The 56,726-nt window shown below is 65.0% G+C and carries 53 protein-coding genes and 1 pseudogene (2 of these 54 cut by a window edge); 33 read left to right on the forward strand and 21 right to left on the reverse strand.

What is annotated here, in order from left to right:
- The 3 genes from CAL29_RS26865 to CAL29_RS26875 form a co-directional block, all read left to right on the forward strand.
- Nucleotides 1–90 carry the 3' end of an N-acyl homoserine lactonase family protein gene (locus CAL29_RS26865; RefSeq protein WP_094856939.1) on the forward strand. 666 nt of this gene lie to the left of the window's left edge, so only the last 90 of its 756 coding nucleotides appear in the window; its start codon lies beyond the left edge, outside the window; its stop codon occupies nt 88–90.
- A gap of 80 nt (nt 91–170) precedes the next feature.
- Entirely contained in the window at nt 171–1,577 is a 1,407-nt protein-coding gene (locus CAL29_RS26870; RefSeq protein WP_094855951.1) for an MmgE/PrpD family protein, read from the forward strand.
- A 195-nt stretch (nt 1,578–1,772) separates the two neighbouring features.
- A complete protein-coding gene (locus tag CAL29_RS26875; RefSeq protein ID WP_094855952.1) occupies nt 1,773–2,705 on the forward strand; it encodes a LysR family transcriptional regulator in 933 nt (310 codons plus the stop codon).
- Here the strand turns inward: CAL29_RS26875 and CAL29_RS26880 are convergent.
- The 4 genes from CAL29_RS26880 to ppc all read right to left on the reverse strand — a co-directional run bounded on the left by CAL29_RS26880 (nt 2,677) and on the right by ppc (nt 9,235).
- The gene (locus CAL29_RS26880; protein WP_094855953.1) at nt 2,677–3,579 is read right to left on the reverse strand and encodes an NAD(P)-dependent oxidoreductase; all 903 of its coding nucleotides are present in this window, start codon (nt 3,577–3,579) and stop codon (nt 2,677–2,679) included. The two genes, CAL29_RS26875 and CAL29_RS26880, sit on opposite strands and share 29 nt — an antisense overlap.
- A gap of 26 nt (nt 3,580–3,605) precedes the next feature.
- Complete coding sequence (locus CAL29_RS26885; RefSeq protein WP_094855954.1) at nt 3,606–4,637, reverse strand: Bug family tripartite tricarboxylate transporter substrate binding protein; 1,032 nt, start codon at nt 4,635–4,637, stop codon at nt 3,606–3,608.
- Nucleotides 4,638–4,722: 85 nt separating this feature from the next.
- Entirely contained in the window at nt 4,723–6,201 is a 1,479-nt protein-coding gene (locus CAL29_RS26890) for an aldehyde dehydrogenase (RefSeq protein ID WP_306430703.1), read from the reverse strand.
- 223 nt (nt 6,202–6,424) lie between these two features.
- A complete protein-coding gene (gene ppc / locus CAL29_RS26895) occupies nt 6,425–9,235 on the reverse strand; it encodes a phosphoenolpyruvate carboxylase (protein WP_094855956.1) in 2,811 nt (936 codons plus the stop codon).
- 234 nt (nt 9,236–9,469) lie between these two features.
- Between ppc and CAL29_RS26900 the strand changes: the two genes are divergently transcribed.
- Entirely contained in the window at nt 9,470–10,195 is a 726-nt protein-coding gene (locus CAL29_RS26900) for a GNAT family N-acetyltransferase (protein WP_094855957.1), read from the forward strand.
- A gap of 40 nt (nt 10,196–10,235) precedes the next feature.
- On the opposite strand, the gene CAL29_RS26905 is transcribed toward CAL29_RS26900, so the two are convergent.
- From CAL29_RS26905 to CAL29_RS26920, 4 genes are all read right to left on the reverse strand, one after another.
- Nucleotides 10,236–11,633 (reverse strand): type II toxin-antitoxin system HipA family toxin, encoded by a 1,398-nt coding sequence (locus CAL29_RS26905; protein WP_094855958.1) that lies wholly within the window; start codon nt 11,631–11,633, stop codon nt 10,236–10,238.
- On the reverse strand, nt 11,630–11,965 hold the full coding sequence (locus CAL29_RS26910) for a helix-turn-helix transcriptional regulator (RefSeq protein ID WP_094855959.1): 336 nt from the start codon (nt 11,963–11,965) through the stop codon (nt 11,630–11,632). Before CAL29_RS26910 ends, CAL29_RS26905 begins: the two co-directional genes overlap by 4 nt.
- A 184-nt stretch (nt 11,966–12,149) precedes the next feature.
- Nucleotides 12,150–13,523, reverse strand: coding sequence for a sensor domain-containing protein (locus CAL29_RS26915; protein WP_094855960.1), 1,374 nt, complete (start codon nt 13,521–13,523; stop codon nt 12,150–12,152).
- 158 nt (nt 13,524–13,681) lie between these two features.
- Nucleotides 13,682–15,487: an acyl-CoA dehydrogenase gene (locus CAL29_RS26920; RefSeq protein ID WP_094855961.1), complete on the reverse strand. Its 1,806-nt coding sequence runs from the start codon at nt 15,485–15,487 to the stop codon at nt 13,682–13,684.
- Between the two features lie 267 nt (nt 15,488–15,754).
- Here CAL29_RS26920 and CAL29_RS26925 point away from each other — a divergent pair, with 267 nt between their 5' ends.
- From CAL29_RS26925 to CAL29_RS26955, 7 genes are read left to right on the forward strand one after another with little or no spacing between them, the layout of a single operon-like run.
- Entirely contained in the window at nt 15,755–16,708 is a 954-nt protein-coding gene (locus CAL29_RS26925) for a tripartite tricarboxylate transporter substrate binding protein (protein WP_094855962.1), read from the forward strand.
- 26 nt (nt 16,709–16,734) lie between these two features.
- Entirely contained in the window at nt 16,735–17,538 is an 804-nt protein-coding gene (locus CAL29_RS26930) for an IclR family transcriptional regulator (protein ID WP_094856940.1), read from the forward strand.
- 50 nt (nt 17,539–17,588) lie between these two features.
- Complete coding sequence (locus CAL29_RS26935) at nt 17,589–19,676, forward strand: 3-hydroxyacyl-CoA dehydrogenase NAD-binding domain-containing protein (RefSeq protein ID WP_094855963.1); 2,088 nt, start codon at nt 17,589–17,591, stop codon at nt 19,674–19,676.
- Nucleotides 19,677–19,699: 23 nt separating this feature from the next.
- Complete coding sequence (locus CAL29_RS26940) at nt 19,700–20,878, forward strand: acetyl-CoA C-acyltransferase (protein WP_094855964.1); 1,179 nt, start codon at nt 19,700–19,702, stop codon at nt 20,876–20,878.
- 22 nt (nt 20,879–20,900) lie between these two features.
- Complete coding sequence (locus CAL29_RS26945) at nt 20,901–21,677, forward strand: SDR family oxidoreductase (protein ID WP_094855965.1); 777 nt, start codon at nt 20,901–20,903, stop codon at nt 21,675–21,677.
- A gap of 31 nt (nt 21,678–21,708) precedes the next feature.
- Complete coding sequence (locus CAL29_RS26950) at nt 21,709–22,389, forward strand: 3-oxoacid CoA-transferase subunit A (protein WP_094855966.1); 681 nt, start codon at nt 21,709–21,711, stop codon at nt 22,387–22,389.
- A gap of 24 nt (nt 22,390–22,413) precedes the next feature.
- Nucleotides 22,414–23,055 (forward strand): 3-oxoacid CoA-transferase subunit B, encoded by a 642-nt coding sequence (locus CAL29_RS26955; protein ID WP_094855967.1) that lies wholly within the window; start codon nt 22,414–22,416, stop codon nt 23,053–23,055.
- A 20-nt stretch (nt 23,056–23,075) separates the two neighbouring features.
- On the opposite strand, the gene CAL29_RS26960 is transcribed toward CAL29_RS26955, so the two are convergent.
- The 10 genes from CAL29_RS26960 to CAL29_RS27005 are packed head-to-tail and all read right to left on the reverse strand — an operon-like array spanning nt 23,076 to nt 34,539.
- On the reverse strand, nt 23,076–24,338 hold the full coding sequence (locus CAL29_RS26960) for a CoA transferase (protein WP_094855968.1): 1,263 nt from the start codon (nt 24,336–24,338) through the stop codon (nt 23,076–23,078).
- 25 nt (nt 24,339–24,363) lie between these two features.
- On the reverse strand, nt 24,364–25,356 hold the full coding sequence (locus CAL29_RS26965) for a hydroxyacid dehydrogenase (RefSeq protein ID WP_094855969.1): 993 nt from the start codon (nt 25,354–25,356) through the stop codon (nt 24,364–24,366).
- A gap of 2 nt (nt 25,357–25,358) precedes the next feature.
- Nucleotides 25,359–26,342, reverse strand: coding sequence for a Bug family tripartite tricarboxylate transporter substrate binding protein (locus CAL29_RS26970; RefSeq protein WP_094855970.1), 984 nt, complete (start codon nt 26,340–26,342; stop codon nt 25,359–25,361).
- Between the two features lie 53 nt (nt 26,343–26,395).
- Complete coding sequence (locus CAL29_RS26975; RefSeq protein WP_094855971.1) at nt 26,396–27,592, reverse strand: alpha-hydroxy acid oxidase; 1,197 nt, start codon at nt 27,590–27,592, stop codon at nt 26,396–26,398.
- Between the two features lies 1 nt (nt 27,593).
- A complete protein-coding gene (locus CAL29_RS26980) occupies nt 27,594–28,790 on the reverse strand; it encodes an acetyl-CoA C-acetyltransferase (protein ID WP_094855972.1) in 1,197 nt (398 codons plus the stop codon).
- Between the two features lie 4 nt (nt 28,791–28,794).
- Nucleotides 28,795–29,598, reverse strand: coding sequence for an enoyl-CoA hydratase/isomerase family protein (locus tag CAL29_RS26985; protein ID WP_094855973.1), 804 nt, complete (start codon nt 29,596–29,598; stop codon nt 28,795–28,797).
- A complete protein-coding gene (locus CAL29_RS26990) occupies nt 29,591–30,340 on the reverse strand; it encodes an SDR family NAD(P)-dependent oxidoreductase (RefSeq protein ID WP_094855974.1) in 750 nt (249 codons plus the stop codon). Before CAL29_RS26990 ends, CAL29_RS26985 begins: the two co-directional genes overlap by 8 nt.
- 28 nt (nt 30,341–30,368) lie before the next feature.
- The gene (locus tag CAL29_RS26995) at nt 30,369–31,238 is read right to left on the reverse strand and encodes a MaoC/PaaZ C-terminal domain-containing protein (RefSeq protein ID WP_094855975.1); all 870 of its coding nucleotides are present in this window, start codon (nt 31,236–31,238) and stop codon (nt 30,369–30,371) included.
- A gap of 11 nt (nt 31,239–31,249) precedes the next feature.
- The gene (locus CAL29_RS27000) at nt 31,250–32,410 is read right to left on the reverse strand and encodes an acyl-CoA dehydrogenase family protein (RefSeq protein ID WP_094855976.1); all 1,161 of its coding nucleotides are present in this window, start codon (nt 32,408–32,410) and stop codon (nt 31,250–31,252) included.
- Nucleotides 32,407–34,539: an acetate--CoA ligase family protein gene (locus CAL29_RS27005; protein WP_094855977.1), complete on the reverse strand. Its 2,133-nt coding sequence runs from the start codon at nt 34,537–34,539 to the stop codon at nt 32,407–32,409. Before CAL29_RS27005 ends, CAL29_RS27000 begins: the two co-directional genes overlap by 4 nt.
- A 64-nt stretch (nt 34,540–34,603) precedes the next feature.
- Here CAL29_RS27005 and CAL29_RS27010 point away from each other — a divergent pair, with 64 nt between their 5' ends.
- Nucleotides 34,604–35,488 carry a LysR substrate-binding domain-containing protein gene (locus tag CAL29_RS27010; protein WP_094855978.1) on the forward strand — a complete coding sequence of 295 codons (885 nt, stop codon included), beginning with the start codon at nt 34,604–34,606 and terminating at the stop codon, nt 35,486–35,488.
- A gap of 6 nt (nt 35,489–35,494) precedes the next feature.
- Here CAL29_RS27010 and CAL29_RS27015 read toward each other — a convergent pair whose 3' ends face one another.
- The gene (locus CAL29_RS27015; protein ID WP_094855979.1) at nt 35,495–36,466 is read right to left on the reverse strand and encodes a Bug family tripartite tricarboxylate transporter substrate binding protein; all 972 of its coding nucleotides are present in this window, start codon (nt 36,464–36,466) and stop codon (nt 35,495–35,497) included.
- Nucleotides 36,467–37,054: 588 nt separating this feature from the next.
- Here CAL29_RS27015 and CAL29_RS27020 point away from each other — a divergent pair.
- The gene (locus CAL29_RS27020) at nt 37,055–38,137 is read left to right on the forward strand and encodes a DUF4062 domain-containing protein (protein WP_094855980.1); all 1,083 of its coding nucleotides are present in this window, start codon (nt 37,055–37,057) and stop codon (nt 38,135–38,137) included.
- Here the strand turns inward: CAL29_RS27020 and CAL29_RS27025 are convergent.
- The gene (locus tag CAL29_RS27025; RefSeq protein ID WP_256977766.1) at nt 38,053–38,856 is read right to left on the reverse strand and encodes a hypothetical protein; all 804 of its coding nucleotides are present in this window, start codon (nt 38,854–38,856) and stop codon (nt 38,053–38,055) included. The two genes, CAL29_RS27020 and CAL29_RS27025, sit on opposite strands and share 85 nt — an antisense overlap.
- A gap of 588 nt (nt 38,857–39,444) precedes the next feature.
- Here CAL29_RS27025 and CAL29_RS27030 point away from each other — a divergent pair.
- From CAL29_RS27030 to CAL29_RS31445, 19 genes and pseudogenes are all read left to right on the forward strand, one after another.
- Nucleotides 39,445–40,341: a transporter substrate-binding domain-containing protein gene (locus CAL29_RS27030; RefSeq protein WP_094855981.1), complete on the forward strand. Its 897-nt coding sequence runs from the start codon at nt 39,445–39,447 to the stop codon at nt 40,339–40,341.
- Nucleotides 40,342–40,425: 84 nt separating this feature from the next.
- Nucleotides 40,426–41,160 (forward strand): amino acid ABC transporter permease, encoded by a 735-nt coding sequence (locus tag CAL29_RS27035; protein WP_094855982.1) that lies wholly within the window; start codon nt 40,426–40,428, stop codon nt 41,158–41,160.
- Between the two features lie 10 nt (nt 41,161–41,170).
- Nucleotides 41,171–41,851, forward strand: coding sequence for an ABC transporter permease subunit (locus tag CAL29_RS27040; protein ID WP_179284202.1), 681 nt, complete (start codon nt 41,171–41,173; stop codon nt 41,849–41,851).
- Nucleotides 41,848–42,581: pseudogene (locus CAL29_RS27045) on the forward strand (amino acid ABC transporter ATP-binding protein). Before CAL29_RS27040 ends, CAL29_RS27045 begins: the two are co-directional and overlap by 4 nt.
- 189 nt (nt 42,582–42,770) lie before the next feature.
- Nucleotides 42,771–43,670: a nitrogen assimilation transcriptional regulator NAC gene (gene nac, locus CAL29_RS27050; RefSeq protein ID WP_094855984.1), complete on the forward strand. Its 900-nt coding sequence runs from the start codon at nt 42,771–42,773 to the stop codon at nt 43,668–43,670.
- Nucleotides 43,671–43,749: 79 nt separating this feature from the next.
- Nucleotides 43,750–44,277: an acetyl-CoA carboxylase biotin carboxyl carrier protein gene (locus CAL29_RS27055; RefSeq protein ID WP_094855985.1), complete on the forward strand. Its 528-nt coding sequence runs from the start codon at nt 43,750–43,752 to the stop codon at nt 44,275–44,277.
- Nucleotides 44,270–45,637, forward strand: a complete 1,368-nt coding sequence (locus CAL29_RS27060; RefSeq protein ID WP_094855986.1) for an acetyl-CoA carboxylase biotin carboxylase subunit — start codon at nt 44,270–44,272, stop codon at nt 45,635–45,637. The genes CAL29_RS27055 and CAL29_RS27060 overlap by 8 nt, the downstream gene beginning before the upstream one ends.
- On the forward strand, nt 45,634–46,299 hold the full coding sequence (gene pxpB, locus CAL29_RS27065; protein ID WP_094855987.1) for a 5-oxoprolinase subunit PxpB: 666 nt from the start codon (nt 45,634–45,636) through the stop codon (nt 46,297–46,299). Before CAL29_RS27060 ends, pxpB begins: the two co-directional genes overlap by 4 nt.
- Nucleotides 46,296–47,309, forward strand: coding sequence for a 5-oxoprolinase subunit C family protein (locus CAL29_RS27070; RefSeq protein ID WP_094855988.1), 1,014 nt, complete (start codon nt 46,296–46,298; stop codon nt 47,307–47,309). Before pxpB ends, CAL29_RS27070 begins: the two co-directional genes overlap by 4 nt.
- The gene (locus tag CAL29_RS27075; RefSeq protein ID WP_094855989.1) at nt 47,306–47,716 is read left to right on the forward strand and encodes a hypothetical protein; all 411 of its coding nucleotides are present in this window, start codon (nt 47,306–47,308) and stop codon (nt 47,714–47,716) included. Before CAL29_RS27070 ends, CAL29_RS27075 begins: the two co-directional genes overlap by 4 nt.
- A complete protein-coding gene (locus CAL29_RS27080; protein ID WP_094855990.1) occupies nt 47,701–48,471 on the forward strand; it encodes a LamB/YcsF family protein in 771 nt (256 codons plus the stop codon). The genes CAL29_RS27075 and CAL29_RS27080 overlap by 16 nt, the downstream gene beginning before the upstream one ends.
- Before the next feature lie 19 nt (nt 48,472–48,490).
- Nucleotides 48,491–49,192 (forward strand): amino acid ABC transporter permease, encoded by a 702-nt coding sequence (locus tag CAL29_RS27085; protein ID WP_094855991.1) that lies wholly within the window; start codon nt 48,491–48,493, stop codon nt 49,190–49,192.
- Nucleotides 49,189–49,923 carry an amino acid ABC transporter permease gene (locus tag CAL29_RS27090; protein ID WP_218831903.1) on the forward strand — a complete coding sequence of 245 codons (735 nt, stop codon included), beginning with the start codon at nt 49,189–49,191 and terminating at the stop codon, nt 49,921–49,923. Before CAL29_RS27085 ends, CAL29_RS27090 begins: the two co-directional genes overlap by 4 nt.
- Nucleotides 49,907–50,641 carry an amino acid ABC transporter ATP-binding protein gene (locus CAL29_RS27095; protein WP_094855992.1) on the forward strand — a complete coding sequence of 245 codons (735 nt, stop codon included), beginning with the start codon at nt 49,907–49,909 and terminating at the stop codon, nt 50,639–50,641. Before CAL29_RS27090 ends, CAL29_RS27095 begins: the two co-directional genes overlap by 17 nt.
- Nucleotides 50,642–50,695: 54 nt before the next feature.
- A complete protein-coding gene (locus tag CAL29_RS27100; protein WP_094855993.1) occupies nt 50,696–51,538 on the forward strand; it encodes a transporter substrate-binding domain-containing protein in 843 nt (280 codons plus the stop codon).
- Nucleotides 51,539–51,585: 47 nt separating this feature from the next.
- A complete protein-coding gene (locus CAL29_RS27105; protein ID WP_094856942.1) occupies nt 51,586–52,794 on the forward strand; it encodes an aspartate transaminase in 1,209 nt (402 codons plus the stop codon).
- Nucleotides 52,791–54,341: an MFS transporter gene (locus CAL29_RS27110; RefSeq protein WP_094855994.1), complete on the forward strand. Its 1,551-nt coding sequence runs from the start codon at nt 52,791–52,793 to the stop codon at nt 54,339–54,341. Before CAL29_RS27105 ends, CAL29_RS27110 begins: the two co-directional genes overlap by 4 nt.
- Nucleotides 54,342–54,594: 253 nt before the next feature.
- The gene (locus CAL29_RS31440; protein WP_143277752.1) at nt 54,595–54,822 is read left to right on the forward strand and encodes a hypothetical protein; all 228 of its coding nucleotides are present in this window, start codon (nt 54,595–54,597) and stop codon (nt 54,820–54,822) included.
- Between the two features lie 226 nt (nt 54,823–55,048).
- Nucleotides 55,049–55,396, forward strand: a complete 348-nt coding sequence (locus CAL29_RS31445) for a hypothetical protein (RefSeq protein WP_143277753.1) — start codon at nt 55,049–55,051, stop codon at nt 55,394–55,396.
- Between the two features lie 671 nt (nt 55,397–56,067).
- Here the strand turns inward: CAL29_RS31445 and CAL29_RS27115 are convergent.
- Entirely contained in the window at nt 56,068–56,286 is a 219-nt protein-coding gene (locus CAL29_RS27115) for a helix-turn-helix domain-containing protein (protein WP_094855995.1), read from the reverse strand.
- A gap of 71 nt (nt 56,287–56,357) precedes the next feature.
- Here CAL29_RS27115 and CAL29_RS27120 point away from each other — a divergent pair, with 71 nt between their 5' ends.
- A protein-coding gene (locus CAL29_RS27120; protein ID WP_143277754.1) for a hypothetical protein crosses the window boundary here: on the forward strand, nt 56,358–56,726 show its 5' portion. 345 nt of this gene lie beyond the right edge of the window; 369 of the gene's 714 nt are visible here — the first part of the coding sequence; its start codon is at nt 56,358–56,360; its stop codon lies off the right edge, out of view.

A 56,726-nucleotide genomic window follows, 5' to 3' on the forward strand; every position in this document is an offset into this window, starting at 1 on the left:
CACGACCCGCTGGTGCTGGAACGCTATCCGCGCGTGCCGGGAACCGAGGCGGCGATCGCCTGCCTGCACCAGGCGCCCACGGCGGCATGATCCTTCCATAACGTTCCTAACGATCCGTTCCATAACGACCCGATACGCTCATCGTTCTTCGCTTCGCCTCCGAGACCGCCATGCACAGTGCTTCCCAGCTTCCCCCGCCCTCCGAAAACCTGGCCCTCGGCCTGGCGCGCTTCGCCCACGGGCTGCGCCCGGCCGACCTCCCGCCAGAGGTGCGGACCAAATCCCTGCACCACATCGTCGACGCCATCGGCCTGGCCTACGCTTCGCGCCACTTTCCTTTCGCGGCGCCCGGGCTGGCCGGCTTCCGCGCCGCCGGCGCGCCCGGCGCGGCGACCGTCATCGGCGGCGCCGAACGCCTCCAGCCGCGCGATGCCGCGTTGTCCAACGGCTACCTGATCCATGGCCTGGACTTCGACGACACGCATCCGGGCAGCATCGTCCATCCGACCGTCGCCTGCCTGCCCGCGGCCCTGGCCATGGCGGAAGCCGCCGACGCCACCTGGGGCGAGCTGCTGGCCGCCTACGCCGCCGGCATGGAAACCTGCATACGCCTGGGCCGCGCGGTCAAGGGCGGCTTCCACCATGCGGGCTTCCATGCGACGGGGCTGGTGTCGCACTTCAGCGCGGCGCTGGTCGCCGCCAAGCTGCTGGGCCTGGACGTGCCCCGGATCGTGGCCGCGCAGGGCATCGCCGCCAGCACCGCCTCCGGCGTGCAGGTCTTCCTGGAGAACGGCGCCTGGACCAAGCGCATGCATCCGGGCTGGGGCGCGCTGGCCGGCATCACCGCCGCGCAGATGGCGCAGGCGGGTTTCCACGGTCCCGACCGCCCCTATGAAGGCAGGTTCGGTTTCTTCGACACGCATATGCAGGAACGCGCCGGCCAGGTCGACACCGAATCGGTGATCCGCGGCCTGGGCCGCGAGTGGACGCTGCTCGACACCTCGATCAAGCCCTACCCCGTCTGCCACTTCATTCATGGCTGCGCCGAGGCGGGCGTGCAACTGCATGCGCGGATCGGCGACCTCGCCCGGGTGCGCCGCATCGTCTGCGAACTTCCCGAGGCCACGCTGCCCATCGTGGCGGAGCCCGCCGCCGCCAAGCGCGTGCCGCGCTCCGACTACGAGGCCAAGTTCAGCGCCCAGTTCGTGGTGGCGGCCTGCCTGCTGCGCGGGCGATTCGCCTTGTCCGAACTCGACGACGCCAGCCTGGCGGATCCGGCGATCCTGCGGCTGGCGTCCAAGGTGGAGTGCATCAGGCAGGAAGACACCGAGTTCCCGAAATACTTCTCGGGCGCCGTGACGGTGGAACTGGACCAGGGCGACACGCTCCATCAACACATCCCCATGAACCTGGGCAGCGGCGCCCGCGCCCTGAGCCTGGCCGACATCGCGGGCAAATTCCGCGCCAATGCCGGCCTGGTGCTGCCCCCGCCCCGCGCGCAGGCCGTGCTCGACACCCTGCTGGCGGCGGAATTCGATACGCCGGTGCGCGCCCTGGCGCGGGCGCTGGCCGCGTAGGATCGCCGGCGCGGGGTTGGCCCCATCGCATCGGGTTGGCCCCATCGGGGGGCCACGCCGCGTCCGGGAGGCGCTACGGTATCCGTGAACCGGCTATTCTGCGGTGCACGCCCACAACCTGGCCCGCAACCCGGCCTCCGGACGCCGGCGCATGCCGCGTCCGGGCGGCCCGTCCCCTTTGGGAGACCCGCCCCCATGGATATGAGACAACTCCGCTACTTCGTCATGGTTGCGGAAGAACTGAGTTTCAGCCGCGCGGCCGAGCGCCTGCACATGTCCCAGCCGCCCCTGTCGCAGCACATCAAGCTGCTGGAGGACGACATAGGCGTGCAGTTGTTCCATCGCACGCGCCGGGAAGTCAGGCTGACCGACGCGGGCGCGGTCTTCCTGCGCGAGAGCCGGCTGCTGCTGGGCCAGATGAAAACCGCGGTCAGCGCCACGGTGCGCGCCGCGCAGAGCGACGCCGGCGTGCTGAGACTGGGCGTCGCCACCTCGGCCCTGTTCCACGTCCTTCCCACCTTCGTCGCCATGGTGCGGGAATCCTATCCGGGCGTGGAAATCTCGGTCAGCGACATGCAGTCCCAGGACCAGATCGCGGCGGTCAGCCATGGACAACTGGACATGGGGCTGGTGCACATCCGCCCCGATCGCAGCAAGCTGATGCGCATGCCCATCTATCGGGAGCATTACATGGCCGTGCTGCCGCAAGGCCACCCCCTGGCCGCCAAGGCGGACTTCACGCTCGCCGACCTGGCCGACGAGCCCATGATCGCGCTGTCGCGCGAGTCCGGGCCGACGGTCTTCGACGCCATCGTCGCGAGCTGCTACGAGGCCGGTTTCAGCCCCTCGTTCAAGCACGCCGCGCGCAGCCCGCTGACGATCTTCCAGATGGTGCGGCTGGGTTTCGGCGTCGCCCTGGTGCCGCGCTCCTATGCCTCCAGCGCCTACCCCGGCGTACTGTTCCGCGACCTGCCGCCGACGGCCGGACAGGTGCGCATGGAAGCGATCTGGAGCGAAAAGCACGCATCCGGCCTCACGCTCAAGATCGCCCGCGAAGTGCTGCCGCGGCTGGCGCCCGAGGCCCAACCGCCCAGCGAAGCTATGGCTTCACATCCTGCTTCGGCGTAATGCGCCCATCCACCAGTTGCACGATCGCCGGATGGTATTGGTTGACGATGCCGGCATCGCGCGCCTGGCACATCAGGTCATAGGTGTAGCCGGCGATCTTCGGCTGGAAGGATCCGGCCCGCGCCAGCGACAGCGCCAGGCCGGCGTCCTTGATGGCATAGACCATGGGGAAGACCTTCTCCGGGAAGTTGTCCTTGACCAGGGACTTCATGCCGTGATTGCGCAGCGCGAAGCTGTCCGCCGACCCGCCCGACAGCAGCTCGAACAGGCGCTCGCCGTCCATGCCCGCGCGACGGCCTATCGTCAGCACTTCCGACAGCGCGTTCACCGTCATGAAGACCATCATGTTGTTCAGGATCTTGACGATCTGGCCGCATCCGGTATCGCCGCAGTGCAGGACGTCCGATCCCATGCAGGACAGCAGTGGCTTGAGTTCTTCATACGCGGCGTCGCTGCCGCCGACGCTGATCAGCAGCGTGCCCTTCTGCGCCGCCTCGGCCGTGCGCGCCACCGGCGCGTCGACAAAGTCCACGCCCTGCGCCTTCAATTCGGCGGTCAGCGCGCGGCTGCGCGCCACGTCGCTGGTGCTCATGTCGACGATCATGGCCGGCTTGCGCGCGCCGCCGGCCAGGGCCCGCGCCACCGGCTCGACCTGGTCGATCGACGGCAGCGAAAGAAACACGGCGTCGGCCTTGGCGGCGACGGCGGCCACGGAGTCTTCCGCCTTGCCGCCGTTGGCCGCGACGCGCGCCACCGCATCGGCATTCATATCGAAGATATGCACCGGCAGGCCCGACTTGCGCACCAGGTTGTTGCACATGGGTTCGCCCATGACGCCGAGGCCGATGAATCCGAGAGTCTTGTATTTGCTCATGTTGTCTGCTCCATGCCGGCGCCGTGTCAGGCGTCGGCCTTGATATGCGCCTTCTGGATCAGGTCGCGGTATTTCTCCAGTTCGCTCGCCGAATATCTGGCGAAGGTCTCCGGCGACGTTCCCATGGGGATGAAGGAAATCGCGGCCAGCCTTTCGGCCACCGGCGGCGCCTTCAGCGCCTCGGCGGTTTCCGCGTACAGCTTGTCGACGATGGCGCGCGGCGTGCCCGCCGGCGCCCACAGGCCGTACCAGCTCGGCATGTCGAAACCCGGAAAACCGCTTTCGGCGACGGTGGGGACGTCCGGCAGCGACGCCAGCCGCTGCGCGCTGGTCACCGCCAGCGCGCGCAGCTTGCCGGCCTGCACGTGCGGATAGGCCGAGGCCATGGGCTCGATCTGGGCCGAGACGTGTCCGCCCATCACGTCCATCAAGGCGGGACCGCCGCCCTTGTAAGGGATGATGGGCATGTCGACCTTCGCCTGCACGTTGACCAGGGCGCAGGCCAGGTGCCCGGCCGCGCCGAAGGCGGCGATGGCCCACGTCACGTGGCGGGGATGCTTGCGAGCGTCATCCACCAGGTCGGCCATGGTCTTGTAGGGCCCGTCGGCCCGCACCACCACCAGTTGCGGCTGCGCGCCGATCTCGGTGATCGAGACGAAGTCCTTGAGCGGATCGTAGGTCGCGGTCGCCAGCAGCACCGGGTTGGCCACCTGCAGCGAGGCATTCAGAAGAATGGTGTAGCCGTCCGGCTTGGACTGCTTGACGTGCTGGGCGCCCATCACGCTGCTCGCGCCGGGCCGGTTCTCGATCACCACGGGCTGCCCCAGTTGCGCCTGCAATTGCGGGCCCAGGGTGCGCGCCACGGTATCGACCGAACCGCCCGGCGGAAAGGGCACCACCAGGCGTATCGGTCCGGTGGGCCAGGCCTCGGCGGTTGTGGCCGCCACGGCCCGCGCGGCCACGTTCGTGCCCAGCACCGCGGCGCCGCCCAGCGCCAGGCCGCGCCGCATCCACGCGCGCCGGCCCGGGGAAATCGCCTTCAGGGGCTCGTTTCCCATGTTTGTCTCCTTTTATTCTGGCTGGCCTCGCGGCCATGCCGGTTGGCCCCACGGCCAAGGACGAGGTCCAGGCCTCGGCCGGCGTTCAGGTGCGGATCGCGAACGGATCCCTGACCTCGGTGGAGTAATCGATCATCACGTTGCGTGTCGTCAGGTATTCGCGCAGGCCCGCTTCGCCGCGTTCGCGGCCGATGCCGGATTCCTTGAAGCCGCCGAACGGCGCGCCGGCCGCCAGCGCCCGATAGGTATTGACCCAGACCGACCCCGCCTGCAAGGCGCGCGACACGCGCATGGCCCGCGACAGATCGCGCGTCCACAAGCCGGCCGCCAGGCCGTAGCGGCTGTCGTTGGCCAGCCGTATCGCTTCCTCTTCGGTGTCGAAGGGAATGATGGCCAGCACCGGGCCGAAGATCTCCTCCTGGGCCAGATGGCTGGCGTTGTCCACGTCGGAGAAAATGGTCGGCTCGATGAAGTAGCCCTCGCCCAGTCCCTCGCCTCGCGCGCGGCCGCCTCCCGTGACCAGGCGCGCGCCGGCCGCCTTGGCGCTGTCTATCGCCGCCAGGATGCGGCTGAACTGCGGCTCGTTGGCGACCGTGCCCATCTCCGTCGCGGGATCGAGCGGGTCGCCCATGCGGATGCGTTGCGCGCGTTCGGCCAGCCGGTTCGCCACTTCGTCCAGGACCTTGCGCTGGACCAGCAGGCGCGAACCGGCGACGCAGGTCTGGCCGGTCGCGCCGAAGATGCCCGCCAGCGCGCCGACGACCGCGCGGTCCAGGTCCGCGTCGTCGAAGATGATATTGGGCGACTTGCCGCCCAGCTCCAGCTTGACCGGCACCAGGCGGCGCCCGGCCATGGCCGCGATCTCGCGGCCGACGCCCGGGCTGCCGGTGAAGCTGACCAGCGCCACGCCGGGATCCTCCACCAGCGCGCGTCCCGTCTCGGCGCCGCCGGTGACGACGTTGAACACGCCCGCCGGGAAGCCGGCTTCCTCCACCAGCGCGGCGAACTCCAGCGTCGACGCCGACGCATGTTCGGAAGGCTTGACCACCACGCAATTGCCCGCCGCCAGCGCGGGCGCCAGCTTGTTGGCCAGCAGCGCCAGCGGCGAATTCCAGGCGGTGATCAGGGCCGCGACGCCATAGGGTTCCAGCGTCAGGTAATCCAGCACGTCGGGCTGGTCCACGGGAACCTGCTGGCCGAACAGCTTGTCCGCATAGCCGGCGAAATAGCGCAGTTGCCGTCCCACCCATAGCATCTGCGGCCGGGTCTCGCGCACGATCTTGCCGTTGTCGGTGCTCTCGATGCGCGACATGCGATCGGCGTCTTTTTCGATCAGGCCCGCCAGCTTCAGCATCAAGGCGGCGCGCTTGATGCCGGGCGTATGGCGCCACTCGCGCTCGAACGCGCGGTTGGCGGCGGCGACCGCGGCGGCCACGTCCTGCGCGCTCGCGTCCGGGACCTCCGCCCACACCGCGCCGGTATAAGGGTTGGTGCTTTGCAGCATGCGGCCGCCCGTGCCGGGCACGCGCTCGCCGTCGATGTATAGGGAATACTTCTGTATCACGCTCGTCTCCTGCTGGCCCCGGGGTTGCCGGTCATGCGGAACCATGACCCTCCCACTCCGCCTGTGCCGTCTCGATGCGGCAAAGGCAGTGTAGGAGTGGAGATCAGGAGCGTCTAATACCGTTTCGCACGTTCAGTTATAGGGAAACGGCGAAAGAAGCGGCGCCGGTGGCGACGGCGCCGCGCGGCGCGAACCGCGCGTCGCGCCGGGCCGCGCCGTGCCGTCAACCGCTGTTGCGCAAAGCCGCGGCGATGCCGTTGATGCTGATGTGGATGGCGGTCTGGATGCGCTCGTCCGTCTCGCCCGCCCGCCAGCGCCGCAGCAGTTCCACCTGTATGTGATGCAGCGGATCGATGTACGGGAAGCGGTGCCGCATCGAGCGCGCCAGCCCCGGGTTGCCGGCGAGCCGGTCCTCGCTGCCCGTGATGCCGGCCAGCGCCGCCACGGTGCGATGCCATTCGGCCGAGATCGCATCGAAGACCTTGGCGGCCAGCGCCCGGTCCTCCACCAGCGTGCCGTACTTGCGGGCCAGGTCCATGTCGCTCTTGGCCAGCACCATGTCGATATTGGCCACCAGCGTGCGGAAGAACGGCCACTCCTGGTGCATTTCGCGCAAGAGCCGCCACGCCGCTTCCGCGCCGTCGGGATGATCCGCCACGTAGCGGTCCACCGCGCTGCCCAGGCCGAACCATCCGGGCAGGGTCAGGCGGCTCTGGCCCCAGCCGAAGCCCCAGGGAATGGCGCGCAGATCCTCCAGCCTGCGGCCGGGCTTGCGGGCGGCCGGCCGCGAGCCGATATTGAGTTCGGCGATCTCGCGCACCGGCGTCGCGTCGTAGAAGTACGACGCGAAGTTGTCGATGCCGTAGACCACGTCGCGATACGCGGCCATGCCGGCGTCGGACAAGGCCTGGGCCGCCGCCAGGTATTCGGCGCGCGCGGGATGCGCGTCCGGCAACAGCGTCGCCTCCAGGGTCGCCGCGACCAGCGTCTCCAGGTTGCGCCGCGCGATTTCCGGGTTGGCGTACTTGGAGGCGATCACCTCGCCCTGCTCGGTCAGGCGGATCTGCGCGTTCACGGTGCCGGGCGGCTGCGCCAGGATGGCCTCGTAGCTGGGGCCGCCGCCGCGTCCCACCGCGCCGCCGCGGCCATGGAACATGCGCAGGCGCAGCGGCGCGCCGTATTGCGCCGACAGCTCGGCGAACAGGCGCGCCAGCGCCACTTCCGCCACGTACAGCTCCCAATGGCTGGTGAGGATGCCGCCGTCCTTGTTGCTGTCGGAATAGCCCAGCATCACGTCCTGCTCGGCGCCCGAGCGCAACACCATGGCGGCGATGCCGGGCAGCGCGTAGTACTCGCGCATGATGTCCGGCGCGCGCCGCAGGTCGCCGATGGTTTCGAACAGCGGCACCACGATGACCGGCGTGCGCGCCTGCCCGGGCCATTCGCCCGTGAGGATGCGCGCCTCCTTCAGCAGCACCAGCACTTCCAGCAGGTCGCTCACGTCCTCGGTATGGCTGATGATGTAGTGGCGCAGCGCGTTCGCGCCATGGGCATCGACGACCTCGCGCGCCGCCGTGTAGATGTCCAGTTCGCCGCGCGTGCGCTCGCCGTAGGCATGGCCGGGAATGGTCAGGGGACGCGGATCGGCCAAGGTGCGCAGCAGCAGGTCGCGGCGCGCCGCCTCGTCCAGGCTTTCGTAGCGTTCGGCCAATCCTGCCGCGCGCAGCAGCTCCGCGATCACGGCCTCGTGCTGGTCGGAACTCTGCCGCATGTCCAGCGTGGCCAGGTGGAAGCCGAACACTTCGGCCTTGCGTATCAGGCCGCGCAGGCGTCCCGCCGCCAACGCGGCGCCGTGGTTCTCCTTGAGCGAAGCCTCGACCACGCGCAGGTCGGCCAGGAACTCGTCCACCGTCGCGTAGGGAGGACACGCCACGCTTTCATGCGGATGGATGTTCTCGTTGGCCGACAAGGCGCGCAAGCGTCCCGCCAGCCGCGCATAGATCACGGTCAGCGCGCGCCGGTAGGGTTCGTCGGCGCGCCGCTCGCTGTCGTCGCCCGAGGACAGCGCCAGCTCGCGCAAGGCATCGCTGACGGCCACGCGCCGTTCCGACAGCGAAAGCTCCGCGCCCAGCGCGTGCACCTCGGCCAGGTAATGCCGCAAGGCGACGCGCGACTGGCGCTGCAAGGCATAGCGCAGCGACGCGGCGGACACGTTGGGATTGCCGTCGCGGTCGCCCCCTATCCATTGGCCCATCCTGAAGAAGACCGGCAGGCGCGGCACCTCCAGGCGCTCCTCCAGCCCTTCGTACAAGGCCGGCACCTCGGACAGGAAGGTCGACTCGTAATAGCTCAATGCGTTGTCGATCTCGTCCTGCACCGTCAACCGGGCATTGCGGATCATGCGCGTCTGCCACAACTGGGTGACGCGCGCGCGGATGGCGGCCTCGGTCTCGCGCCGGTAGCCGGGCAGGCGCACGTCGGCCTCGTCGCGGGCCTGCGCCTGGCGCAATTGCTCGCGCCGTCCCAACAGGCCGGCGATGGCCTTTTCCGCGTCCAGGATGCTCTTGCGCTGGACCTCGGTGGGATGCGCCGTCAATACCGGCGAAATATAGGCCCGGTCCAGCGTGGCGACGATGTCCTCCCGGCCGACGCCCGCGGCCGCCAGGCGATCCAGCGCGCCGGCGACGCTGCCGCGCGATTGTTCGCCGCGCCGCTCGTGCGCCTCGCGGCGGCGCAGGAAATGCCGGTCCTCGGCCAGGTTGGCCAGGTGGCTGAAGTAGGTGAACGCCCGCACCACCGTCACGGCCTGGTCGCCCGACAATCCGTGCAGCAGGTTTTCCAACTGGCCCGCGGCGCCTTCGCCGTCGGCCTGCCCGCGCCGGTCGGCCACGGCCAACTGGCGGATGTGCTCGATCAGGGCATAGGCCTCCTCGCCTTCCTGCTCGCGTATCACCTCGCCCAATATCTGGCCCAGCAGGCGGATATCCTCCAGCAAGGGTTTTTCTTTGTCGCTCTCGACCTGCGGATTTTTCATGGTTATCGAATCCAGGGGAAAGCCTCCGGAATCGCCTGGACGCGGGCCGGAGGTACAAGAATGCGGAGAGCACACTATACGGGGCTTGCGATTTTTTTTCCCGGTGGCCCGCGACGCCGGGATGGGCAAATTCCGGTCTCCCGAAACTTTCCATTAGTGGTCCATTGCCTGGACCACAAAAGCCCTAGAATCGCTACACCCATCCTCCCCTTTTTCCGCCCTCAAGGTACAACCATGGCACCTCGCAAGAACGAATACGGCCAGCCCATAGGCGCCGCCCTGCCCGACTGGTCGCCGCGCCCCGAACCCGCCGGCGTCACGCTGCAAGGCAGCCATTGCAAACTGGAGCCGCTGGATGCGGAACGGCACGCCGCCGATCTCCATGCTGCGTACCAGGCCGCCCCCGATGGCCGGGACTGGACCTACCTGTCGGTGGAGCGGCCCGCCACCCTGGAGGAATTCACCCGCTACGCCGAGAACGCCGCGCGGAGCAGCGACCCGCGCCACTACGCGGTCATCGACCTGCGCACCGGCAAGGCGGTCGGCACCCTGTCGCTGATGCGGATCACGCCGGCCGCGGGCGTCATCGAAGTCGGCCACGTCACGTTCTCGCCGCTGCTCAAGCGCACGCCCATCTCGACCGAAGCGCAATACCTGTTGATGGCCTATGTCTTCGACCAGCTCGGCTATCGCCGCTACGAATGGAAGTGCGACAGCCTCAACGCGCCGTCGCGCCTCGCGGCCGACCGCCTGGGCTTCACCTTCGAGGGCGTCTTCCGCCAGCTCGTCGTCTACAAGGGGCGCTCGCGCGACACCGCCTGGTATTCCATCATCGACGCGGAATGGCCGCTGTTGAAGCAGGCCTTCGAAACGTGGCTGGCGCCCGAGAACCATGACGCGCGGGGCCAGCAGAAGCAGTCCTTGTCGGCGATACGGGAGGCGCTGGGCAGGAAACGCTGAGGGGGCAGGCGATCGGGAGGGGGCGATCGGGTGGAAGCGATCAGGCCTTGAGCTTGCCGCGCCTGGCAAGCGACGCCACCATGGGATGCGCCTCGAAGTGAGCCAGCAGTTTCTTCTTCTGCTGGCAGGTGATCCCCGCGGCGGCGATCATGGCGGGCCAGCTCAGGCAAGCCTTGCGCACGCTATCCGCGATGGCCTTGGCCGCGGGTTTCTCCGGAATGCCCAGGGCGCCGCAGAAGGCGCGCACGAGTACGGGAGAGAGTTGCTGCTTCGCCTTCGGCGCGTCCGGCGCGGCATGGCGGCCGGGCAGGAGGTCCGGCGGTACGATCATCAATCCATGGCCGACGTTGCGGTTGAACGCGGCATAGGCAACCATGTCGTAGGCCGGGGGAAACTCCGGCGTGCGGCCGTCCGGGTAGCGCAAGCCGACGTTTTTCAGATGCATGTCCGGATTGCCCAGCATCTCGTTGACGACGAGGCGGCGCAGCAATTCGTGCACGGCCGCCTCGCCCAGCGAGTCGAAGGCGAACAACACCGCCGCGATATCCAGGTAGGTCAAGGGACCGCTCCCGGGCTGGCCGCCGCCGTATTTGTCCTCCGGCATCTGGCCCAGTATCTGCGCGAAGTCCTCGCAGTGGATCCGGCCGCCGCCGGGAATGCGGTCGTAGCGCACGACCGCCAGGAAATGGGTCTTGCCGTCGGCGTCGCCCAGGTCGTAGCCATGCTGGACCGCCAGTTTTTCCAGGGGCTCCAGGTAGGTCTCGCAGACGCTCACCCCGGCGGCGGCGGCCAGTTGCAGCGACAGGTGCTCCAGCTCCGGCATCATGGGCTGTCCCACCACCGGCAGCTTGGCGATGATGTGGGTATCCGCATCCCTGGTGCGGCCCACGTAGCGCTCGCCCTCCTTGATCACCGCCACCTTGGGCTGCACGCCGGACAGCGAAACGCCGTCCTCCATCGGCGCTTCCATGACCGACATCTCCAGCGCGTCCTGGTCCTGGGTGATGTAGCGGGCAATCTCGTCATGGGACAGGGCGACGGGGAAGGCATGCACGTTGCCCGGCAAGTCCTCGCCGCAGGCCGCCAGCATTTCGAAGTTGTCGGTCGGCGCGCAGTGGCGCAACGCGGCGACGTGATCGCGGAAGACGCCCTCGGGCAGGAGATTCTGGAAGAAGGCCGGCAGCAGCCAGCCGTTCCGGTTCGAGTAGCGGCCGTTGAACGGCGTGGCCGTGATGTCGCGCCAGAAGGCCGCCTGCTGCGCGCGATTTTCCGACAGGTAGGCCAGCGAGACGACGGGCGGATCGGGCAGCCGGACGAAGGCGTCGTCGGCCACGAAGCGGGTAATGACCTGCGCGTCGTCCCGGCCAGGCTCGCGGTACTGGAAGAGCACGCCGATACGCTGCCGGCCTATCGAAATGCCCAGGGCCTTGATGTTCACGTATTCGCCCCCTGCTTGCGCGCGTCCACCCGCTGCAAGGCGCGGGAGACGCGCGACTGGACCGCCGGTTCGGTCACGGGGCCGGCGGCCACGGCCGGCGCCACCTGCCGGGGCGCCAGCAACAGCGTCAGCCCCAACCGGTCCGCCAGCGCGAACAGCGTGCTCAGCTTGAAATCTTCCTTGCCGCTCAACACCTTGGTCAGCGTGCGCTGGGAGAGTCCGGCCTCTTTCCTGAGCTGCGCCTGGGTAAGGCCGCGCTGTTTTATCGCCTCCCTGAGCGCCTCCGCGATTTCAGCATGCGTTTTCATGGCATTGAAGTAGTATTTTTTCAAGTAATGCTACTTTAACCCATGTTCCTGCTCTTATACATGCTTCGATATAGACTACTTTAATTCCGTTTTTTCAATTTAAACTACTATAGTGCCATACGCGCCCGTGGCAAACCCGGTTCTTCCCGTCCGGCCGCCGCGGCGAAGCACGGCATCGGATCACGGCAGCGGGATCATGACAACGGGATCACGACGCTTTATGGCCCGCCGCGGATTTGTCGATGTACATACGTTTGTCGGCAAGCTGCATGAGTTCGCCCAGCGACGCGGCGTCGTCGGGGTAGATCGCGGCGCCCATGCTCACCCGGACGCGGAAATCCATGTCTTGCAGCAAAAGGGACTGCGCCATGGCGTCCCGCAGCCGCGCGACGATGGCGTCGATGCCGGCGATGGCGTCCTTGTCCTGGATAACCGCCACGAATTCATCGCCGGCAAGGCGCGCCACGAAACCGCTGCCGTCGAAGTAGCGGCGCATACGGCCCGCCAGCTCCCCAAGCAGGGCGTCGCCCACCATGTGGCCGAAGGAATCGTTCACGTGCTTGAAGCCGTCGATGTCGACGAACAATACGGCGATCCTGCTCTGTTCCTGATCGGCGCGCCGCAGGGCCGCCGTGGTGAACTCGCGAAAACTGCGGCGATTCGGCAGGCCGGTCAACTCTTCGAAACGCGCGGCCGTGTGCAACTCTTCCATGAGCTGCTTGCGCTCGATCGCCAGCGCCGCCTGCTCGCAGACGAAGAAAAGCAGCCGCCGCGCCGCCTCCGTTTCAATCGCGCGCGCCGGACTGCAGATCATCAGGGCGCCCACCGCTTTCTGCGCCGTCAGCATCGGCAAGACGCCCCAAACGAGCCCCGGCGCGGCATCCTGGGAATCGACACGGCGGTCTTCGTCGCACGCGGCGGCATCGGACAGCGGGACGGGCAGCAGGGTCCGGGCCGGGTGCCACTGCGCTTGCCGCGATGCCACGGCCTCGGCGGCCATGGCCTGCGCGTGGACCCAGTCCAGATCAGGCACGCGCGGATCGGCGCCATACCGGTAGGCGGCGCGCCAGGCGCCGGGTTCGCCGTCGCGCACGGCGACGATCATCGCATCGACGGTGAAAAGCGAAGCGAGCGTGTCATGGATCCCACGGCTCAGGGCGCCCACGTCGACGGCATCGTGCGCCGCCTGCGAAATCGCATACGTGGCCCGCTGCGTGGCCTCGGCCTGCTTGCGGGCGGACACATCGCGGGCCACCCCGATGCGCAGACGATGCTCGTCGGACCAGCGCGCCGACCACATGATGTCGACGCCGTGGCCGTTCTTGTGAACGTAGCGGTTCTCGAATCCGATGCGCGGCAGGCCCGACATGACCACGGCGGACTCCGCGACCGTGCGATCCCTGTCCGCCTCGGCCAGGAAATCGATCATCTGCCTGCCTATCATTTCCTCCGGCGCGTAGCCCAGGATGGATTTGCAGGCGGGACTGACGTACACGATCATGCCCGCCGCATCCACCAGGAACACGGCGTCGAGCAACAGCTCCATGCAACTCGCCAACACATCCTTTGCCACGACTTTCATACAAGCCAGATCCAGCCCCGCGAAGGGCCCATTTGATCACAGGCTTTCGAAATCCGCTGTCCATGATGCGCGGCCATCACATGGCGCCGGCGGCCTCCCCAAAGCGCCCGTCCCGCGGGTAATATCGAACGTTTCGCCGCGCGCCGCTGCCTGGTCCGCTACAGCCAATCGATCTCGGTCCGCAAGGCATGCCGCTCGACGCCGCGCAGGAGCGTATGCACCGGCGCCGCCAGCGCCAGCTCGGTTTGAAAGAACCAATCGCATGCGGACAATTTGCCGCGGTAGAAGCCCTCCAGATGCGGCCGCGCCGGCAGTTGCGCCTTGGCCGTCACGGCCTGCCACAGCCATAGCCAGGCAATGACGTGATGGCCGAACAAGTCCAGGTAATAGGCCGCATTGGCGCTGCCTTGGACCGGGTCCGCCAGGGTGGCCGCCCGCAGGACTTCCGTGGTTTCGCGCAGGGCCTGCCAGGCATGCTCCAACTCGGCGGCGCGCGCGGCCAGGCCGGGATCGCCGCTGGCCCTGGCCTGTTCCGCGGTGGCGAGCACGCGCGCATGCAGGCGCGCCAACGGCTGGCCGTCCTTCATGCCGACCTTGCGATTGAGCAGGTCCAGCGCCTGGATGCCGTGCGTGCCTTCGTGCAGCGCATTGAGCCGGTTGTCGCGATAGAACTGCTCCACCGGATATTCGCGCGTATAGCCATAGCCGCCGTGCACCTGGATGGCCAGGTCGTTGGCCGCCAGCCCATAGCGCGCGGGCCAGGACTTGACGATGGGAATCAGCAGCGGAAGCAGCAAGGCCGCTTCCTCGCGTTGCGACGCGTCGGGATGGGTCTTCTCATCGTCGGCGAGGCGCGCCGCATAAAGGCAGAGCGACAGCGCGCCTTCCACGTAGCACTTCTGCGTCAGCAGCATGCGCCGCACGTCGGCGTGTTCGGCGATCGCCACCGGCGGGCTGGCCGGATCGGCGTTGCCGGGCAGGCGGCCCTGCCGGCGCTCCCTGGCATAGGCCAGCGCATGACGGTAGCCGGTATAGGCGAGCATGGTGGCCCCCATGCCGACGCCGATGCGCGCCTCGTTCATCATGTGGAACATGCAGCGCAGGCCTTGCCCCGGCGCTCCCACCAGCTCGCCGATGCAGGCGTCGTTCTCGCCGAAAGCCAACAGGGTGGATGTCGTGCCGCGATAACCCATCTTGTGTATCAGTCCGGCCAGCGCCACGTCGTTCGATTCGCCCGCGGCCCCCTCGGCGTCGACGCGCCGCTTGGGCACGATGAACAGGGACAGGCCCTTGGCGCCGGCGGGCGCGCCGGCCATCCTGGCCAACACCAGATGCACGATGTTCTCGCTGATGTCGTGGTCGCCGCCCGAGATGAAGATCTTCTGGCCCTTGATGGCGTAGCGGCCATCGGGCAGCGGCGTGGCGGTCGTGCGCAGGTCGGGCACGGACGAACCGGCCTCCGGTTCGGTCAAGGCCATGGTGCCCAGCCAGCGGCCGTCCAGCAGGGACGGCAGAAAGCGCCGTTTCTGGTCCTCGCTGCCGAAGGCGCGGATCAGGTTCGCATTGGCGGCGGTCAGGAAACAATAGGCCGAGCTGCCCACGTTCGCCGCGCGGAACAGCGCCAGGCAGGACTGTGAAATCGTCACCGGCAACTGCATGCCGCCCAATTCGTAATCGTGCGTGGCCGCCAGGAAGCCGCCCTTGGCGAAAGCCCGCACCGCCGCGCCGACGGCGGGCAGCGTCTTGACCGTCTTGCCGTCGAAGCGGGGTTCGTTTTCGTCGGAAAGCCGGTTGTGGGGGGCGAAGTATTCGCCGGCCAAGCGATGGGCCGCGTCGATGGCGGCGTCGAAGGTCTCGCGGCCGTGATCGGCATAGCGCGGACGCCGCGCCAAGTCCTCGCTGTCCAGCATGTCGTACAGGAGGAAATCCAGGTCGTCGCGATGGACAAGCAGGTCGGTCGTCATGGCAGCCAGGGCAAGGAAGTTGTCTCGGATAGGCGCCGGCCGCAAAGCCGGCGCATTTTTATCTTGTTCTGCATTGCAGAACTGTAATCCGCAAAGCGGTCTATGACGGGAATCCTAGCACCAAAATATCGATTGACCCCCGAAAAAATCGGGATAGAATTCCAAAAAAAAATCAGTAGAGCGAGATCAACGCCACGCGGCGCGATGCGCAATGGCCGCGAAGACGGCGCTGCATCTTTTCAAAAAAACGAAGCGGAGACATCAGCAATGAAATTGGGAAGCATCCTGCCCCTGGTCGGCCTGATGGCGGGCATCCTGCCGGCCGTGGCGTCGGCACAGGCCGACTACCCCAGCAAGCCCATCACCATCATCGTTCCCTACGCCCCCGGCGGCACCACCGACGTCATGGCGCGGGCCCTGGCCACCAGCCTGTCGCGCCAGCTCAAGCAAAGCGTCATCGTCGAGAACAAACCCGGCGTCGCGGGCGCCATGGGCGTGGTCGAGATGAAGTCCGCCAAGCCCGACGGCTACATGCTGACGATGACGCCCGTGGGCATCTTCCGCCAGCCCTACGTGCAGCCCGTGCCCTACGATCCCATCCGCGACGTGACCTACATCGCGGCCTTCCTGACCTACGACTTCGCGGTGACCGTCAAGGCCGACTCGCCGTTCAAGACGGTGAAGGAACTGGTCGACTATGCGAAGAAGCACCCCAACGAAGTCGACTACAGCACGCCCGGGCGATACACCGGCAACCAGGTGGTGCTGGCCATGCTGGCGAAAAACCAGGGCGTCGACTTCAACCACATCCCGTACAAGGGCGATTCGGACGCCACCAATGCGCTGCTGGGCGGCCACGTAAAGGCCGCGGTGGTCACCAACAGCATCCTGCCGCACTTCAAGTCCGGCTCGGTGCGCCTGCTGGCCCTGGCGGGCGAGGCCCGCAACCCAGACTTCCCCGGCGTGCCCACGCTCAAGGAGCTGGGCTATGACGTGGTGGTGCCCTCGCCGCTGGGCATCGCGGGTCCGGCGAAGCTGCCGGCGCCCATCGTCGAAAAACTGGACCTGGCCGTCAAGGCCGCCCTCGAAGACCCGGACGTGAAGAACGCGGCCAAGAACTTCGGGGTGCGCACCTATTACCTCAACCACGATGATTACGCCGCGTTCGCCAAGAAAGACTTCGCGAGCGAGAAAGACCTGATCTCCAATCTGGGTCTGTAATCCATCACGCCAACCCAATGGGCACCATGCAAGCAGACACCGCCTCTTCCGGCAAAACCAAAGAGGCGGAAGACCGCCACTTCGTCACGGCGCTCGCGCGCGGCCTGGACATCCTGGCTTGTTTCCGGGCCGGCGACGTGGCGCTCGGCAACCTGGAGCTCGCGCGTAGCTGCAACCTGCCCAAGTCCACGGTCTCGCGCCTGACCGCCACGCTGGCCAGGTTGAATTACCTGACCCTGGACGAAGGAACGGGCCGCTACCGGCTGGGCGTCGCCACCATGGCGCTGGGGGCGGGCATGCTGGCCAAGCTGGACGTGCGGCAGATCGCCAAGCCCGGCATGCAGCGCCTGGCCGATGCCTGCCAGGGCACGGTGGCCCTGGGGGTGCGCGACCGGTTCTCCATGCTGTACGTGGAGGCCTGCCGCAGCCAGGCGGCCCTGACCCTGAACCTCAACGTCGGCTCCCACGTGCCGATCGCCGTGACGGCCATGGGCCGCGTCTACCTCGTCGAGGCCGGCGAGGCCGAACGGCGCGAGATCGTCGAGCGGGCCCGCGAGCTGGACGAGCGCGCCGCCCAGGCCATCGTGCGCGGGCTGGAGCAGGCCCAGGAGGACTACGCCACGCTGGGCTGCACGCGCTGCTTCGGCGACTGGAATCCGGACGTCCACAGCATCGCGGTCGGCCTGCGCCTGAACGGCCAGTTCTCGATCATGGGCCTGAACTTCGGCGGGCCGGCCTCGCGCATGTCGCCGGACTTCCTGCTGAACGAAGTGCGGCCGCGCTTGATCGAGCTCGCGGCCGAAATCCGCGAAATGACCGGCAGCCGCTGACAGAGACAGCACTGACAGAGACAGATATGGATGGAGCATCCCGAAACACCATGACCTACGTGAACTACGCGGTCGCCGACGGCGTCGCCCGCATCGTCTTCCAGAATCCGCCCGTCAACAGCCTGGGCCATGGCCTGCGCCTGGCCCTCATGCAGGCGCTGGACCAGGCCGAGGCGAACCCCGCCGTCCAGGCCGTCGTCATCGGCGGCTCCGAGCGCGCCTTCTCCGGCGGCGCCGACATCACCGAATTCGGCACGCCCAAATCGGGCCGGCATCCCACCTTGCGCGACATCGTCGACGCCCTGGATGCCTACGGCAAGCCGGTAGTCGCCGCGATCGACGGCGTCTGCCTGGGCGGCGGGCTGGAGCTCGCCATGGGCGCGCACTACCGCGTGGCCGCCGCGCGCGCCACCCTGGGCCTGCCCGAAGTCAAGCTGGGCCTGCTGCCCGGCGGCGGCGGAACGCAGCGCCTGCCTCGCCTGATGGGCCTGGAGCGCGGCCTGGACATGGTCGTCAACGGCCGCCAGGCCAAGGCCGCCGCGCTGGCGGACACGGCCCTGCTCGACCGCGTGGTGGAAACCCCGGTCCTCGACGCCGCCGTCGAATTCGCGCGGGAATGCGTCGCGTCCGGCGGCGCCATCAAGCGCGCGCGCGACATCGGGATCGCCGAGCCCGACGCCGAGGCCTTCCTGCAAGTGGCGCGCCGCAACGTCGCCACCGCCAACAAGCATTTCCCCGCGCCCGCCGCGTGCCTGGAGGCCGTCGCCGGTTGCCTGCTGCCCTTCGACGAAGGGCTCAGGAAAGAGCGCCAGTTGTTCGTCCAGTTGATGAACTCGCCCGAATCGGCCGCGCTGCGCCACGTCTTCGCCGCGGAACGCGCCGCGGCCAAGGTGCCGGGCGTCACGGCCGAGACGGCGCGGCGCGACATACGCCGCGTCGGCGTCGTCGGCGCCGGCACCATGGGCGGCGGCATCAGCATGAACTTCCTGAACGCCGGCATCCCGGTGGTCCTGCTGGAAGCGGAGGCGGCCGCGCTCGAACGCGGCGTGGGCATCATCCGCCGCAACTATGAGAACACCATGAAGAAGGGGCGCCTGACCCAGGCGCAGGTGGACGAACGCATGGGCCTGCTGAGCACCACGCTCAGGTATGAAGACCTGGCCGATGCGGACTTGGTCATCGAAGCCGTATTCGAGGACATGGACGTGAAGGCCAAGGTCTTCCGCGCGCTGGACGCGGCGCTCAAGCCCGGCGCCATCCTGGCCACCAACACCTCCACGCTGGACGTCAACGCCATCGCCGGCTTCGTCCAGCGGCCCCAGGACGTGGTGGGCCTGCATTTCTTCAGTCCGGCGAACGTGATGAAGCTGCTGGAAATCGTGCGCGCCGACCGCACCTCGGACGAGGTGCTGGCGACGGCGCTGAGCCTGGCCAAGGCCATCGGCAAGCAGCCCGTGGTTTCCGGCGTGTGCGACGGCTTCATCGGCAACCGAATGCTGAACGGCTACCGCGCGGCCGCCGAGGAATTGCTGCTATACGGCGCCTCGCCCGCGCAGATCGACCGCGCGCTGGAAAACTTCGGCTTCGCCATGGGCCCCTACCGCATGGGCGACCTCGCGGGCCTGGACATCGGCTGGGCCATCCGCAAGCGCCGCCAGGCCGAGAATCCCGGCCAGGATTTCTCCTCCGTGGCCGATCGCATCTGCGAAGCGGGACGCTTCGGCCAGAAGACCGGCGCGGGTTGGTATCGCTACGAGGCGGGCAACCGCACGCCGCTCGAGGATCCCGCGGTCACCCGCATCCTCGCCGACTTCCGGCAGGAAAAAGGCATTTCGCCGCGCCCGTTCACGCCGGAAGAAATCGTCGCGCGATGCGTGTACGCGCTGGTCAACGAGGGCGCCCGCATCCTGGAGGAAGGCATTGCGCTGCGCGCCTCCGACATCGACGTCGTCTACCTGAACGGCTATGGCTTCCCCGCGCATCGCGGCGGCCCCATGCACTACGCCCAGCAGGTCGGGCTCTACAACGTGGTGCGCGCCATGCATCGCTATGCCCGCCTTTCGGACAAGGCCGCGGCGTTCTGGCAACCCGCGCCGCTGCTGGCCAAACACGCCGAATCCGGCGTCCCCCTCGCCTGACCCCGACCGGACCGAAGGACACCATGAAAGAAGCTGTCATTGTTTCCACGGCCCGTACCGGCCTGGCCAAGTCCTGGCGCGGTGCGTTCAACATGACTTACGGCGCCACGCTGGGCGCGCACGCGGTGCGCCATGCCGTGGCCCGGGCCGGCGTCGACCCGGCCGAGGTCGAGGACTGCATCATGGGCGGCACGTACCTGGAGGGCACGACGGGCGGCAACATCGCCCGCGCCATCGCCCTGCGCGCGGGCCTGCCCGCGACGACGGCCGGCATGAGCATCAACCGCTTCTGCTCGACGGGGCTGCAAAGCATCGCCATCGCCGCGCAGCGCGTCATGGTCGAAGGCGCGCCGATGATCGTGGCGGGCGGCGTGGAAAGCATCTCCTGCACGCAGAACGAGGCCAACCAGCACATGCGCCGCGACCCGTGGCTACTGGAGCACAAGCCCGACCTGTACCTGAGCATGCTGCAAACCGCCGAAAACGTCGCCAAACGCTACGACATCGGCAAGGACGCCCAGGACGCCTATGGCTTGCGCAGCCAGCAGCGCGCCGCCGCCGCGCAGGCCGCCGGCCTGTTCGACGACGAAATCGTGCCCATGACCACCGTCATGGCGGCGCAGGACAAGGCCACCGGCCGCCTGCAACGCTGCGAGGTGACGATCGCCGCCGATGAAGGCATCCGCGCCGACACCACCTTGGAAGGCCTCTCGCGCATCCGTCCCGCGCTGCCCGGCGGGGTCGTCACCGCCGGCAACGCCAGCCAGTTCTCGGACGGCGCCTCGGCCTGCCTGGTGATGGACGCCAAGCTGGCCGAACACCGCGGCATCCAGCCCCTGGGCATCTTCCGCGGATTCGCCGTGGCGGGCTGCGAGCCCGATGAAATGGGCATCGGCCCGGTATTCGCGGTGCCGCGCCTGCTGGAACGCGCGGGCCTGAAAGTGTCGGACATCGACTTGTGGGAATTGAACGAGGCCTTCGCCTGCCAGGTGCTGTATTGCCGGGACAGGCTGGGCATTCCGGACGATCGCCTCAACGTGAACGGCGGCGCCATCGCCGTCGGCCATCCCTACGGCGTCTCGGGCTCGCGGCTGACCGGCCATGCCCTCATCGAAGGCAAGCGGCGCGGCGCCAGGTACGTGGTCGTGACCATGTGCATCGGCGGCGGACAAGGCGCCGCCGGCCTGTTCGAAGTGGCCTGAGCGGCCGGCAGGAGGAGCCGACATGAGCGTAAAGGAGCTGTTCCAGTTGGCGGGCAAGGTGGCGCTGGTCACCGGCGGATCGCGCGGCCTGGGCCTGCAGATCGCCGAGGCCTTGGGAGAACTGGGTTGCAAGGTGGCCATCACCGCCCGCAAGGAAGCCGAGCTGGAAAACGCGCGGCAGCACCTGGAAGCCCAGGGCGTGGAAGTGCTGGCCATCCCCGGCAACCTGGCGCAGTTCGACACCATTCCGGCGCTGGTGGACACGGTGCTGGCGCGCTTCGGCACGATAGACATCCTCGTCAACAATGCCGGCGCCACCTGGGGCGCGCCGGCCGAGTCATACCCGGACGAGGCGTGGCACAAGGTCATGGACCTGAACATCAACGCCGTCTTCTACCTCTCGCGCGAAGTGGGCCGGCGCGTCATGATCCCGCGAGGCAGCGGCAAGATCATCAACATCGCCTCGGCCGCCGGCACGCGCGGCACGGCCAAGGGCGTGACCACGATCGCGTACAACACCTCCAAGGCGGCGGCGATCAATTTCACCCGCGCGCTGGCCTGCGAATGGGGCCCCCACAACATCAACGTCAACGCCATATGCCCCGGATACTTTTCCTCGCGTATGGCCGACGCATCCATCCAGCGCATGGGCGCTTCGCTGCTGGACCGCATCCCCCTGGGCCGCGTCGGCGGCGAGGAAGACCTGAAGGGAATCGCGGTTTTCCTGGCGAGCGAGGCGTCGCGTCACATTACGGGCCAGGCCATCCTCGTGGACGGCGGCGCGAGCGCCAGCGCATGAGGCATAAGCGCTTATCGGAGGCGGTTAAACAATGATCGACAAATTCATGGACAGCGTGCACGAGGCGGTGGCCGACGTGTTCGACGGCGCGACGGTGCTGGTCGGCGGCTTCGGCGGCGCGGGGCATCCCACCGAACTCCTGCATGCCTTGCTGGAGCAAGGCGCGCGCGACCTGACCGTGGTGAGCAATAACGCGGGCAACAACGAAGTGGGATTGGCCGCGCTGATCAAGGCGGAACGCGTCAGGAAGATGATCTGTTCCTTCCCGCGCGCCTCGCACTCCTATGTCTTCAACCAGTTCTATGCCGAAGGCCGCATCGAACTGGAGTGCGTGCCGCAGGGAACCATCGCCGAACGCCTGCACGCGGCGGGCGCCGGGGTGGGCGGCTTCTACGTCCGCACCAGCTACGGCACCGACCTGGCCGAAGGTAAGGAAGTGCGCGAAATCAACGGCCAGCACTATGTATTCGAATATCCGCTGCACGCCGATTTCGCGCTGGTCCGGGCGCAGAAAGGCGACCGCTGGGGCAACCTGGTCTACAACAAGACTGCCCGCAACTTCGGCCCCGTGATGTGCCAGGCGGCCAAGACCACCATCGTCCAGGTCAGGCACAAGGTCGCATTGGGCGAACTCGATCCCGAGGCCATCGTCACGCCGGGCATATTCGTGAACCGCGTGGTCGAAGTTGCCGATCCCAAATTTTCCAGTTGACCCAATTTTCCAGTTGAGAGCGACATGCAGAGACTGACGCGACACCAGATGGCCGCCAGGCTGGCGCGGGACATTCCCCCGGGCAGCTACGTGAACATCGGCATAGGCATGCCGGAACTGGTGGCCAACTACCTGGACCCCGACGACGAAATCCTGCTGCACAGCGAGAACGGCATCCTGGGCATGGGGCCGAACGCCGGGGAAGGCGAGGAAGACCTGGAGCTGATCAACGCCGGCAAGCGTCCCGTGACGCTGCTGACGGGCGGCGCGTTCTTCGAGCACGTCGACTCGTTCGCCATCATGCGCGGCGGCCACCTGGACCTGAGCATCATGGGCGGCATGCAGGTGGCGCCCAACGGCGACCTCGCCAACTGGTCCCTGGGACGCAAGGGCGAACCGCCGGCGGTGGGCGGCGCCATGGACTTATCCGTGGGGGCCAGGAAGGTCTACATCCTGATGGAGCACAACGCCAAGGACGGCACGCCCAAGCTGGTGGAGAAATGCACCTTGCCGTTGACGGGGCCGGGCGTGGTGCATCGGGTGTACACGGACCTGGCGGTGGTGGAGATCACGCCGGAGGGGTTTCTGGTGGTGGACAAGCTGGTCGGTATCAGCGACGAGGAATTGCAGGCGCAAACCGGAGCCAGGCTGCGGTTCGCGCACTGAGACCCGCGCAGGCGCGGTCCTCACGCCGCGCGCGCGGCCACGGTGGGGTCGCGCTCCGGTCCCGCGACGATGCCGGCATCGTGCAGCCGACCGATGGCGCCGCTGCTCATTCCCAGCACTTCGTAAAGCACTTCGTCGGTATGGGTGCCCAGCAATGCGGCGGGCGTCGTCGGCGCTCGGCTCATGCCCGGCGCGCGCACGGTTGCGCCCGCGGCGATATGCTCGCCGACGCCGGGCGTCTCGATCCGTTCGAACACGGGATTGCTGGCCGAGTTCATGCGCGGGTCCTGCGTCATCATCTCGCCGACGGTGCTGTAGCGCCCCCACGTTGCCCTGTGCGCGTCCAGCTCGCGTTCGGCCTGCTCGCGCGTCCGGGCCGCGAACCAGGGTTCGAGGAGTCCGGCGATGGCCTCGCGCGCCTCGAAGCGCCGCGCCTCATCGGATAGGTCCAAGCCGGTGCGCGCCTGCAAGGCCTGGACATCGTCGGCAATGCCGCAGGCGTCCACCAGGCATTTCCACTGGCCGGCCGAGATCGCCACCACCATCAGGCGCCGGCCGTCCGAGGTCGCGAAATCGCGGCCGAAGGCGCCGTAGAGATGATTGCCGATCGAGGGACGCTCCTGCCCCAGCAACTCCACCTCGGCGAGCACGCCCAGGTGCGACAGCATGGTGAAGGCCGTATCCGACAGCGCCAGCTTGAGTTCGGCGCCCTCTCCCGTGCGCCGGCGCCTGTCGACCGCGGCCAGGACCGCGAAGGCCGCTTGGTAGGCGCAGGCGATATCCCATGCGGGCAACACGTGGTTCACCGGATGTTGCGCGGAGCCGCCGCCAGTGACCAGCGGATAGCCGGTCACGCAGTTGACCGTGTAGTCGACCGCGGTGCTGCCATCGCCGTTGCCCTGGATGGTGCAACTGACCAGGTCAGCGCGTTTCTCCGCCAGCAGTCCGTGCGCCAGCCAGGGCGTGCCGATATTGGTCAACAGCACGCCGGCGTCGGGCCCGGGCGCCGTGACCAGGGCCTGGATGAGTTCGCGGCCCTCGGGCCGGCGCAGGTCGACGGCGACGGAGCGCTTGCCCTTGTTCAGGGCCGTCCAGTAAAGGCTGCGGCCACGCCCCTCGGGATGCGGCATCCGCGGCATGCGGCCGTAGTCGATGCCGCCGCCGATCATATCGATGCGGATGACGTCGGCGCCATGCTGCGCCAGGGTCAGCCCGGCCAGCGGCGCGGCGATGAAGGCCGAGCTCTCGATGACGCGCAGGCGATTCAGGAAGGGATAGGTCATGGGATGCTTTTCCTTGGCTTTGGAATCATTGGGCGCGGCCGCCCAGGCTGACCTGATGGCGCGGCGCCGCCCCGTCCATCACCGCGGCCATGTCGTCGGCCATCGACTTCATGATTGCCGCCCACGCCCCCTTGGTGGTGCCCATGGTGTGGGGCGAGGTAATGCAGTTCTTGCGGCGAAAGATCGGATGGCTGGTGTCGGGCGGCTCGGGCTCGAAAACATCCAGCGCCACGCCGCCCAGCCTGCCCGTCTCCAACATCTCGTCGAGCAGGTCTAGGCTTTCGACCACACCGCCCCGGGACAGGTTGACCAGCATCGTGCCCTCCTGGACCAGGGCCAGGCGCGCGCGGTCGATCAAGCCGTGGGTCTCCTTCGTGTAGGGGCAGTGCAGCGCGATGAAATGGCTGCGCCGCATGAGTTCGTCCAGGGACACGAGTTCGGCGTGATGTTCCCTGGCCCGCTCGGCCGGCGTGGTCGGGCTGTAGGCGATGACGTCCATCTCGAAGACCCGCGCCATGCGGGCCACCAGCCCGCCGATGCGGCCCAGGCCGACGATGCCCAGCGTATGGCCCGCCAGGTCGCCCGCTTGCAGGCCGAAACGGGAAGCCCAGTTGCCTGCCTTCAGTTCGGCGTCCCAGTAGGGGAGCATCTTGCACAGGCTGAGCATGAAGGCCATCGATCCTTCCGCCACCGCGCGCGCCCCGACCCCGGGCGTGTAGACCACGGGCACGCCACGCGCGGCGGCCGCGGCGACGTCGATCATGTCGTAGCCGACGCCCGTACGCCCGATCACCTGCAAGCCCGGCGCGGCATCGATCACCGCCTTGGTGATGTGGGTCTGCCCGCGCACGACGATGGCCCGCGCCTTGGGCGCCAGCTTCACCAGGCCCGCTTCGGACAGGTCCGGCGCGACGACCACCGATCCGTAGGCGGAGAGTCTGCGGCTTGCATAATCATCGGGCGCCTGGGTGCACAGGATGATGCCGGGCCCGGTGCCGGGTTCAGTGGAGGCAGCCATCGTCAGACCCGCTCTATCTTGGCCGCCACGAGCACTTCGGCCCACTTGTCGGCTTCGGCCTGCACGAACTTGCCGAACTGCGCCGCCGTCAGCGGCTGCACCGAGGATCCCAGCTTGTACATGCGTTCCTTGATGTCCGGCTGCGAAATCGCCTCGACCAGCGAGGCATTGAGTTTCTCGATGACGGCGTCCGGCGTGCCGGCGGGCGCGCACAGGCCGTTCCACGCGGCGACCTCATAGCCGGGCAAGCCCGCCTCCGCGATGGTCGGCACCTGCGGCAACTGGTCGGCTCGCCGCGGCGAGGTCACGCCCAGCGGCCTGAGTTTCCCCGCCTGGATATGGGGCAGCGAGGAGATCGTGGTATCGAACATGATCTGGCAGGTGCCGCCGATCACGTCGGCGATGGCCGGCGCGCTGCCCTTGTAGGGAACATGCGTCATGCGGATGCCGGCCTTCAGGTCGAACAGCTCGCCCGCCAGATGGGTCGACCCGCCGATGCCGGTGCTGGCGAAGTTGACCTTGCCGGGATTTTTCCTGGCGTAGGCGATCAGGCTCTTGACCGAATCGAAGGGCGCGTCGGGATTGGCGGCCAGAACCAGCGGCCCGCTGTAGATGATCCCGATTTGCCGCAGCCCTTTCTTCAGGTCGTAGCCGGGGGTCTTGAACAAGGTCGCGTTGATCGCATGCGCGGTCGTGATCAGGCCCACGGTATAGCCGTCCGCGTCCGCGCGCTGGACGGCGGCAAGGCCGATGTTGCCGCCGCCGCCGGGACGGTTTTCGACGATGAAGGTCTGCCCGAACGCCTGCGACATATGGGCGGCCACGATGCGGGCCGCGATATCCGTCGAGCCGCCCGGCGTAAACGGCACGATGACCTTGACCGGCCGGGTCGGCCAGTCCTGGCCGCCGGATTTGGCCTGGCTCCCGGAAGCCATGGTACCCAGGCCTGCCGCCAGCGTAAGCTTCAATACGCTTCTACGTTTCATGCTTGTCTCCGTTGTACTGTTTTAAGAAGGGACTGCCGCGCCGCGACCGGCGCTTATCCTTGTCCCGGCAAAGGGACCAGAGGGACGATGGGGCCCGCATCGTCGACCAGCAGGTCGGATGTCACCTCCGCCAACACCCGGCACCCCGAAAGCGCCATGTTCCGATCCAGCTCGGTCTTCAGGATCGACAGCACCCTGGCCGTTCCCGCGGCGCCGCCGACGATGGCGCCGTACAGCGCGGGGCGGCCCACGAAAACCATGCGGGCGCCCAGCGCGAGCGCCTTGAACACATCCGTGCCCCGCCTGAAACCGCTGTCGATGAAGACGGGGAAGTCGGACGGGACGGCTCGCACGACGTGCGGCAAGGCCAGCAGCGAGGCCTGCATGCATTCGAGCTGCCGTCCGCCATGGTTCGAGACCATGACGCCGTCCAGGCCCAGGCGCACCGCCTGCTCCGCGTCGCCCGGATGGATCACACCCTTCAGGACGATCCGGCCCTTCCAATGGGCCCGGATCCATTCCAGGTGCGTCCAGTCAAGCGCGTCGCGGCCATTGCGGAAGCCGCCCGGCGGATGCTCGGTGATGCGGAAGCCGGCGGGATCCGCCGAACTGTTGGTGAAACGGGGAATGCCGGCGCGGCTGAGGGTCTTGAAGAACACCGAAGCAAGCCATCGCGGATGCAGGATCCCGTCCAGCAGCAAGCGCGCGCTGAACTGGAAGGGAATGCTGAAACCAGCGCGCTCGTTATGCTCGCGGTTCGCGCCTACGGCGGTATCGACGGTGACGACCAGGACCTCGACCCGCGCGGCCTCCAGGCGCTTCAGCAATGCGCCGATTCTCTCGACGTTGCCCGGCAGATAGCCCTGGTACCAGACGTCGAGACCCGCCGCCTGCAATTGCTCCACCGGCACGGAGGAATAGCCGCTGAGAATGTACGGAACCTTCTGCGCGGCCGCGCCGGCCGCGATCTCCCGGTCGCATTCGTAGCGGCAGATCGCGACGGCGCCCATGGGCGAAACGCCCAGGGGCGCATCGTAGTCGCGGCCCCACAGGGAGACCGCCTGCGATCGCGCCGAGACGCCCGTCAGGCCACGCGGACGCAGCGCCAGGCGCGCGAAGGCGTCGCGGTTGGCCCTGAGCGTCGCGCCGTCCTCCGTGCCCGCATAAACGTAGTTCTGCAGTATGCGGGGCAGGCGGCGCAGGGCCGCGCGCTCGAAATCGTGGACGGACAGGAGCCGGTCGAGACGCATGTCAGGCCCTTTCGAACACCGCCGCCATGCCCTGCCCGCCACCGATGCACATCGTCTCCAGGCCGTAGCGCGCGTCGCGGCGCGCCATTTCGTGCAGCAGCGACGTCATGATGCGCACGCCGGTGGCGCCCACCGGATGGCCCAGCGAGATGCCCGAGCCGTTCACGTTGAAGCGGTCCGGGTCGTTCCAGCCCCACCCCTTGGCGACCGCCAGCGCCTGGCACGCGAACGCCTCGTTCAGTTCGACCAGGTCCATGTCGCCGAAACCCAGGCCGTTGCGGGCGAACAGTTTCTTCACGGCCGGCACCGGGCCGATGCCCATGTGCGAGGGCTCGCAGCCCGCCGCCGCCCAGCTATGCAGATAGCCGATGGGCGTCAGGCCCAATTCTTCCAGCTTGTCCTCGGCCACGATCAGGCAGGCCGCCGCCGCGTCGTTCTGCTGGCACGCGTTGCCGGCGGTGACGATGCCGCCCTTCACGATGGGCTTGAGCCGGGCGAGCTGGTCGATGGCCAGGTCGGCCCGGATGCCCTCGTCCTTGTCGACGATGACGGGGTCGCCCTTGCGCTGCGGCACGCTGACCGGCACGACTTCCTGCGCGAACTTTCCCGAGGCCCAGGCGGCCGCCGCGCGCTGATGGCTGCGCAGGGCGAAGGCGTCGGCCTCCTCGCGGCTGATCTCGTAATCGCGCGCCAGGTTCTCGGCGGTCTCGATCATCCCGCTGATCCTGCCGAAGCGGGATTCGGGCTGCGAGCGTTCGCGGCCGCGATCCAGCCGGTCATGGAAGGTCACCGAGCCGGCGCGTTTACCCCAGCGCATGTCGGTGGTGTAGTACTCGACGTTGCTCATGCTCTCGACGCCGCCGGCCATCACCACGTCCGCCGCGCCGGTCTGCACCATCATGGCCGCCGTGACGATGGCTTGCAGCCCGCTGCCGCAGCGGCGGTCCACCTGCATGCCGGCGACCCCGATGGGAAAGCCCGCCTGCAAGGCGATCCAGCGCCCCGTGCAGGGCACCTCGCCGTTCATGTACGAATGGCCGAACACCACGTCCTCGATGCGGGCCGGGTCCAGGCCGGTCCTGGCGACGATGGCGCGGGCGACGGTGGCGCCCAGCTCCTCCACCGGCACGGGCTTGAGGCCGCCGCCGAAGGCGCCGATGGGAGTGCGTAACGGGGAGACGATGGCTGCGCGTTTCATGTTTTCAATCCTTGCTGTCGAAATGCAATGCGTTGGGGAAGCGGGGCGTCTCCTTCGCCAGGAAGGCGCGCACGCCCTCCTTCGATTCGGCCGAGGTGAACACCCGTTCGGACAGGGGGAGCGCGGCCGCGATGGCCGCGTCTTCGCTCATATCGAAACTCAGGTCGATGGCCTGCTTGCAAAGCGCCAGCGCCAGCGGCGGACGCCGGGTCAGCGTGCGCGCGATGTCGAGCGCCGCGTCGAGCGCGGAACCCCGCCCCGCCACGCGGTTGACGAGGCCCCAGGCCAGCGCGGTGGCCGCGTCGATGGGCTCGCCCAGGAACATCATTTCCTTGGCGCGGCCCGCGCCGATGCGCCGCGTCACGCGAACCGGCCCGCCGCTGCCGGGGAACACGCCCAGCTTGATCTCGGGCAGCGCGAAACGGGCGGTCTCGTCCGCCACGAGAAGGTCGCAGCACACCGCGATCTCCAGCCCGCCGCCGAAGGCCAGGCCATTGACGGCGGCGATCGTGGGCTTGGGCAGGCCATCGAGCCGGGCGAACACCCGGTGCTGCAATTCCAGCTTCCCGGGACCGATGCGGCCGGGCTGCATCAGGGGCTGGAACTCGGCGATGTCGGAGCCGGCGCAGAAGGCGCGCGTGCCGGCGCCGGTGACGACCACCGCCTGCACCGAAACGTCCGCCTCGACGGCTTCCAAGGCGCGATCCAGCGCCTCGGTCAGGCCGCGGAAGACGACGTTCAGCGGCGGGTTGTCCAGCGTCAGGATGGCGATGCCGTCGGCGACCTCGCAGCGGACGGGTTCAGCCATAGCGGCCGCCCGTCACGTGCAGCACTTCGCCGGAGATGAAGCTAGCCGCTTCCGAAACCAGGAAGGCCACCGCGTTGGCGATATCATCCGGCTTGCCGACCCGCTTCAGCGGCTGCGCGGCGACCGCGCGTTCCTTGATGGTTTCATAGGTCGGCAAGGCCTGCACCATCTCGGTTTCCATGAAGCCGGGCGCCACGCAGTTGACGGTCACGCCGTAGCGCCCTTCCTCGATCGCCAGCGCCTTGGCCATGCCAATCAGCCCCGCCTTGGCGGCGGAATAGTTGGCCTGCGTCGCGTTGCCGAAATGCGCCCGGGAACTGATGTTGACGATACGCCCCCAGCCCTGCTCGATGAACGTCGGCATGACGGCCTTGGTAGCCAGGAAAGCGCCCTTGAGCATGACCTCCATCACCAGGTCCCAGTCTTCCTCCGTCATCTTCACCAGGTAGCGGTCGCGCGGGAAACCGGCGTTGTTGACCAGGATGTGGATCCCGCCGAAATGGGCCAGCGTCTCATCGACCAGGCGCTGCACTTCCGCGCCCTTGGTGATGTCCGCGATGATGCAATGCGCCTGCAGGCCGTCCGCCTTCAGCGCCGCGGCGGTCTGTTCGGCGCGCTCCTGCAGGATGTCGGTGATGACGACCTTGGCGCCTTCCTCGGCCAGCTTGCGGGCGGTCGCGGCGCCCAGGCCGCGAGCCGATCCGGTCACGATGGCGACCTTGCCGTTGATTTGCAGATCCATGCGAAAAACTCCTTGAATTGTTAGCGGGTCAGTCCAGGTCGACGCGGCCCGCATCGAGCACGACGACGTTGCGTTCCAGCGCGGTGGTGCGCAGCGATACGACGCTGCCGTCGCGCCACAGCGCCGTGCGCAGCGTGTCGCCCGGCAGCACGGGCGCGGTAAAACGCACGCGCATGCCGCGCACCGCGCCGGCGTCGTAGCCCAGCAGCGTCCTGAGCACCGCATGCATCGCCACGCCCATGGTGGCCAGGCCATGCAGGATGGGCCGCGAAAAGCCCGCCGCAGCCGCCGTCGCCGGGTCCGCATGCAGCGGGTTGAAGTCGCCGTTGAGCCGGTACAGCAAGGCGGCCTGCGGCAGGGTCGGCAGGTCGCAGACCGTATCGGGCGCCCGGGCGGGAATGGCATGGGGCGGCAGCAATGCCTGGCCGTGCGAGCCACCGAAACCGCCATCGCCGCGCAGCATCACGGTCTGGGTGACCGTGGCGAGCAGGTCGCCGCTGCCCGGGTCGGTGACGCGGCGTTCCTGTAGCATCAACGCGCCCTTGGCCGCTCCCTTGTCGTGCAGGCCGACGACCTTGTTGTCGCCGATCACCTTGCCCGCGGGCGCGAGCGGCTTCTGCAGCACGATGGCGTGTTCCGCGTGCACCAGCTTGCGCCACGTGATGCCGGTATCGGGCTGGTCGGCCCAGAAGCCGGCATAGCCCAGGATGTTGGCCTGGGTCGGCATGGCGCGCAGGCCGCCGGCGGCGCCTTCGTAGACATAAGCCAGTTCGCCGGCGTCGAGCGGATTCGCGCCCAGGCCGACGCCCAGCGCATAGAGCATGCTGTCGCGCGTCGTGTAGCCGTGTTCGACCGGCGCGAAAGCCCGGTCCAGCAGATGCCGGGGATCGATTGCCATATCGGGCCTCATCAACCCCGCGCCGCGCGGATCATGTTGCGGGCGATCACCAGTTGCTGGATCTGGGTGGTGCCCTCGTAGATGCGGAACAGGCGCACGTCGCGGTAGAACCGCTCTATGCCGCTGTCGGCCACGTAGCCGGCGCCGCCGAAGATCTGCACCGCGCGGTCGGCCACCCGGCCGCACATCTCGGACGCGAACAGCTTGCTCGCCGCCGCCTCGGTCACCACGTTCTCGCCGGCGTCGCGCTTGCGGGCGGCGTCCAGCACCATGCAGCGCGCGGCGTACAGCTCGGTCTTGCTGTCGGCCAGCATGGCCTGGACCAACTGGAAATCGGCGATCGGCTGGCCGAACTGCCGGCGCTCCATCGCATAGCGCAGCGCATCGGCCAATATACGTTCGGCGACGCCCACGCAGACCGCGGCGATCACGATGCGGCCCTTGTCGAGCACCTTCATCGCCGTGCGGAAGCCATTTCCGGTATTGTCCGCGCCCCCGATGATGCGGCTGGCCGGCACCCGCACGTTGTCGAAAATCACGTCGCAGGTGTGCGCGCCCTTCTGGCCCATCTTGCGGTCGCGCTTGCCGAACGAGATGCCCGGCGAGTTCGCGTCGACGATGAAAGCGCTGATGCCGCCCGCGCCGGCGACGGACGCATCGGTGCGTGCCATCAGCGTGAAGATGCCGGCGTGCGGCGCGTTGGTGATATAGCGCTTGGTGCCGTTGACGACGTAGTGATCCCCGTCCAGCACCGCGCTCGTGCGCAGCGAACCGGCGTCGGAGCCGGACTCGGGCTCCGTCAGGCAGAACGACGCCAGGATCTCGCCGGTCGCCAGGCGCGGCAGGAACGCCTGCTTTTGCGCCTCGGTGCCGTCCAGCAGGATGCCTTGCGAACCGATGCCGATGGTGGTGCCGATCAAGGAACGAAAGGCGGGCGAGGTCTGGCACAGCTCGATGTCGACCAGCACCTCCTCCTCGGTCGTCAGGCCCAGGCCGCCGTAGGCTTCGGGGATGCTGATGCCGCACAGGCCCAGGTCCTTCAGGCCCTGCACGATATGCGGCGGAATCTCGTCGGTTTCGTCGACTTCCTTTTCGGCCGGCACCAATTCCTCGCGCACGAAGCGGCGCACGCCATCGAGCAACTGCTCCAGGGTTTCCGGATCACGGATCATTCATTTACCTCTTCGATTTGAGCGGCCGCCCGCGCCGGGGCGAGTTCGATCACGGCATCGGCCGCGAACGCACCCTGCTCCCCGGGCATGGCGATCACCGGATTCAGGTCGACCGACAGCAACCGGTCGCCGGCTTGATGGGCAAACACCGAAAGACGCGACAGCATCGCCGCCAGCGCTTTCACGTCCATGGGCGGCCTGCCGCGCGCGCCCAGCAGCAGCGGGGCGCCCTTGATGGCGCGGATCATTTCCTCGGCGACGTCTTCGCCGAAGGGGCACGGGCGCAGCACCACGTCCTTCATCACCTCGACGAAGATGCCGCCCAGGCCGAACATCGCCACCGGTCCGAACACCGGATCGCGCTGGATGCCCAGGATGCATTCGACGCCGCCGCTCAACTGCCTGGCGACGAGCACGCCTTCGATGCGCGCGCCGGGAACCGCGCTTCCGGCGCGCTGGACCAGGGTGTCGAAGCCGGCACGAACCGAGGCGGCATCGTTGACGCCGAGCAACACGCCGCCGATCTCGGACTTGTGCAGGATGTCGGGCGACAGGATCTTCATCACCACGGGGAATCCCAGCGCTTCGGCGGCGGCCACCGCCGCGTCGGCGCTCTCGCAGGCGCGCTCGGGCGCCACCGCGATGCCGGCCTCGGCCAGCAGCCGCTTGCTCTCGGCCTCGTTCGGGGTTTCGGCGAGCAGCTCGACCCGCGGCACCGCGGGCGCCGGCTGGCCGGGCCGGCGCGCGAAGGCCTCGCCGAACTGGCCCATGGCCGCGATGGCGGCCACCGCGCGGGCCGGGTCCTCGAACACGGTGAAGCCGTCGTCCTCGTACTGGCGCCCCCGTTCATCCGAGGCCAGGATGGACAATGCGAACACCCGGTCCGGATACCGGTCACGCACCGCCTTGAGCTGCGCGCGCAAATCGTCGGCGATGGACTCCGCATCCACGGTGTAGGTAAAGAAGCCCAGCACCGATTGATAGCCGCCCTCTTCCACCACTGCCTCGGTGAAGCGCCCGGCGATGCTCAGGTCGTTCATGAACTGCGCGGTGCAATCCACCGGATTGCGCGGCGCGGCGAAGGGAATCAATTCCTTGAGCCGCTTCTGCGCGGCGGCGGGCATCTCGGGCATCGGCAGACCCGCCGCGTCGGCCGCGTCGGAGATGATCACGCCGGCGCCGCCGCTGACGGTAATCACGCCCAGGGTGTTGTTCACCGGATAGATCCGGCGCGCGGCCAGGCGCGCCACGTCCAGCATGTGCTCGGTGGAACGCGCGCGAACGACGCCCAGGTCGGACACCACCGCGTCGAATACCCGGTCGTTTCCGGCGATGGAGGCGGTGTGCGATTGCGCCGCGGCGCCGCCGACGGCGCTGGTGCCCACCTTCATCATCACCACCGGCTTGCGCGCGCGGCGAGCGGCTTCGAGCGCGGCCACCAAGCCCTGGCCATCGCGTATTCCTTCCGAATAGACCGCGATGACGTCGGTGTCCTCGTCGTCCACCAGGGCCTGGATCAGATCGTGCACGCCGAGATCGCTTTCGTTGCCGCTCATGAGCGCCGTGGATATACCCATGCCACGGCGTCGCGCCAGGCCCAGGATGTGGCAGCCATATGCGCCGGATTGGCTCACGATGCCCACCCTGCCCGGCTGCGGAAAACCGGCCTCCACCACCGAAGTGAATGTGCCGTAGAAACCGATGCGTGGATTCATCGCGCCCAGGGAGTTCGGTCCGAGCAGGCGCATGCCATGGCGCCTGGCGCAAGCCAGCGTGTCTCGTTCCAGCCGCTGCCCTTCGGGGCCCATCTCCGAAAAGCCGGCCGAGAAAATAATGGCGGCCTTGGTTCCGCGCGAGGCAAGTTGCTCTACCGTCTCGGGAACGAGCCTGGCGGCGACGGCGACGATGGCCAGATCGGGCGTCTCCGGCATATCGGCCACGGAGGAACTGGCGGCGATTCCCTGCACCACGGAGCGCGTCGGGTTCACCGGCAGGATGCGCCCTTTGTAGCCTTGTTGGAGCATGTACGAAATCGGCCTGCCGCCGATACGCAAGGGATCGTCGGACGCGCCGACGACGGCAACGGATGCCGGCCTGAGCAGGCGCGGAAACACGGAATGTGCGGGCATGGCTCTATCTTCTAAATTTACTTTCACTCGATAATTTCCCTATACTCCGCGGGGAGGAGCACCCATGGAAATCAGGCAACTTCAGCAGTTCGTCACGCTGGCCGAAACCCTCAGTTTTCGCGCCGCGGCCGAACGGCTGCACATATCTCAACCTCCACTATCCGTATCGATCAGAAAACTCGAACAGGAGATCGGCGCGGAACTGTTCGAGCGGACCACGCACACGGTCAACCTGACCAAGGCCGGCAAATCGGTGCTCGATCTGGCCAGGCAGATCCTGTTCAACGCCGGCGAACTGCCCAAGCTGGCGCGCCTGGCGAACACCGGCCTGGAAGGCGAACTCAAGATCGGGTTCGTGGGCTCGGCCAAATACTCCTTGCTGCAAAGAATCCTGATCCCGTTCAAGCAATCGCATCCCGGCGTGACGTTCCGGCTTCACGAAGACAGCAATCACGGGATCCTGCATGCCTTGGAAAAGAACGACCTCAACATCGGCATCATCCGGACGCCGCTCGGCATGCCGCCCACGATCAGCTACGAAATCGCGGAATATCACGAATTCCTCGTGGCGCTGCCGACGGATCATCCATTGGCGGCCAAGGAGATCCTTACCCTGGAAGACCTGCGGCATGAGCCGATCATCAACTACACGGCCAACGCCATTCCCGGACTGCATGCGCTCGTCTCCCGCCTCTTCGAAGATGCCGGCATCACGCCGAACCTGACCCAGGAGGCCGTCCAGGTGGAGACCGTCGTCTTTCTGGTTTCCCTTGGCATGGGCATCGCGCTGGTGCCGTCCTGTGTCGAGGCGCAACCCATCGCCGGCGTCGCCTTCCGGAAACTTCCCAAAAATACGTCGGCAACCCGGCTGGGGCTGGGCCTCGCCTTCAACACCAAATACAAGACCTTGCTCGCCAGCCACTTTCTTGAGACGGCGATGGCGTGCTAGCCGCCGTCAATCGATCTTGATGTGCGCGGCCTGGATCACCGAGGCGTAGGTCTGCACGTCCTGGGCGACGAAGCGCTGGCTGTCGGCGACGGACTTCCATGCAGGCATCAGATTCAAGCCGGCGAGTTTTTCTTTGGTATCGGGCAACGCCAGCGCCGCCTTGATCTGTTCGTTCAACGTCTCGACGACGTTGGCGGGCGTCTTCTTCGGCACGAAGATGCCATTCCAGAAAGACACGTCGAAGTCCTTGAAGCCCTGCTCCCGCATGGTCGGCACGTCCGGCAGCGCGCTATCGCGCTCGGCGGTGCTCACGGCCAAGGCCTTGACCCGGCCGGACTTGATGAAGGGCATGGCCACGGACAGGGTTTCGAAACTGAAAGTCACCTGCCCGCCGATCAACGCCGTCAGATCGGCCGAGCTGCCGGAGAACGGCACGTGCACCGAATCGAACGGACGCACCTGCCGCATGATCTCGACCGCCAGGTGTGGTGACGATCCGATCCCCGCCGACCCGAAGGACGTCTTTCCGGGATGCGCCGTGATATAGGAGATCAGATCCGACGCGCTCTTGACCGGACTGTCCTTGCTTACGACCAGTACCAATGCCCCTTTGACCAACGGCGACACCAGCGTCAGGTCCCGCGTCAGGTCGTAAGGAAGGTGAGGCATCAAGGTCTGGTTGATCGAATGCCCGGTCGTACCGAGGACCAACGTATAACCGTCCGGCGCCTGGCGAGCGACATAACCCGCCCCCAGCGTGCCGCCGGCGCCCGGCTTGTTCTCGACAATGAAACTCTGCTTGGTAGCCGCCGACAACTTCTCCGCCACCAACCGCGCCGCAATATCGCTGGAACCCCCAGGGCCATAAGGAACGACAAGACGCACCGGCCCGGAAGGATAATCCGCCCCCTGCGCGGCCACGCCCACAACCATGCACGCAGCCGCCATGACGCCGCGCAGCCAAGGTTTCAATCTCATAATGTCTCCGACTATTTTTTGGTATTTGGTATAGGCGCGCGGGGTCCACTGCGTACGAAAACACGCTTGCGGTGCGCTGGATACAGTGAGTGGCACTCCCACCCCGCCATCAACGTGGACGAATCCTAGCAAGGGCGGTGTTAGCCGAGAATTACTATTTGCGAATAGTTTGATAGTTGGCGGGTATTACCAACTGGGGGAGGGGTGGGGTTACTGGCGTGAAGGTGGCTTGGCAGGCTTGCCAGATTCGCTTGGTTCGATGCTGGCCGCAGGTAGTGGCTGCGGCACCCGTGGTGCGGTATAGCCGATGGCGGTGGCGAGCCTAGATAAGCTTTGCTAAGAAGCAGTGGCGATCAGTGTCTACTTTTTGCGCGGAAGCAAAGACTCGTGGAAGACTGTTCCCGACCTGAATTAACCGGTCAGATTATCGCTCCAAAGTATTTTTCACTGACTGGTCACCACGGACATGGGGAGGTAGCGAGGACGGGTTGTAATATTCAATACACAAGGCGCAAAGCTGGGCTGCATAGCTCTGTCTGACTATGTGCCGCGAATTTAGGCTTCTTTGTATTTCCGAGAAAACTCAAAATGTCTTCCATCAAGTATCAAGTGTTCGTCAGCTCGACCTACGACGATTTAAAGGATGAGCGATCCCAAGTCATAAAGGCAATTCTTGAGATGGGCCACATTCCCGTCGGAATGGAGATGTTTAGCGCCGCCGACGAGGAACAATGGAAGATTATCGCCCGTCAGATTGATGAGACCGACTACTACGTAGTTATCGTCGGAAGTCGGTACGGCTCCGTCACTGGCGGCGTGAGTTATACGGAAAAGGAGTTCGACTATGCTGTTTCCAAAGGCATTCCGGTTCTTGGCTTTATAATTGATTCATCTGTGGACCCGCTTGCAAAGCACACTGACAAAGAAGAAGAAAAAATTGCCGCTCTGACCAAATTCAAGGCCAAGGTGAAGCAACGGCCGGTCGGATTCTGGAAAACAGCCGACGATCTCCACGGTAGGGTATCGATAGCACTGATGAAGGCATTCAATACTACGCCTCGCATTGGCTGGACTCGAGCGACGGCTATAACCGGACCAGAAGTGACGCAGGAGTTGTCCCGCCTTTCGCGAGAGAATGCGGAACTCCGTGCACAACTCGAGGCAGCGCGCAAACAAGAAGTTATCGACCGGCGAACACATCTTCAACAGCGAATTGAAACATTGCAGGCGATTCCAACGACGCTCGCGATCAGGGAGCATGGAAAATCCACATGGGACATCGAGGTCGAAACGAATCTTTTCGAGATTTTCTCTCAGCTCGCACCTGAAATGATGGTGGAAACATCTACCAATCACGCTTCCATATACTTGGCGCTGCTGAACAAACCAGATAAGGAAATGCGTACCTCGAACAATGCCCCAATTGCTGTCAATCACGTCAGGTTACTATTTGCGGATCTTGCGAGCCTAGATCTTGTTGAGCCCAGCAAAAAGAAGCATTCGGTGGCGGACACAGATACGTATTGGACCCTGACGCAAGAAGGAAGCGAAGTTCTGAAGCTGGATCGAGCGACGCGATTGGAAGCCTATGCAGCAAAGGCTGTTACTGCTGCGGAAGCTGGAGAAAAAGAGGTAGCATCGACGCAGAAGCGAGCTACCAGGGAAGTCTGAGAGTACGTTCTAACCGCTTGTTCTAGCCGGTGGCCTACGCTCTCGCCTGAACGTGAGTAGCGGCCGCCAATAGAAAGCTTCGCCAACGGCAGCCCCTCAAACAAGTCATCAGTAAGTCGACGGTAATCGCGATACAAGGAAATCAACCCGTCCAGCCCCACATAGCCCCTACGCACACAGTAGGGAGACGCGAGTTTCCATTTGACTTGGTAGTCGATCCACTCGACACCGCGTTCGGCACAGATCGTTCTAATGGCTGCTTCGACATCCTCCTGCCAAAGGTACAGGATGAACGGATCCAGCGGCGCGATGACCGTCGCCAACTTCTGTACATAGCCAGAAATCAACTCGGCATCGGCCTCCATCAAGAGCAGATGGGTCAGGTCTCCGTGGAAAAGTTGGCCGTCCAATATCGGAATCTCTGCACTTGATTGTGTGTGTTCGACGAACGCGGACCATCTTGCCAATGCGCGCTCGGCGAGATCGGCAGGGGTTGTGTCTCGCCACGGTTCGAACCAGTGTTCGAGTTCGTCCGTCGCGCGAACCGGATGGGGATCTGTCCTTTCGTGGATAGGTACTGCCCGTCGCCCTGACTGTTGAAGGTGCTTCGCAATAAACCGCATGGTCGTCGACTTGCCCGATCCCATGATGCCTTCGACGATCACCATCCGGTGCACACCGGGAAGCCCGTCACTGCAGGAATTCAACAACGCTGTCATGGCTCATTCACGGTTGCGCTTCGTGGAAAGAAAGCCGGAGGATCGCTGGGCACAACAAACGAAAAGCCCCGGACTGTCTTTATAAATCAGCGCCCGCGTTCCTTCCTGACAACAGAAGGTGAGTCACCCCGGTAACCCTGGTCAGAGCCATCGATCAGGGAGAGCGGACCGGCCTGCTAATGCGCGACCAAGACCGTCGAAAGAGAAACCGAACTTTCAGCGCGAAGTAAGAAGCGCATAGCCAACCTCGAAGCAAGACTAACGCCCTCGCGCAAACGCATCTTGATAGCATCCCTCCAGAAGAAAACCGCGCCCCGCCATACGCCCCGCTCACCGTGGTCCCAGAATCGGGCCTCAATGATCAAAGATGGTGCGTAACCGCGCCATGCCGGTTCGTCGATGCTGACAGCACGCCGAACACGCCAATGCGCACCCGGAATCCAGGATTGCCCGCACCATCTCACACACACATTGGCATGTGTTTTGCTTTCTGAAATCGAAGGGTACAGCGGCTATCCATACCGCTGTGTTTTTCGTCGCCAGCGTGCTTCATGCATGGGGATGCTGGATAAATTCAGAGGTTGTCGCATGAAAGTATCGAAACTGATCTGTGTGTCGGGCATGGTCTTCGCGGCCGCCAGCACCGCCCACGCACAGACGCTGACGGGCACACTCGCGCAGATCAAGAATGCAGGCATCGTCACGGTCGGCGTGCGCGAATCGTCGCCGCCATTCAACTATTCGATAGGTCCAGGCAAATACACCGGCTATTCGTACGAGATCGAATTGAAGATCCTCGATGCGATCAAGCAGAAGCTGAATATGCCCGACCTGAAGGTGCGCGAGCTGCCTTTCAACTCGCAGAACCGCATCGCGCTCATCAAGAACGGCACGATGAACTACGAGTGCTCCTCGACGACCAATAATCGCGAGCGCGGCCAGCAGGTCACCTTCTCCGACACGATCTTCGCCATCGGCACGCGCCTGCTCACCAGCACGAAATCGGGCATCAAGGACTTCTCCGACCTCAAGGGCAAGAATGTCGTGACGATCGCCGGCTCGACGGACGAGCGCCTCCTCACCGACTTGAACGCCAAACAGAGCATGGACATGCACATCATTTCCATGCCCGAGAATAATCAGGCTTTCCTGGCGATGCAGCAAGGCCGCGCCGTCGCCTACATGATGGACGACGCGGTCCTGTACGCCGCGCGCGCGTCCGCCGTCGATCCCGCGCAATGGGTGGTGGTCGGGACGCCGCAATCGTTCGAAGCCTATGGCTGCATGATGCAGAAGGGCGATACGCAGATGCAGCAACTGGTCAACGAGGTGATCTCCGGCATGGCGAAGTCCGGCGAGATGAACAAGCTCTACGCCAAGTGGTTCCAGCAGCCTATCCCGCCGCGCAATGTCACGCTCGACTTCCCGATGTCCGACACGGTGAAGAAGGCCTTCGAGAGTCCGAACGACACGCCCTTCCAGTAAGAGGAATCATGTCGTCAGCCGGTACGCATCCCGGGGGAGACGTACCGGCTGCATAGGCAATATTGCATCATCAAAGGGCGGCGCATGTCGTATCAATGGAATTGGTCGATATTCCTGCAACCAGCCAGCGGCAACGCGACGTATCTGGACTGGCTGCTGCAAGGCTTCCGAACCACCGTCGAAATCAGCATCATGGCCTGGATCCTGGCCTTCGTGCTCGGTTCCGTGCTGGGCGTGCTGCGCACGATGCCGTCGCGGCTGCTGCGCGGCGTCGGAACGGTCTATGTGGACGTGTTGCGCAACATACCGCTGATCGTGCAGCTTTTCATGTGGTACTACATGGTGCCCAATTTTCTGCCCGAAAGTTGGCGCAACTGGCTGTTCGGATTACAGCCGCAGACCTCGGCGATGATCACGGCCACCTTGGGCCTGGGCGTCTATACCGCCTCGCGCATTTGCGAGCAGGTACGCGCCGGCATCGAGTCGCTGCCGAGCGGGATGCGCAACGCCGCCCTGGCGATGGGCATGACGCAGTTGCAGGCCTATCGCTACGTGCTGCTGCCGGTCACCTATCGGATCCTGCTGCCGCCGCTGACAAACGAGATGACGGCGCTGGTGAAGAATTCCTCGGTCGCCGCCACCGTCGGCGTCTACGATTTGTTCGCGCGCGTGAACCAGCTCAACGATTACACCAACCGGCCATACGAGTCCTTCCTGATGGTGATGGCGTGCTATCTGCTGATCAACGCCGTGGTCATGGTCATGATGAACAGCCTTGAATACCGCCTGCGCCTGTCGGGGCCTTTCGCCGTGAAATAAGGAGTTGGCCGTGCTTGGTTTGCACTTTGACTTTCTCTCCCTCGCAACCTTCCAAGGTCTTGCGACCGGTTTGGCGGTGACCATCCGCGTAACGATCACCGCCGTGATCGCTGGCCTGTTCTTCGGCACCTTGCTGGCGCTGGCGCGTCTGGGCCGGTGGCGCCCCCTGCGGCTGCTCGCCCAGGGCTACGTCGACCTGTTCCGTGCCCTTCCCCTGACGATGGTAATGCTGGGTTTCTACCTGGTAGTCCCGCAGATGCTGCAAAGCCTTTTCCCCGGCGCGCAAGCCTGGGACATGCGCATGGCCTCGGCGCTGGTGGGCTTCTCGCTGTTCGAGGCGGCCTATTACGGCGAGATCATTCGCGCCGGCGTGCTGAGCGTGCCGCGCGGTCAATATGCGGCGGCGGCCTCGCTGGGCATGCGCCCATGGAAGATCGTGACGAAGATCGTGCTGCCCCAGGCCTTTCGCAAGATGATTCCGCTGCTGCTCACGCAGCTCATCGTCCTGTTCCAGGATTCTTCGTTGGTTTTCGTGATCGCGTTGTCCGATTTCTTCACGACGGCCGAGACCATAGGCGAACGCGACGGCCGTGTCGCCGAGATGATGGTCATCGCCGGTCTTTTCTATTTTGTCGTCTGCTTCGGTACGTCGCGCATTGTGCATTACCTGGCCCGGAGAAATACCGCATGATCAATATGTACCGTGTTTCCAAGTGGTATGGAAACTTCCAGGTCCTGACCGATTGCTCCACCACCATCGCCAAAGGCGACATCGTGGTCGTCTGCGGGCCATCGGGCTCCGGCAAGTCCACGCTCATCAAGACCGTCAACGGCCTGGAACCGGTGCAGGCGGCAAAATCACAGTGGACGGCGTATCGGTAACCGACCTCAAGGCCGACCTGCCCAAGCTGCGCGCCCGCGTGGGCATGGTGTTCCAGAACTTCGAGCTGTTCCCGCACCTGACGGTACGCAAGAACCTGACGCTGGCGCAGAAAACCGTGCTGGGCCGCGGGACCGAAGAGGCCAACAGCAAAGGCATGGCGAGCCTGGAGCGCGTCGGCCTGCTGGCGCATATCGATAAATACCCCGGCCAGCTTTCCGGCGGCCAGCAGCAGCGCGTGGCGATCGCCCGCTCCCTGGTCATGGATCCCGTCTGCATGCTGTTCGACGAGCCGACTTCGGCGCTCGATCCCGAAATGGTCAACGAAGTGCTCGACGTCATGGTCGAACTGGCGCAGGAAGGCATGACCATGATGTGCGTCACCCACGAAATGGGCTTCGCCCGCAAGGTGGCCGACCGGATTATTTTCATGGACCGCGGGGAAATCGTCGAAGACTGCGGCAAGGATGCTTTCTTCGGCGACCTGGACGCCCGCAGCGAACGAGCCCGGCAGTTCCTGTCGAAGATCCTGCCGCATTGATTCTGCAGGGGCAAACCCCACGACCGTGGCGCCGCGCGGCCTCCCTTGCCTCGCACCCCCTTCGATCGACGCACCCTTACGGGGATGTATCGGCGCATGATTCTGGTGCAACCTTGGATCGATGGGCGCGAGTCTTCAACTACGGCTGAAGACTCGCGCAAGTTGGCTTGAATCTTGCTTAGACTAGGCGTGAATCTGCGCCGGTTGAGATATTTCGTGAAATGCGTGGACCTCGGCAGCCTGAACCAGGCAGCCGAGGTGCTGCATGTCGCGCAGCCCGCGCTGAGCCAGCAGTTGTCCATCCTGGAGGGTGAGCTCAAGCAGCCCTTGCTGATAAGGAGCAAGAAAGGCGTCGTTCCTACGGAAGCTGGCAAGGTCTTGTACCGGCACGCGCAGACTATTCTGCGGCAGAGCCGGCTCGCCTATGAAGACGTGCAGAATTCCGGCGCGCACCTGACCGGCTCCGTCACGATAGGCATGGCCCAGTTCTCGATGGCGACTCGCCTGGCCGTTCCCTTGATCGGCAGGGTGCGGGCCCGGCATCCCGGCATCCTGCTCTATGTGAACGAGAATTCCAGCATTCCCATGAGCGAGATGATCCTGAGCGGCCGAGCCGATCTGGCGCTCATTGGCACCAGCCTTTATGGCGCGAAGCCACCACACGGCTTGTCTTTTCTGCCCTTGATCGACGAACCCCTGTACCTGGTAGCAGACAGGACCGAGCATGCCTGCGCGGCTTCGGACATCGCGGCTCTCGCCGATGTCGGGCTGGCCCTGCCGGCCGAGAACCATTTCCTGAGAAGGCTGGTGGACGACTCTTTCTCAAGGCAGGGGCTAAAGCCGTGCGTGGTCACCGAAGTCACCTCTATGGCCACGCTTGCCGAACTGGTGCGACTGCACTTTGCGGCGTCGATCCTGCCGGAATCCGTCGCGCGGGATGTCGCCCAGGGCCATGAACGGCTCGATATTTTCCCCATCGCCGAACCCGTCGGACGGGCCCGGCTGGCCTTGTGCCAATCGGAACTTCAGCCGCTGACCCGCGCGGCGGAGTTCGTGAAAACCACGCTGATCGAATTGGCTCAGGGATAACACCACTATAAGAGCGAATTATCATGTTAGAGGCGATGTGTCTTGGCGCAGTTTTTGACGGGTTCCTAAACTGCCATGCATGACGAAAGACGCCTCTTCCTCCGATGTTTCTCCGAAAGACACGCCTGTCCGTACTGAACCTGACAGTGCCCGGCCCTTCGACGAGCTGACCATCGAACGCCTGGCGGAAGTGATGTCGCGCACGGACCTCTCCGAACTGCGCATCACCCTGGGCGCTCATAGCGTATACCTGGCCAGGCCCCCCGCCGGGCCACTTCAGGTCGACACGCACGATCTGCCCGCGACGTCTCCAGCCCGGCATGAAGCTTCCCGCGCGCCAGCGCGCGACAACGGCACCGACCCGCAGTCGGCCGTGCGTGCGACGCTGTACGGCATCGTCTACCTGACGCCCGCGCCAGAGCAGGCGCCATTCGTCCAGGTGGGCAGCGTCGTACGCCAAGGGCAACCTCTGCTGCTGCTGGAAGCGATGAAGATGTTCTATGAAGTCCAGGCGCCGCGAGACGGCGTGATCACCGCCATCCGTGTCGAGGCGGGGCAGGAAGTCCAGGTCGACGACGTTCTGATGGAAATTGGCGACCATGTTTGACCGTGTCCTGATCGCCAACCGCGGGGAAGTGGTGGTGCGCATCCAGCGGGCCTGCCGATCGCTGGGCCTGCGCACCCTGGTCGTCCATTCCCAGGCAGACGCCGGCTACGACTACGTGCGGCAAGCCGACGCCGCCGTGTGCATCGGCCCGCCTGCTTCCCGGTTCAGCTACCTCGACGGCGCCGCTATTCTGTTGGCAGCCGAAACACTCGGCGCGCAGGCGGTGCACCCCGGCTACGGCTTTCTGGCCGAGAACGCGGATTTCGCCCGAGACGTCGCGCAGGCGGGCATGGTTTTCGTCGGCCCCAACGAGCAATGCATCGCGCGCATGGGCGACAAAATCGCCGCCAAGCAGGCCATGCGAGCGGCTGGCGTCCCCTGTGTGCCAGGCTCCGACGGGGCCCTGAAGCCCGACGATCCCCGGGTGGCCGAAATCGCCCGGGACATCGGCTATCCGGTTCTGGTCAAGGCCGCGGGCGGCGGCGGCGGCCGCGGCATGCGGGTCGTTTATGAGCCCTCGGACTTGCGCCCGTCGATCCGCACCACGCGGGAAGAGGCCTTCCAGGCTTTTGGCAACGCCGAGGTCTACCTGGAAAAATACCTGGCCCGGCCGCGCCACGTCGAAATCCAGATCCTGTGCGACCGCCACGGCAACGGAGTCTGGCTGGGCAGCCGAGATTGTTCCATGCAGCGCCGGCACCAGAAGGTCGTCGAGGAAGCGCCCGCTCCTGGCATCGCCGCGGACCAACTGGCGCGGATCGGATCGGCCTGCCTGAAGGCCTGCCGGGAAATCGGTTACGAAGGCGCCGGCACCTTCGAGTTCATGGTCGAGGACGGCGAGTTCTACTTCATCGAAATGAATACCCGACTGCAAGTCGAACACGGCATCACGGAATTGATCTACGGCGTCGACATCGTTCAATGGCAATTGCGCATCGCCCGCGGCGAACCTCTGACTTTGCGCCAGGACGCGCTGGTCTGTTCAGGCCACGCCGTCGAATGCCGCATCAACGCGGAAAATCCCGCGACGTTCGCGCCGACGCCCGGCAGCATCGCGCACTGGTCCCTGCCCGCATCGGGTCCGGATTGCCGGATCGACACGCATCTGAAGCAAGGCGATGCAATTTCGCCTTATTACGACTCCATGATTGCCAAGATCATGTGCCACGGCGCTACGCGGGCGCAGGCCATGACCGCCATGGCTCGAGCCGTGGACGACATGCGGGTGTCGGGCGTGTCGACCACCCTGCCGCTGCATGCGAGCATCCTGCGCGACCCCGCTTTTCTGGAAGCGCCCCAGGATGTGCATTACCTGGAGGCCAACCTGCCGCGCTTGATGGCCGGGGAGGCGCGGGCATGAACACCGTCGACTCCCTGCCGCGTGTCACGCCGTTAGGCACCACGGCCCTGCTGTTCGAGGTTCCGGGCACGCTGGAGGACGCCAAGCAGCAGCGCGTCTGGGCCTTGGCGGAACAGGCGCGCCAATGGCCCCAAGTGCGCGAGGCCATCCCCTGCCTGAACAATCTCATGCTGGTGTATCGCGAACCGCCCCGCCAGTTGGAGCCGATCGAACAGGCGCTGCTGGAACTCTGGGAACGCTGCGAGCCGTTGCGGGTCGACGGCAGGCTCTACGACATTCCTGTGCGCTACGGCGGCGCGCACGGTCCGGGGCTGGCGCACGTAGCCAGCCATACGGGACTGACGCCGATGGACGTGGTGCGCGTCCACAGCGAGCAAACCTATACCGTATACGGACTGGGCAGCCATCCTGGACATTGCTACCTGGCGGGGCTGGACCCGCGCCTGGCCACGCCGCGCCGCCAGGTTCCCCTGTTGGACAATCCGGGCGGCTCGGTCTCGATCGGTGGCTCGCAAACGAGCTTCTCGGTCTCCAACGGCCCTACCGGCTGGTGGGCCATCGGCCGCACCGGCGAGCGCTTCTTCGACCCCTCCCGTTTTCCGCCCGCGCTCATGCAGCCGGGCGACCGCGTGCGCTTCCACGTTCTGGAGGTGGCCGAATGATCGAAGTCCTTTCTTCCATGCCCCTGTGCGCCGTGCAGGACATCGGCCGTTTCGGCTGCATGCGGTATGGGGTGAGCATGTCCGGCGCCATGGACGATCTGGCCGTCGAACTAGGCAACCTGATGCTGGGCAACCCGGCCGAGGCCGCGGCGGTGGAAGTGCCGCTGTTCCCGTTCGTCGTCCGCTTCCTCGCCGACTGCCGTTTTGCCGTGACCGGCGCCGAATCCCCCATCCGTCTCGATGACGAACCCGTCGCGCCCTGGTGGGTGATGCGGGCGCGCGCCGGCCAGACGCTGACGGTCGACCACCCCCGCCACGGCGCGCGCGCGTATCTGGTCGTCGGCGGCGGCATCGCCGTGCCCGAAGTGCTGGGATCGCGCAGCACACAGATCCGCGGCGCCTTCGGCGGTCTCGAAGGCCGGCCGCTGAAGCAGGCCGACCGGCTCCCCCTCACCGAGCAAGCGGCATCGGACGACGTGGACGATTTCGGCCTGGAGCCTCCTGCCCGGCGGCTGGCGTTGACGCGCGACGGCGTACCGCTGCTGCGGGTGCTGCCCGCGTCGGAATATCAGGAATTCCGGCCCGAATGCCGCGATGCGTTCTGGACGGCCGCCTGGAGGATCACTCCCCAAAGCAATCGCTACGGATACCGGTTGTCCGGGCCGTCCATCCTCGCCCACGCACCGCTGGAAATGCGCTCGCACGGCATCGTACCAGGCGTGATCCAGGTGCCGCACGGAGGGCAGCCCATCGTACAAATGCGCGACGCCCAGCCGACCGGCGGATATGCGAAATTCGGCGCCATCATCGAAGCCGACCTCTGGCGGCTGGGGCAATGCCCGATCGGCAGCTCCGTCGCGTTCCAGCAAGTCTCCTACGGCGAAGCCATCGCAGCGCGCGACGAGGTGGTCGACTACCGCCGGCACGCGGCCCGGTTGATCGAACTACATCGGCGTCAGGCCGCCCGAACGCCACTGCCGCGCCCTGTACGACAGGAGCGCGACGCATGAACCTCGACCGCATCGAAAGGCTGGCCGGCTTGCTGGCCCGCCATGGGCTGAGCGAATTGGCGTGCCGCGACAGCGACGACGAGATCGTGCTCAAGCGCGATGTTCGCTCACGCGTCCCGCGGGCCCTCCGCGCCGACCGCATCGCCGTCCTGTCTCCGTGGGTAGGGAAGCTGTCGTGGCGCAACCCTAACCGCCTGGATGAATCCGCGCGGGAAGATGAATCGCTGCCCGCGGGGCGGGCCGTCGCGTGGATCGTCGCCGGCCCGCTGATCCGGCCGGTCCGCATCGCCACGGACAGCCGCCTCGCCAGGCGTGAATTGGCGGAAGGGGCAGTCGTAGGCTACGGCGACACGATCGCCTTCATTGAACCGTTGGAACAAAGGACTGACACATGGATTTCGACCTGAACGCGGACCTTGGCGAAGGCTACGGTCCCTGGAAGATGGGCGAGGATGAAGCCCTGATGGAGATCATCTCGTCAGCCAACGTGGCGTGTGGTTTTCACGCCGGCGATCCCGTCATCATGCAGCGCACCATCCTCGAAGCCAAGCGGCGCGGCATCGACCACGGCGCGCACGTCGGCTTTCCCGACTTGTTGGGATTCGGACGGCGCCGCATGATCATCGACCCGAAGGAGCTGTCCGCCTATGTAGTGTACCAACTGGCCGCGCTGGCCGGCATGGCCGAAATGCTTGGCCATCCCATCACGCTGATGAGCTTTCACGGCGCGCTGGGCAACATGATCGCAGCCGACGAAGAGCTGGCCGTGCCGCTGGTCGCGGCCGTGGCCGCCTTCGACCGCTCCCTGATCCTGCGGTCCTCTATGAGCCCATCCATCCGCAAGGCTGCGGACAAAGCCGGCGGCATGCGCGTCGAAACCGTCTTTCACGCCGACCGCGCCTACGACGAGAACGGTCTGCTGGTCAACCGCAAGCTGCCCGGAGCGGTGATCAAGGACCAGGCCATGGCGCTGGACCGCGTGAAGCAGTTCCTGGACGACGGCACCGCCACCACCATCGAAGGCAAGAAGATACGCATCTCGGCGCGCTCCATCCTCGTGCACGGCGACACCGCCGGCGCGGTCGAGATGGCCGGTAAAGTGCGGGCGCTGATCGAGGAAGGCGGCCATCGCGTGACGCCGATCTCCCGGATCGCAGCCTGACGTCAGAACCAGGCCATTCATGACGATCTCTTTCAACCTAGCGGCTGTCCTGACGCCAGGAAACCTGGAAATCCTGGCGCACGGCATCGAAGTCACACTTGCCGTATCGGCGGCGTCCTGGACAGCGGGCATGATGCTCTCCATGGTGCTGCTCGCGGCCAGACTATCCAAGAATCGTCTGCTCCTGTTCCTGGCGCACGCCTTCATTTCGTATCACCGCAACGTACCGGTGCTAGTGCAACTGATGTTCTGGTACTTCGGCATCTCCACCCTGCTGCCGACCGGCCTGCGCCAGAGCCTGCAGGAGATCGGCAGCGAGTTTATCTTCAGCGCCATCGCGCTCTCCCTCTACATTTCCGCCTATTTCTGCGAGGACCTGCGCAGCGGCCTGAGAGCTATCCTCCCCGGCCAGCATGAGGCGGCCCGCGCCCTCGGATTCAACTTCGTCAGGTCCATGGCCTACATCATCATGCCGCAATGCGTGCGCAACGCGTTCCCCGCCTTGATGAACAACACCATCGTGCTGTTCAAGGCGAGCAGCCTGGGCATGGCCGTGGGGCTGGCCGAGCTGACCTACGTGGCACGCGAAATCGAGAACGCCACGTTCCGTACCTTCGAGATCTACGCGGTTGCCACGGCCATCTATGTGGTCTTCTGTCTGCTGCTGATGCTCGCCGGCGATCTGGTCTCCCGCCGCTACCGCAAGGAACAGGCGCGATGAGCTTCATCACGGATTTCTACTCGATACTGCGCGAATACGGCCTGCTGCTGCTGATCGGACAGTACCCGTACGGCCCCCTCGGCGGCCTCGTCAATACCCTCATTCTGTCGACCATCGCCATGGCCTTCGCCATACCGGTCGGCCTGCTGCTGGCCATCGCCCGGCTTTCCCCCTGGGCATGGGTGCGGCGGCCGGCCACGGTCTGGATCTACCTCCTGCGCAGCATCCCCCTGCTGCTGATCGTGTTCTGGACGTACTTCCTCGTTCCGGCCCTTCTCGGCTTCAGCATCAGCGGCTTCTCGGTCATGGCCTGCACGCTGGTCCTTTACCAGAGCACCTATCTCTGCGAGATCATCCGCGGCGGCATTCTCGCCCTGCATCCTAGCCAGGGCGAGGCAGCCCGCTCGCTGGGGCTGGGGTACTGGCGGACGCTGATCTGGGTGACGCTGCCGCAAGCGCTCTTCAACACCCTTCCCAGCCTCATCAGCCAATTCATCTACATCCTCAAGGAAACCACGCTGGGGCACGTCATCAACGTCGAAGAAATGACGTCCGCCGCGAGCCAGATCAACAACACGATCCTGACCCGGCCCTTCCACGTTTTCTTCATTCTCGCCATCAGCTACTACTTCATCAGCGTCGGGCTGAGCCAGATGGTCGCGTGGATAGAACGGCGGATCGTGCGCAAGCGGCAGGGCATGCAAGGGGTTACCGATGTATCCGCTAATTGAATTTTTCAACGTCAACAAATGGTACGGCGCGCACCACGCGCTCACCGACGTGTCCGGCCACATACATAAAGGTCAGGTCGTGGTGGTCTGCGGCCCTTCCGGATCCGGAAAATCGACCCTGATACGCACGGTAAACCGCTTGGAAGATATCCAGGGCGGCCAGATCCTGATCGACAGGCACGATATCCACGGCTCCGACGCGCGCCTGAACCTGCTGCGCAGCCGGGTCGGGTTCGTCTTCCAAAGCTTCAACCTGTTTCCGCACTTGTCCGTGCTCGACAACATCGTGCTGGCGCCGACCAAGATACTCGGCCTGAAGAAAAAGGAAGCCGTCGAACAGGCCATGCGCCTGCTCGATCGCGTCGGCCTGACCCATAAAGCCAAGGCCTATCCGGCGCAGCTTTCCGGCGGCCAGCAACAGCGTGTGGCGATCGCCCGCGCCCTGGCCATGACGCCGCCCATCATGCTGTTCGACGAGCCCACCAGCGCGCTGGACCCGGAGATGGTCGGCGAGGTGCTGTCCGTCATGCGCGACCTGGCCAAGGAAGGCATGACCATGATGTGCGTTACCCACGAAATGGGCTTCGCCCGGGAAGTGGCCGACGCCATTTGGTTCATGGACGAAGGCAAGATCCTCGAGGTTTCCACGCCCGAGCGGTTCTTCCAACGTCCCGCCCACGCCCGCGCGCAAAAGTTCATTTCCGAACTGCGTCGCTGATTGCAGCCGCTGCCCCCCGCGCACAAGCGCTTCACCCACTCTCCGGAACCTGCCATGCGATCCACCTTCTTTCTCGCTCCCCTCGCCGTGGCGCTCGCCCTGGCAGCCCCCGTTTCGGCCCACGCCGACCAGCTTCAGGAAATTCTCGGCCGCGGCAAGCTCATCTGCGGCGTGCAGAACAACACGCCGCCGTTCTCGTTTCCCGACCCGGCCACCCGCGCGCAAGTCGGCCACGACGTCGACCTGTGCAACAAGCTCGGCGAAGCCCTGAAGGTCGGCGTCGAGCTCAAGCCGCTGTCCACCGAGGCGCGCGTGCCGTCCATCACGATGGGGCACGTCGACGTCGCCATCGCCAACCTGGCCTACACCAAGGCCCGCGGCGAGCAGATCCAATTCAGCGACCCGTACTACATCGCCAAGGAAATGCTGGTCGTGCACGCCGCCGATGCCGGCAAGAGCAAGGCCGATTTCGTCGGCAAGCGTATCGCCTCCAGTAAAGGCTCCACCGGCGAGGTGGCGATCCGCCTGACTGGCAGCACGCCCGTCACGTACCAGGACATCAGCGGCGCCTACCTGGCCCTCGTCCAGAACAACACTACCGCGTTCGTCACGAACGGAATGACGGCGCGCAAGCTCATACTGAAAGCGAAGGAAACCGGGGAAAGCCTAGCCCTCATCAAGGAACCCATCGCGCTCGAACCCATCGGGATCGGCATGAAGAAGAACGAGCCGGCGCTGCTGGCCAAGGTCAATTCCCTACTGCAGGACTGGGAGCGGGCTGGCGTGCTGGACGCGCTCTGGACCAAGTGGATCAGCAGCTCGGCCGACTATGACCACATGCCGCGCGAAGACAAGGTGGTTCCGCTCACCAGCATCAAGTTCGAGCCGCTGCCCTGATCGACCGAAACCTCCAGCCCTTTTTTCATTCTCCACGCCCTATGACCATGCAAAATAATTGCGCCAGCCAGCGCGTCCAGCGCATCAAGCCCTCACCCAGCGGCGCCGCCGCCGACCGGGCCTCCGACCTGAAGCGCGAAGGCCGCCCCATCATCAGTCTCGTGGTGGGCGAGCCGGACTTCGACACCCCCGTCCACATATGCCAGGCGGGATGCGAAGCCATCATGAAGGGAGACACCCGGTACACGCACGGCCGAGGAACGATGGCGCTGCGCGAAGCGGTCGCGCGCAAGCTCAAGCGGGAAAACGGCCTGGAATACGGGACCCAGGAAATCATCGTGACCGCGGGCGCCAAGGCCGCGATCTACCTCGCGCTGGGAGCCACGCTGAACCCCGGCGACGAGGTGATCGTGCCGGCCCCGCACTGGGTTTCGTACACCGACATGACCCTGGCCTGCGACGGTGTGCCCGTGGTGGTGGCCTGCCCCGAGTCCAGCGGTTTCAAAATCACACCCGATCAGTTGGAAGCGGCGATCACCCCGCGCACGCGCTGGCTCATGATCAATTCGCCCTGCAATCCCACCGGGGCGACCTACTCCGCGCAGGAATATTCTGCCTTAGCCGACGTGCTGCGCCGCCATCCACAAGTGCTGTTGATGACCGACGAAATCTACGAGCACCTCTATTACGGCGCGGAACCCATCGTGCATCCCCTGATCGTGGCGCCCGATCTGCGCGACCGCACCCTGATCGTCAACGGCGTATCCAAGAGCTACGCCATGACAGGCTGGCGCATCGGCTACATCGCGGGCCCGGCCGACCTGATGCGTGCCATCAACGTGCTGAAATCCCAGGCCGCCGGCGCGACCGCCTCCATGTCGCAGGCGGCTGCTGTGGCCGCCCTGGACGGTGATCAGAGCTTCGTGGCGCAAAGCCGCGAAATCTTCAAGACGCGCCGCGACGCCACGGTGCGCCTGCTCAACGAAATTCCCGGCCTGTCGTGCCGCACCCCGGACGGAGCGTTCTACCTCTACGTGAACTGCGCCGCCCTGATCGGCAAACGCACGCCTGCCGGCGCCGTGCTGAACAACGACGACGCCGTGGTGATGTACATGCTGGAGACCGAGAACGTGGCGCTGGTGGCCGGCTCGGCCTACGGGCTGTCGCCGTATTTCCGGATGTCCATCGCCACCTCCATGGAAAACCTTCAGGAAGGATGCAAGCGCATCGCGCGAGCTATCGCGGCACTCCAATGAACACCGTCCTGTCCTGGTTTGGCCTGACGCAGGCCGACCGCCGCGAACAGTTGGGAATCTGGCCGGCGTTCGCCGCCATGATGGGGGTCTCCCTGTCCATGATGCTGTCCAGCCTGGATCAAACCATCGTCGGCAACGCACTGCCGACGATGGTGGCGGAACTGAACGGCTTCGACCTGTACGCCTGGGTCGCCACCAGCTACATGCTGTGCTCGATGATCGCCATCCCGGTATTCGGCCGGCTTGGCGATTATTTTGGGCGCAAGCCTTTCATCCTAGCTGCCATCTTCACGTTCACCGCAGCTTCCGTGGTCTGCGCCATGGCGGATTCGATGTGGGGCCTGGTGCTGGGGCGCGCACTGCAAGGCATCGGCGGCGGGATGATCATCGGCAGCGCCTTCGCCTGCATCCCCGAGCTGTTCCCCGACACTCGCCGGCGGCTGCGCTGGCAGATCATGCTCAGCACCATCTCCAGCGTCGCCAACGCGACCGGCCCGGTGCTGGGCGGTGTGCTGACCGACCAGTTCGGCTGGCGCTCCATCTTCCTCATCAACGTCCCGCTCGGCGCTCTGGCGTTGTTCTGGGCATGCCGCTTCATTCCTTTCTACCGACCGTCCCACGGCAGGAAAATACGCGTGGACTGGACCGGGGCCGCGCTGGTCGTTATCTTCCTGGTCGCGCTGCAAACGTTCGTCGACCTGATGCCGCTGGGGCGCCAAGGCCAGCTCGCGGCCGTGGGCGCGCTGACGCTGGCTGCCGGCGTGCTGCTGTACCGGTGCGAAAAACGCGCGACAGACGCGCTGCTGCCGCCGCGCCTGTTCCTGGAAACCGAAAGTCTGCGTCGGCTATTTTGCCTGGCCATCCTGGCCGGCGCCCTCATGTACGTACTGCTGTTCTACCTGCCCCTGCTATTTCAGGGCGGCTACGGCTACTCGCCCAGGGAGGCCGGTATACTCGTCACGCCCCTGGCCCTGCTCATGACGATAGGTGCCATCGTCAACGGCCGCATCGTCATCCGACTGCGTCATCCCAACTGGCTGCTGTTCTTCGGACTCGGCGCCCTGACGCTGTCCACCGCGGGCTTCGCCATCGCCGGGCCGCACGCCTCTTTCGGGCACCTGCTGGGGCTAGCCATTCTGGGCGGCATGGGGTTGGGGTTCTCCATGCTCAACTTGACGCTGTTCACGCAGTCGCTGTCGCCGCACGAATTCCTGGGCATTGCGACCGCCATGCAGAAATCGCTGCGCCTGGTCGGGGGCATGATAGGCGCGGCCGTCATGGCGACCCTGCTGTCGTGGCTATATTCCGCGCAAGTCGCTCACGACTTCGCGATTCTGAACCAGCCGGAAGCGGCGGCCTATTTCAGCAATCCCCAGGCACTGATTCCCGGCGCGGACCACGCCCTGGGACGCTACAGCACCGAGACCGTGGAACTGGCCCGCGCGGCGCTGCGCCGGTCGTTGTCCGTCGGACTATTCATAATGACGGGAGTGGGGGCCTGGGCGCTGTACATGCTGCGCAAGGTGCCCGCGATCAAGCTTGGGTAAAAGCTGCGGCTCTCCGTAAGCCTGGCTGTGGATCTCGGCGCGGACCTGCTCCTCGGTCCGGGTATCTACGGGCGCTGGAATGACACCAAAAAAACCTAAGTTATTGATTTTATTAATGTTTAGTGGCGGACAGAGGGGGATAGTTCGCCAAACAGTCTAATTCTCTGAAAAAACAGGAAGTTAGGCCGCTGTTTCCCCTCAAAACTTGCTACCCAAAATGCTACCATATTTTTGCAATTAATGGAGAGATTCTATGACTTTGGGCGATGTGGCAAACAACATTACCAATGCAATTCACTTCGGAATTCTAGCAGCCAGTGTAGTTGCATTCGTTATTTCGATTGCATTTGCGCTAAAAAAGAAAGGAAAGCATGCCGCCATAGCGCTAGTCGCCGCCTTGATCTGTTATGCAGTCAGCCAAAAAATACCGTCAACATCCCAACCACAATTGCAAAGCCAACCGTATCAAAGAATACAGTAATAACCCTTCTCTCCTTACGAGAAAACGATTCCCATTCGTCGTGCAAGCCACGAACGAACCAGCTTGTAAATTTAATGACCACAATCGCCCCAGTTGACAATTAAATAATTATCACTTATAAAATAATTGTCAATAGCCATTTGAGTGATGCCACATCGGCGAACTGACGCATACCGACATTAAAGCCAGCCTAGTGCTGGCTTTCTTGTATCTTATGAATAGAGCTATGAACCTAATTTCACTACTTACTGCCTTTGGAATGGGATCAATAATTACCGCTTTGATCCAATCATGGTTGTCAAGAAGATCACAAACAGATGAAAGGCGGTTTCGAGAAAAGCAGCAGGCATATATCGGCCTGTTGGAAGCCTATCATCGTGCAGCCACCGAAAGAACCGCCGAAGCTGCTAAAAACTTCGCTTACTGGCAAATGCGCAGCTCGCTAGTGGCACCGCTAGCAGTTCGATTAGCTGTCCAAAAGGTTATTGACACCAACGAAGACAAGCAAGGCAGGGCTTTGGCCCAGCAGAAAATGGAAGAGGAAATGCGGAAGGATTTGGGAGTCACCAAATAAAATGCCAAACCCAGATCTTGACATTTGTTTTTTTTGTTCTACTTATTAAGTATCGCATACGGTATGCGTCGAGGTCAGATGGTTTCTTTTGGGGATTTTGTTTCCCATCTAATAAAAACCCTTCCCGATTCCCGCTATGCCAAGCAATGAATAATTAAGCTGCAATGCAGAAGCTCGTCAAATTAAATGTGACTGCGGAGGAATAGGATCCTCAACGACGAACCAGCGAACTATTGTCAGGTTGCAACCTCAAGAAGATGAGGTAAGCCGTTAGAATGGATTAGTAGCAAAGCGGCATGGAAGACAGTCAGAAGGACCCAGCTACTGTATCGGCAACGATACGAACCTTCGAAGCAGGTAAAGTTGCTTTATATCTGCCCGGTGCTATGTGGTAACTATCACACGGAGACTCCCGGTAAAGTCCCAAGCTCGCTTTTCGCGGGTTAGGGTAAGCCTTTACCGGAACCGTGTGATAGCACGGTGAGGAAAAGGCGAAACAAATCCCCCCGAAGGTACAGAATCAGTACTAAATATCAATAATTATAATGATTAATCAACAGTACCAACTCGAATAATATTCAATGCGAAGCAGGACCACCCGCAGGGTAAAAGAATTTACGATAGTAAATTAAAAAGGACGACGAGCCTTAAATCGAAATTTGACATCAAGGTCAAATCTTTCGAACAACCTTTTCAGGTTCTGCTTTACATGCCTCGCACCACTCCAGGAATTCAATAAGGTCGACATACTGCTCTCCCCGCTCGACCTTCGAAACATAGCTCTGCCCCTTACCTAATTTTTTGGCAAGTTCAACTTGAGTGAGCCCCGCATCTACTCGTAGCTGTTGGAGCTCACGGCGAAGGACTTCGTACCGTTGACCATAGAGCATGCAAGCATGCTATAGTCTGTTTCCGAATATTCGATTTTAGACTATTTGCTACATAGCCTCGGGAGTTTCCTGTGAGTGACAACTGGCTTCGCGATCTTTTTATCCTCAATGAACTTGAGAACCAACGAACTGCAAAAGACCCCGACAATCCCGGCCCCGGAGTAATCTTTCTCATTGTGGCGGGGATCGCCTTGTTGGTCACTGTTTCCTATCCTGCGGTGTTGTTCCTTCAGTACCGTCGGAAAGAATGGGTGGCTATGGGGCTTACTTTGCTGTTCGGTGCTGTAGGCTACCTCTGGGCCCAGCCTCGCCTAATCGTTTCGGAGTCGGAAGGGCTGTGGGCAATTGCAGTAACCATCGGCGGCTTTTCGCTCTTTGGTTATCTTTGCTACTTTTTTGCTAAGAGGATCAGCAAGAAGATCGCCCCGAATTCGCCACCC

This window comes from Bordetella genomosp. 10 (assembly GCF_002261225.1).
Classification (GTDB): Bacteria; Pseudomonadota; Gammaproteobacteria; order Burkholderiales; family Burkholderiaceae_B; genus Bordetella_C.

Coding starts and splice junctions, on each gene's coding strand:
- CAL29_RS26920 (WP_094855961.1), bottom strand. CDS start 15,487: ATGACGACCGACCTGCTTGTCCATCGCGACGACCTGGATTTCCTCCTG.
- CAL29_RS27015 (WP_094855979.1), bottom strand. CDS start 36,466: ATGAGATTGAAACCTTGGCTGCGCGGCGTCATGGCGGCTGCGTGCATG.
- CAL29_RS27110 (WP_094855994.1), top strand. CDS start 52,791: ATGAACACCGTCCTGTCCTGGTTTGGCCTGACGCAGGCCGACCGCCGC.
- CAL29_RS27115 (WP_094855995.1), bottom strand. CDS start 56,286: ATGCTCTATGGTCAACGGTACGAAGTCCTTCGCCGTGAGCTCCAACAG.
- CAL29_RS26975 (WP_094855971.1), bottom strand. CDS start 27,592: ATGCGTCTCGACCGGCTCCTGTCCGTCCACGATTTCGAGCGCGCGGCC.
- CAL29_RS27060 (WP_094855986.1), top strand. CDS start 44,270: ATGTTTGACCGTGTCCTGATCGCCAACCGCGGGGAAGTGGTGGTGCGC.
- CAL29_RS26900 (WP_094855957.1), top strand. CDS start 9,470: ATGGCACCTCGCAAGAACGAATACGGCCAGCCCATAGGCGCCGCCCTG.
- CAL29_RS26880 (WP_094855953.1), bottom strand. CDS start 3,579: ATGAGCAAATACAAGACTCTCGGATTCATCGGCCTCGGCGTCATGGGC.
- CAL29_RS26965 (WP_094855969.1), bottom strand. CDS start 25,356: ATGGCTGCCTCCACTGAACCCGGCACCGGGCCCGGCATCATCCTGTGC.
- CAL29_RS26930 (WP_094856940.1), top strand. CDS start 16,735: ATGCAAGCAGACACCGCCTCTTCCGGCAAAACCAAAGAGGCGGAAGAC.
- CAL29_RS27090 (WP_218831903.1), top strand. CDS start 49,189: ATGAGCTTCATCACGGATTTCTACTCGATACTGCGCGAATACGGCCTG.
- CAL29_RS31445 (WP_143277753.1), top strand. CDS start 55,049: ATGAACCTAATTTCACTACTTACTGCCTTTGGAATGGGATCAATAATT.
- CAL29_RS27025 (WP_256977766.1), bottom strand. CDS start 38,856: ATGACAGCGTTGTTGAATTCCTGCAGTGACGGGCTTCCCGGTGTGCAC.
- CAL29_RS26950 (WP_094855966.1), top strand. CDS start 21,709: ATGATCGACAAATTCATGGACAGCGTGCACGAGGCGGTGGCCGACGTG.
- CAL29_RS26960 (WP_094855968.1), bottom strand. CDS start 24,338: ATGACCTATCCCTTCCTGAATCGCCTGCGCGTCATCGAGAGCTCGGCC.
- CAL29_RS27035 (WP_094855982.1), top strand. CDS start 40,426: ATGTCGTATCAATGGAATTGGTCGATATTCCTGCAACCAGCCAGCGGC.
- CAL29_RS26995 (WP_094855975.1), bottom strand. CDS start 31,238: ATGGCAATCGATCCCCGGCATCTGCTGGACCGGGCTTTCGCGCCGGTC.
- CAL29_RS27000 (WP_094855976.1), bottom strand. CDS start 32,410: ATGATCCGTGATCCGGAAACCCTGGAGCAGTTGCTCGATGGCGTGCGC.
- pxpB (WP_094855987.1), top strand. CDS start 45,634: ATGAACACCGTCGACTCCCTGCCGCGTGTCACGCCGTTAGGCACCACG.
- CAL29_RS26885 (WP_094855954.1), bottom strand. CDS start 4,637: ATGGGAAACGAGCCCCTGAAGGCGATTTCCCCGGGCCGGCGCGCGTGG.
- CAL29_RS27055 (WP_094855985.1), top strand. CDS start 43,750: ATGACGAAAGACGCCTCTTCCTCCGATGTTTCTCCGAAAGACACGCCT.
- CAL29_RS27075 (WP_094855989.1), top strand. CDS start 47,306: ATGAACCTCGACCGCATCGAAAGGCTGGCCGGCTTGCTGGCCCGCCAT.
- CAL29_RS26945 (WP_094855965.1), top strand. CDS start 20,901: ATGAGCGTAAAGGAGCTGTTCCAGTTGGCGGGCAAGGTGGCGCTGGTC.
- CAL29_RS26980 (WP_094855972.1), bottom strand. CDS start 28,790: ATGAAACGCGCAGCCATCGTCTCCCCGTTACGCACTCCCATCGGCGCC.
- CAL29_RS27085 (WP_094855991.1), top strand. CDS start 48,491: ATGACGATCTCTTTCAACCTAGCGGCTGTCCTGACGCCAGGAAACCTG.
- CAL29_RS27020 (WP_094855980.1), top strand. CDS start 37,055: ATGTCTTCCATCAAGTATCAAGTGTTCGTCAGCTCGACCTACGACGAT.
- CAL29_RS27100 (WP_094855993.1), top strand. CDS start 50,696: ATGCGATCCACCTTCTTTCTCGCTCCCCTCGCCGTGGCGCTCGCCCTG.
- CAL29_RS27005 (WP_094855977.1), bottom strand. CDS start 34,539: ATGCCCGCACATTCCGTGTTTCCGCGCCTGCTCAGGCCGGCATCCGTT.
- CAL29_RS27070 (WP_094855988.1), top strand. CDS start 46,296: ATGATCGAAGTCCTTTCTTCCATGCCCCTGTGCGCCGTGCAGGACATC.
- CAL29_RS27095 (WP_094855992.1), top strand. CDS start 49,907: ATGTATCCGCTAATTGAATTTTTCAACGTCAACAAATGGTACGGCGCG.
- CAL29_RS31440 (WP_143277752.1), top strand. CDS start 54,595: ATGACTTTGGGCGATGTGGCAAACAACATTACCAATGCAATTCACTTC.
- CAL29_RS27080 (WP_094855990.1), top strand. CDS start 47,701: ATGGATTTCGACCTGAACGCGGACCTTGGCGAAGGCTACGGTCCCTGG.
- CAL29_RS27105 (WP_094856942.1), top strand. CDS start 51,586: ATGCAAAATAATTGCGCCAGCCAGCGCGTCCAGCGCATCAAGCCCTCA.
- CAL29_RS26915 (WP_094855960.1), bottom strand. CDS start 13,523: ATGAAAGTCGTGGCAAAGGATGTGTTGGCGAGTTGCATGGAGCTGTTG.
- CAL29_RS26955 (WP_094855967.1), top strand. CDS start 22,414: ATGCAGAGACTGACGCGACACCAGATGGCCGCCAGGCTGGCGCGGGAC.
- CAL29_RS27030 (WP_094855981.1), top strand. CDS start 39,445: ATGAAAGTATCGAAACTGATCTGTGTGTCGGGCATGGTCTTCGCGGCC.
- CAL29_RS26985 (WP_094855973.1), bottom strand. CDS start 29,598: ATGGCTGAACCCGTCCGCTGCGAGGTCGCCGACGGCATCGCCATCCTG.
- CAL29_RS27010 (WP_094855978.1), top strand. CDS start 34,604: ATGGAAATCAGGCAACTTCAGCAGTTCGTCACGCTGGCCGAAACCCTC.
- CAL29_RS26925 (WP_094855962.1), top strand. CDS start 15,755: ATGAAATTGGGAAGCATCCTGCCCCTGGTCGGCCTGATGGCGGGCATC.
- CAL29_RS26935 (WP_094855963.1), top strand. CDS start 17,589: ATGACCTACGTGAACTACGCGGTCGCCGACGGCGTCGCCCGCATCGTC.
- CAL29_RS26940 (WP_094855964.1), top strand. CDS start 19,700: ATGAAAGAAGCTGTCATTGTTTCCACGGCCCGTACCGGCCTGGCCAAG.
- CAL29_RS26990 (WP_094855974.1), bottom strand. CDS start 30,340: ATGGATCTGCAAATCAACGGCAAGGTCGCCATCGTGACCGGATCGGCT.
- CAL29_RS26875 (WP_094855952.1), top strand. CDS start 1,773: ATGGATATGAGACAACTCCGCTACTTCGTCATGGTTGCGGAAGAACTG.
- CAL29_RS26970 (WP_094855970.1), bottom strand. CDS start 26,342: ATGAAACGTAGAAGCGTATTGAAGCTTACGCTGGCGGCAGGCCTGGGT.
- CAL29_RS26870 (WP_094855951.1), top strand. CDS start 171: ATGCACAGTGCTTCCCAGCTTCCCCCGCCCTCCGAAAACCTGGCCCTC.
- ppc (WP_094855956.1), bottom strand. CDS start 9,235: ATGAAAAATCCGCAGGTCGAGAGCGACAAAGAAAAACCCTTGCTGGAG.